Below are 57,671 nucleotides of genomic sequence, written 5' to 3'. Positions count from 1 at the left end.
CCCGCAGACCCGCTTCCGCGCCCGGATCGGTACGCGGCTCTGGCTCGGCGATCACGAAGCGACCGAGTACCGGGGCGCCGTCCTCGACGTCACGCCGGTCCTCAAGGGGGACCGTTTCGGCTACCGCCAGCAGAAGGCCGCGTCAGACGGCTGGCTGGTCGTGGTCGCAGGCGGTACGTCCCACGGCGTCGGCCTGGAGGCCCCCAAGGCCCTGCACGGCGTGATGCCGCGCGCCAAGGGGGTGGCCCGGGCCGGTCTGGCCACGGTCAACCGGAATCTCTCGCCGTTCGTCTGGGCGGGCAAGCAGCGCTGGTTCGCCGAGCCCCCGCACATGCAGGTGTCGATCCTGTTCGTGCCGTCGGACGCGCAGGAGCCGAAGGCCGGCGACGAACTGGTGGCCCATCTGCGCCACACGACCACCCAGTTCGACCGCCTCGTCGACCGCTGACACGCGAGGTCCGGCCCGCCGCGCCTCAGTCGGCGGCCGGACCCCTCGCGGCCCCCCACTCCACACGCGGCGCCACGGCCAGGTGAGCGGCGTGCCGGGCCGCGTGCGATCCCTCTCCGACGACGAACACGTCCGGCGCGTTGTCCACCACACCGCCCGACGGATCGTCGGACCCGTCACGCCGTACGGGATCGTGTTCGGGCAGGAAGATGTCCCGGACGACGACGGCGCAGATGTACAGCGTCCCCAGCAGATGCAGGACGATGGCGACCTGGTAGCCCTCCTCCGGCAGCCCCTGGTGCTTGTCCCCGCTGGTCGTGTACGCCAGGTACAGCCAGATCCCCAGGAAGTACCCGCACTCGCACGCCTGCCAGATGAGGAAGTCGCGCCAGCGCGGCCTGGCGAGTGCGACCAGCGGGATGAGCCAGAGCACGTACTGGGGGGAGTACACCTTGTTGGTCAGGACGAAGGCCGCGACCAGCAGCAGGGCGAGCTGCGCGAAACGCGGCCTGCGGGGGGCGGCGAGTGCCACCACCGCGAGGGCCACGACCGCCACCACCATCAGCAGGGTCGACCCCAGGTTCACCGTCTCGACGTCGATGGCCGTGCCCGTGCGCTGGGTGATGATCAGCCAGAACGACCCGAAATCGAGCGGCCGTTCCCGGTTGAAGGTGTAGAACTTCTTCCACCCTTCGGGTGCGAACACCATCACCGGCAGGTTGACCAGCAGCCAGGCGGCGGCCGCGCCCAGCACCGCGTGGAAGAACTCCCGCCACTTCCCTGCCCGCCAGCACAGCAGCAGCAGGGGCCAGAGCAGCAGCGCGGGGTAGAACTTGGCGGCCGTGGCGAGGCCGATGAGAACGCCGAACGCGAGGGCGCGTCCCCGGGACCACATGAGCATCGCCGCCGCCGTCAGGGCGACCGCCAGCAGGTCCCAGTTGATCGTGGCGGTGAGCGCCAGAGCGGGCGCCAGGGCCACCAGCAGGCCGTCCCAGGGCCGGCGCCGGTGCGTGCGCGTGACGCACACGGCGGTGACGACGGCGCAGACCATCAGCATGCCCGCGTTGACCATCCAGTACATCTGCTCGCGCTGCTGGGCGGGGTCGCTCTCCGGTGTCAGCGTCAGCCAGGACGCGACCTGCATGAACAGACCGGTCAGGACGGGGTACTCCAGGTACTTCATGTCACCGGGAAGCCGGTCGAAGTACGGCACCAGGCCCTCGGCGAAGCCGCGCCCGATGTACAGGTGCGGGATGTCGGAGTAGCAGGCGTGCGTGTACTGCGAGGTGGTGCCCCTGAACCAGGCCCATTCGTAGCAGGGGATCTTCTGCACCATGCCGAGCGCGAACATCCCGATCGCCACCAGTGCGATGACGCGTACAGGCGTCAGCGGCCCCTTGCCGAGCAGCGCCCAGCGTCCCACCCGCCCGCCGAACAGCTCACTTCCGGCCGCGGCGGTCTCGTCCTGGTGCGTGGGCCGTACGACGGGCTCCTGGCGCACGCTCGTGTCTTCTGCGCTTGGCATGCCGCACATCCTGCCGTACGGGCCTGTGCGCGGGGCGTGGGCGGCCCCGGGACACGGCGAGGGCCGCCGCACCGGGTGGTGCGGCGGCCCTCGCCGTCGTCCTCGGGCAGGCCCGTCGCGGGGCGCCGTCCTACCGGGGGCTATCCGTCGGTGCCCCCGAAGAACCCGCCGCCACCGTCGTTCCCGTTGCCGTTTCCGTTTCCGCCGTTCTCGTTGCCTTCCGTCGTCTCACCCGTGGCGCCGGTCGTGTCGGCCCCTTCGACGGTCCCCGCAGTGTCGCCTCCCTCGGTCGCTCCCTCGGTGGTCCCACCGTCGCCCGTACCGGCGTCGGAGCCACCGGTCTCCTCACATTCCTCCGCGCCCCACATGCCGCAGGACTTGGACGGTGAGGGGGTCGGGGAGGACGTCGTCGGCGAAGGTGACGCCGTCGTGGGTTCGGGGGAAGGCTTCGGGGAAGCGGTGATGCTGGGCGCCGGTGTCGGGCTGACCGCGCCGCCGCCGTACATCTTCTCGCCCCAGGGCTGCGGCTTCGGGAAGTTCTTGACCTTCTCCCCCTTCATCGCCACAGCCATGAAGTCGTGCCAGATCTGCGCGGGGAACGAGGCACCGTGGATCTCCTTCTCCCCACCGGTGCCGTACATCTCCAGGAACTCGCGCTTCTTGTTCTTCTCGTCGTCGTCCAGGCGGAACATGCTGATCGCGGTGGACAGCTGCGGCGTGTAACCGACGAACCAGGCCGACCGGTTGCCGTCCGTGGTACCCGTCTTCCCCGCCACGTCGCGACCGGGCAGCTTCGCCGGCGTACCCGTGCCGTTCTCCACGACGTTCTTCAGCACATCGGTGACGTTGTCCGCGATGAGCGCGTCGAGAGCCCGCTTCTGCTTCGACTCGTGCTGATAGATCGTCGCGCCCTCCTCGTTGACCTTGGTGACCGAGAAGGGCTCGCGCTGGATGCCACTGGTGGCGAACGTCGCGTACGCGCCGGCCATCCGGATGGCACTCGGCGAGGACGTACCGATGGAGTACGACGGAACGGTCGAGTCAGCCATGTAGTCGTCGTCGCGCAGCCCGACCGCCATGGCGACGTCCTTCACCTTGTCGGTGCCGACGTCCATGCCCAGCTGTACGTACGGGGAGTTGGCGGACTGCTCCATCGCGTACCGCAGATCGATGTCGCCGTAGGACTCGTCGCCGTCATTGGTCTGGAGCCAACGCTTGCCCTCTTCGTTCTTCCAGACCGCGCCGTTGTAGTTCCTGATCTCCAGCAGGTTGTCCCCGTTGTAGATGCTCTCCGGGGAGACCGGCGTACGCGTCGACTCGCCCTGCTCCGGACCCAGTTCGGGGTTGCGCTTCCCGTACTGCATCGCGGCGGCCAGCACGAACGGCTTGAAGGTCGAACCGACCTGCGCACCGGTCGGGTTCGCGTTGTTGGTGTAGTGCTTGGTCGCGTCCCGGCCGCCGTACGTGGCCACGATGGCCCCGGAGCTCGGGTCGATCGACGCACCACCGAACTGGACGTGGGTGTCCTTGTCGGGGCGCTTCTCGGGATCGATGTTCGCCTTGTCCACGTCCTCGACGGCCTTCTGGAGCTCCTTGACCTTGTCCTGCTGGAAGGTCGTGTGGATCTCGTAGCCGCCCTGGGCGAGTTCGTTGGCGGTGACGGCCGTGTTGTTGAGGACGTACGACTTGGCGAGGTCGACCAGGTATCCGATCTGCCCGCCCAGCTCGGCGCTCTGACGGGGCGGCAGCGGCATGGGGAACTCGTCGTACTTGGCGCGCTCCGACTGCTCCATCCGGTTGTCCTTGACCTGCTCGTCAAGGATCCACCGCCAGCGGTCCTCGGCCCGCTCCCGGTTCTTCTCCTTCGTGGCCCTCTCGGGGTCGACCTCGGGGGCGCCGGCCGGGTCGAAGTAGGTCGCGCCCTTGAGCAGCGTGGCCAGGAAGGCGCACTGGCTCGGGTCCAGGTCCTTCGCGTCCTTGTTGTAGTACGTACGGGCCGCGGCCTGGAGCCCCCAGGCGCCGCGCCCGTAGTACGACACGTTCAGGTAGCCGGCCATGACGTCGCGCTTCTTCATCTCCCCCCCGACCTTGAGGGTGATGAACAGTTCCTTGAACTTCCGGCTGAAGGTCTGGTCCTGGGAGAGCCTGGAGTTCTTCACGTACTGCTGCGTGATGGTCGAGCCGCCCTGGGTCTCACCGCCCTTGGCCATGTTGAACACGGCTCGGGCGATACCCATGGGGTCGATGCCCTTGTCGTTCTCGAACGTCTTGTTCTCGGCCGAGATGACGGCGTTGCGCATGGCCTTGGGGATCTGCTCGTAGCTGATCTCCTGGCGGTTGACCTCACCACCGGTGGCGACCATCTGCTTGCCGTCGGCCCAGTAGTAGACGTTGTTCTGCGCCTCGGCCGCGGCGTTGACCTTGGGGGTCGTCACTATCGCGTACGCGACTCCGGCCACGCCCATCAGCAGGCCCAGGAAGCTGAGACATACCCCGGAGACAAGCTTCCACGAAGGCACCCAGCGGCGGTAGCCGTGCTTCCCGGCGCGCGGGTAGTCGATCAGGCGCTTCTTGCCGGGGTGGCCGCCGGCGCCGGAGCCGAGCTCCTCGGCACCCCTGCGGCGTCCGCCGCCGCGCTGGGCGCGGCGGGCCTCGGCACGGCTGCCGTACTGGCGTTCCCCGCCGTACGGATCGGACGGTGATTCATTGACGACTCTGCGTGACGGCGTGTCGCTGCGTCCAGCAGACTGGGCGGCTCGTCTGGCCGCTGCGCGTCCACCACCTGGCGGTTGCGACGTTTTGCGACGGTGCTCGCTCATCGAACGACTACTCCTCGGGCAGGCGAGAGCGCCTGGAAGCGGCAGTTGAGATCCGGTCCCCCGAATTACGGACAAACCCTGCGGAGGGCTCACCCACAGCGCATCCGGCAGTCCGCGAAGACTGACGCTCGGGAGCGCCGGACGGTTCCCGGTGGTCTGCATACCGACCAGACTACGCACGGCCAAAACGCATCTAGCACCGAAGTTCCCCTCAAATGACGCAAGTCGCTTCCCACGAAATGGCGATGTGACGCCGCTCACGAAGGCTGCCCTTGTCGAAGAGGTCCAGCCGATCTATCGTGCTGATGTATCGAGTCGATACATCGGTGCGGCATACGTTCCACTCAGGACCTCCACAGGAGTGTCCGGCGGGGGAAGAGGAGGCGGAGTTGAGCAGACGCTCAGGCATCCTCGAATTCGCCGTACTCGGCCTGCTCCGCGAGTCCCCGATGCACGGCTATGAGCTGCGCAAGCGCCTCAACACCTCACTGGGGATCTTCCGCGCCTTCAGTTACGGCACCCTCTACCCCTGCCTCAAGACGCTGGTCACGCAGGGCTGGTTGATCGAGGAACCGGGAAACGCTCCGGCAGACCTTCCTTCGGCCACGAGCCGGGCAGTCGCTCCCACGTCCTCACTCGCGGGACGCCGGGCCAAGATCGTCTACAGGTTGACGGCCGAAGGCAAGGAGCACTTCGAGGAGCTGCTCTCGCACACGGGTCCGGATTCCTGGGAGGACGAGCACTTCGCCGCTCGTTTCGCCTTCTTCGGGCAGACGGAGCGAGAAGTGCGGATGCGTGTGCTGGAGGGGCGCCGCAGTCGGCTGGAGGAGCGTCTGGAGAAGATGCGCGCCTCGCTCGCCCGCACTCGTGAACGACTCGACGACTACACGCTTGAGCTCCAGCGGCACGGCATGGAATCCGTGGAGCGCGAAGTGCGCTGGCTGAACGAGCTCATCGAGAGCGAGCGCTCGGGACGGGACCAGCGAAGGTCCACGACCGAGGGTTCACCTCACCAGGACACATCAGGAGAGACGGACGGCCTGCCCCGGCACCGGGATTCGTCCCGGCCGGATCCGTCCGACGACACCACCAAGTGAAAACCCCGCAGGTCCGCAAGGTGCCGGCGGGGAACACCGAGAACACACAGGGAGCAATCGGCATGGGTTCGGTTCGCGTAGCCATCGTTGGTGTAGGCAACTGCGCCGCCTCGCTGGTGCAGGGCGTCGAGTACTACAAGGACGCCGATCCGGCCGGCAAGGTGCCCGGTCTGATGCACGTCCAGTTCGGCGACTACCACGTCAGCGACGTCGAGTTCGTCGCCGCCTTCGACGTCGACGCGAAGAAGGTCGGCCTCGACCTCGCGGACGCCATCGGCGCCAGCGAGAACAACACCATCAAGATCGCCGATGTGCCGAACACGGGCGTGACCGTTCAGCGCGGCCACACCCACGACGGCCTGGGCAAGTACTACCGCGAGACGATCGAGGAGTCCGCCGAGGCCCCGGTCGACATCGTCCAGGTCCTCAAGGACAGGCAGGTCGACGTCCTCGTCTGCTACCTGCCCGTCGGTTCCGAGGTCGCTGCGAAGTTCTACGCCCAGTGCGCCATCGACGCCAAGGTCGCGTTCGTCAACGCTCTCCCGGTCTTCATCGCCGGTACCAAGGAGTGGGCGGACAAGTTCACCGAGGCGGGCGTCCCGATCGTCGGCGACGACATCAAGTCCCAGGTCGGCGCCACCATCACGCACCGCGTGATGGCGAAGCTCTTCGAGGACCGCGGTGTCATCCTGGACCGCACGATGCAGCTGAACGTCGGCGGCAACATGGACTTCAAGAACATGCTCGAACGTGAGCGCCTGGAGTCCAAGAAGATCTCCAAGACGCAGGCCGTCACCTCGCAGATCCGTGACCGCGAGATGGGTGCGGACAACGTCCACATCGGCCCGTCCGACTACGTGGCGTGGCTGGACGACCGCAAGTGGGCGTACGTCCGCCTTGAGGGCCGTGCGTTCGGCGACGTTCCGCTGAACCTCGAGTACAAGCTCGAGGTCTGGGACTCCCCGAACTCCGCCGGTGTCATCATCGACGCCGTGCGCGCGGCGAAGATCGCCAAGGACCGCGGTATCGGCGGCCCGATCCTCTCCGCGTCGTCGTACTTCATGAAGAGCCCCCCGTGCAGTACTTCGACGACGAGGCCGCGGCCAACGTCGAGAAGTTCATCGCGGGCGAGGTCGAGCGCTGAGCAGCCGTTCACGGCTCACAGACTGACCGGGCAGGACGCGTCGGCGCTCCTTCCCTTCCACACGTCGAGGGTCCCCGGGCGGATTGCCCGGGGACCCTCGACGTGTGTGACGCTTGATCACATGCCTGTCGTGCGTGATCTGCGTGTACTCCTGCGCCTTCGGTACTTCCGCCGCCTTCTCGCCGTCCGGCTCCTCTCCCAGTCGGCCGACGGTGTCTACCAGGTCGCGCTCGCCACGTACGTCGTCTTCTCCCCGGAGAACCAAGCGACGCCCGGCGCCATCGCATCCGCCATGGCGGTGCTGCTCCTGCCGTACTCGCTCGTCGGCCCGTTCGCCGGCGTCCTCCTGGACCGCTGGCCGCGACGCCAGGTCTTCCTGTACGGGAATCTGCTCCGGGCTGCACTCGCCTGCTGCACGGCACTGCTGATCCTCACCTCCGTACCCACCTGGCTCTTCTACGTCTCCGCCCTCTGTGTGACGGCGGTCAACCGTTTCGTGCTCGCCGGTCTGTCGGCGGCGCTCCCGCGAGTGGTCGACGCGGAACGGCTCGTCGTCGCCAACTCCCTCTCACCCACCGCCGGCACCCTGGCAGCGACCGCGGGTGGCGGACTCGCCTTCGCCGTGCGCCTGCTGGCCGACGCGTCCGATGCGGCGGTCGTCCTGCTGGGAGCGACGCTCTACCTCGTCTCGGCCGTGGTGTCGCTGAGCCTGCCGCGGGTACTGCTCGGCCCGGACGCGGGCGCAGGTCATCTGCGGCTGCGCGAGGCACTGGCCGGCACCGCCCGCGGACTCGCGGCCGGGGTACGCCACCTGGCCGAACGGAAGGACGCGGCGCGCGCCCTGGCCGCCGTGACGGTGATGCGCTTCTGCTACGGGGCGCTGACCGTGATGATGCTGATGCTGTGCCGGTACGCCTGGTCCGACACCGAGTCCGAAGGGCTGGGCCTCCTGGGATTGGCGCTGGGAGCCTCGGCGGCGGGGTTCTTCGCGGCTGCGGTCATGACTCCCTGGACCGTGGGCCGGCTGGGCAGATTCGGCTGGATGGCAGTGTGCGCGGGCACGGCCGCCGCGCTGGAACCGGCGCTGGCGCTGTCGTTCACCCTCGGGCCGATGCTGGTGGCGGCGTTCGTACTCGGCCTTGTCACGCAGGGCTCGAAGATTGCCACGGACACGGTGGTGCAGACATCGGTGGATGACGGGTTCCGCGGCAGGATCTTCTCGCTCTACGACGTGCTCTTCAACGTCGCCTTCGTGCTCGCCGCGGCGATCTCCGCACTCCTGCTTCCCGCAGACGGCCGGTCGGTCGTCGTGGTGGCGGGAGGGGCCGTGCTCTATGCGGTGGTCTGCGCGGCGGCGCTCCGGTGGGGACGTGTCACCGGAGGAGCGACGGACAAAGCGCGTTGACGCCGAGCGGGGCGCCGTCATGGCGAGGGGCGCTGTTTCACGTGAAACAGCGCCCCTCTTCTTCCCACCCGGTGCCGGTCATGTTTCACGTGAAACATGACCGGCACCGGGTCTAGCTCTGGGTCGCCCACCAGTCCTTGAGCGCGGTGACGGCCGCATCGCGTTCCATGGGCCCGTTCTCCAGCCGCAGTTCCAGCAGGAACGCGTACGCCTTGCCGATCCCCGGCCCCGGGCCGACACCCAGAATCTCCATGATCTCGTTGCCGTCCAGGTCGGGCCGGATCGAGTCCAGCTGCTCCTGCTCCTGCAACTGGGCAATGCGCTCCTCCAGACCGTCGTACGTCCGCGAGAGGGCATGGGCCTTGCGCTTGTTGCGCGTCGTGCAGTCCGAGCGGGTCAGCTTGTGCAGACGCTCCAGAAGAGGGCCCGCGTCGCGCACATACCGGCGAACCGCCGAATCGGTCCACTCACCGTCTCCGTAACCGTGGAAACGCAGATGCAGCTCGACGAGCTTGGAGACGTCCCTGACCATGTCGTTGGAGTACTTCAGGTCGGTCATCCGCTTCCTGGCCATCTTCGCGCCGACCACCTCATGATGGTGGAAGGAGACGCGGCCGTCCTTCTCGAAGCGTCGCGTCCTCGGCTTGCCGATGTCGTGCAGCAGGGCGGCAAGCCTCAGCACCAGGTCGGGCCCGTCCTCCTCAAGGTCGATGGCCTGCTCGAGGACGGTCAGTGAATGCTCGTAGACATCCTTGTGACGGTGATGCTCATCACTTTCCAGCCGCAGTGCGGGAAGCTCCGGCATCACATGGCCGGCCAGACCGGTGTCCACCAGGAGCCCCAGCCCTTTGCGGGGGTGTGCGGAGAGAAGCAGCTTGTTGAGCTCCTCGCGGACCCGCTCGGCCGAGACGATCTCGATGCGGCCGGCCATGTCCGTCATCGCGGCGATCACTTCGGGGGCGACCTCGAAGTCCAGCTGGGCCGCGAACCGCGCCGCACGGAGCATGCGCAGAGGGTCGTCCGAGAAGGACTCCTCCGGTGTTCCAGGGGTACGCAGGACGCGCTCCGCGAGATCTTCGAGGCCGCCGTGCGGGTCGACGAACTCCTTCCGGGGCAGTGCGACAGCCATCGCGTTCACCGTGAAATCCCGGCGCACGAGGTCGTCCTCGATGGAGTCGCCGTAGGAGACCTCGGGTTTCCGTGAGGTCCTGTCGTACGCCTCCGACCGATATGTCGTGACCTCGACCTGGTATCCGTCCTTCTGGCACCCGACGGTGCCGAAGGCGATCCCGACCTCCCACACCGAGTCCGCCCACGGCCGGACGATCTTGAGCACGTCCTCGGGGCGGGCGTCGGTCGTGAAGTCCAGGTCGTTTCCGAGCCTGCCGAGCAGCGCGTCGCGAACCGAGCCACCGACCAGGGCGAGGCTGAATCCGGCCTCCTGGAATCGGTGGGCGAGGTCGTCGGCGACCGGGGACACCCGCAGCAGTTCACTGACTGCGCGGTGCTGCACCTGGCTCAGTGCACTGGCGTTGTCTTCGTTGGCATTCGGCACAACAGAAAAGGGTACGTGCACCGACCGGCCCGGGCGTCATCGTTTCCTGTGGCCCTGCGAGACTCTCCCGATCATGTGGCGCAGTCCCCAGCACTTAGCTCCCGGGCACATCGTTACCATGCGGGGACGCAGGGACCGACACGATCGACAGCAGTTGACGATGACGAGGGACGGGTAGGCGCGTGGCCGAGGCGGCAGACTTTCAGGGGATGAGTCCCGCTCCTGCCCGCCGGTGGTTGCGGCGCACAGCCTCCCTGCTCTTCGGTGCACCGCTGCTGGCCGGCCTCCTCAGCGGCCCCACGGCACCCGCGGCGCAGGCGGCGGGCCCGGCGAAGGCGCCGTCCGGTCCCGGTTCCGTCGCGGTGTCGATCGACACACTGGCCCCGAGCGCACCGGTGAAGGGGGACACCCTCACCATCTCCGGCACCCTGACGAACAACGGCAGGGAGACGATCACCAGCGCGGAGGTACAGCTGCGGGTGGGGCCGAAGCTGTCCGGCAGGACCGCGATCGACAATGCCGCCAAGCGCTCCGGCTACGTACCGGGAGTCGATCCCCTTCCGGTCGGCGGCAAGTACGCGGTGAAGACGGCGAACCTGCGGTCCGGGCTCAGCCAGGACTTCGAGATCTCCGTGCCCGTCGGAAAACTGCCACTGGACGAAGCGGGCGTCTACCAGCTCGGCGTCTCGCTCGCGGGCAGGAACGACCGCGCCGCTTACGACCAGGTGATGGGAATCCAGCGCACCTTCCTCCCGTGGCAGCCCAAGGAGAGCGACGGCAGGACCAAGCTGACCTACCTCTGGCCGCTCATCGCCTCCGCACATGTGAGCGCCGAGACGGGCTCGGACGAACAGCAGACCCCGGTCTTCTCCGACGACGACCTCGCGGCCGAGCTCGCCCCCGGAGGCCGGCTCGAACAGCTGGTCTCCCTGGGCCGCCGGCTTCCGGTCACCTGGGTCATCGACCCGGACCTGCTCGCCACGGTCGACGCGATGACGAAGAACTACCGGATCAAGGTCGGGGACACCACGGTCGCGGGCACGAAACAGGGCGTCGCCAAGGAGTGGCTGACGTCACTGGGGACAGCCGTGAAGAACGGCAAGGTGATCGCGCTGCCCTTCGCCGACCCCGATCTGGCGTCCATCGCACACCGCGGCAAGAGCGTCTCGGGCACCCTGAGCCATCTGCAGACCGCCACCGAGGTCGCGGGTATGACGGTGGAGACGATCCTGCACGTGAAGCCGTCCACCGACTTCGCCTGGCCGGTGGACGGCGCGGTCGACCCGTCCATCGTCGATGTCGCCACCTCGGCCGGCGCGCACCACGTGATCGCCCGCAGCGACAGCCTCGCGGAATCCGACAGCCTCTCCTACACACCGACCGCCGCACGGCCGATCGGCGGCGGCACGACCGCCGTCGTCGCCGACCACCGGCTCTCCACGGCGTTCACGGGCGACATGTCACGTGCCGGGGACTCGACGCTCGCCGTCCAGAAGTTCCTGGCGCAGACGCTGGCGATCACGGAGCAGGACCCCGAGAAGCAGCGCAGCATCGTCGTCGCTCCCCAGCGGACCCCCAGCACCTCCCAGGCCCAGTCGATGGCCGCGTCCCTGCGGGCGCTCGCCGACGGACGCTGGACGCACCCTCTCGACCTGGCCGCCGCGGCGGAGGAGAAGCCCGACCCGCGGGCGACCGCCAGGGTGCCCCGGTCCTTCCAGTACCCGAAGAAGCTGCGCGGCCAGGAGCTCGCCACCCAGGCGTTCCAGGACATCAGGTCCACCAAGGACTCGCTCAACAGCTTCCAGGTCATCCTCACCCAGCCCGACCGGGTGGTGACCCCCTTCGGCAACGCGATCAACCGCTCCATGTCGACGTCCTGGCGGGGCCGGCCGCTGGAGGCGCAGCGGTACCGTGACGCGGTACGCACGTATCTGCGCGGGCTCACCAGTGAGGTCCAGCTGATCGCCAAGTCCGACGTCACCCTGTCCGGACGGAGCGCGACGATCCCCGTCACGGTCCAGAACAAGCTCGTGCAGGGCGTCGAGAACCTCGTCCTCCGGCTGACGTCGGAGAACGCGACCCGGCTGAAGCTCAACGACGACGGTCCCGTGGCGGAGCAGCCCGTCAGGATCGCGGGCGGCCACAGCCAGTCCGTCAAGTTCGACGCCGCCGCCAACGTCAACGGGCAGGTCCAGGTCACCGCGCGGTTGTTCACCGAGGACGGCACACCGTACGGCGAAGAGATGACGTTCACGGTGAAGGTCTCCGAAGTGACGCCGACCGTGCTGCTCGTCATCGCCGGCGGACTGCTGCTGCTGGTCCTCGCGGGCATCAGGATGTACACACACCGCAAGCGCACCATCGCAAGCGACACAACGGAGGACGACGGCGGCGAACCCGAGCAGCCGAGTGACCCGGCCCCGGACACCGGTCCGGAAAGCGGGGACCCGTCGGGAACGGGTGAGAAAGTGGACCGTTGAGCGAGCTATGTCGTGGCCGGTCGGCCGGGGACGATGAGGTGGGGTTTCGATGAACGCGCCGTACGACGGTGACCGCGGCCAGGGCGCGGGCGGAGGTGGGTCACCCGACGGGCCGACGGTCCCTCCGGGGGACCACGGGAGCCCGGTGCCTCCCGACCCGTACCTCCAGCACGCCTATGAGCACGATCCTTACCGGGCTCAGGACCTCACGGCCCAGGACCCGGTGGCGGAAGCGCTCTACGATCGCGCCTCGCACCCGCCGCCGCCCCCCGGGACGTACCAGGAGCCTCAGCCGCTCTACCAGCAGCCGCCGGCGGCCCAGTACGCCCCCGACCCCAGGCTGTGGGCCCAGGCTCCCCCTCCGGAGCCCTCGGGCCCCTCCCGGCACCTTCCGTACGGGGACCACGCGGCGACCACCCAGTTCGTCGGGGTGGACGACCTGGTCACCCGCGCGGCGGACGACCGCGAGGAGCCGGACGCCTTCGCCCACCTCTTCCGCGACCAGGAGGGCTCGGGCAGGCCCCCTGGACCGCCGGAGCCCGAACCGGCTCCCGCTCCCGTCCCGCCCAAGTCCGGCGGCCGGGCCTCCAGCCTGCTGAGGTCCAGTGCGCTGATGGCGGCCGGAACCCTCGTCTCACGGCTCACCGGTTTCGTACGCAGCCTGGTGATCACCGCAGCCCTGGGTGCGGCACTGCTCGGTGACGCCTTCACCATCGCGTACACCCTGCCCACGATGATCTACATCCTCACCGTGGGCGGCGGACTGAACTCGGTGTTCGTCCCGCAGCTGGTGCGGTCCATGAAGGAGGACGAGGACGGCGGCGAGGCTTTCGCCAACCGCCTGCTGACCCTCGTGATGGTCGCCCTCGCCGTCATCGTCGCGCTCGCGGTGTTCGCCGCACCCTGGCTGATCGGCATGATGTCCCAGACGATCGCCGGCAGGCCCGAAGCCAACAGCGTGGCCGTCACCTTCGCCCGGTACTGCCTGCCGACCATCTTCTTCATGGGCATCCACGTCGTGATGGGCCAGATCCTGAACGCCCGCGGGAAGTTCGGGGCGATGATGTGGACCCCGGTCCTCAACAACATCGTCATGATCTTCACGTTCGGTCTGTTCATCCTGGTCTACGGCACCTGGGGCGAGACCCGGATGGGCGTGGCGACGATTCCCGACGAGGGCGTCCAGCTCCTGGGGATCGGTACGCTGCTCGGCCTGACCGTGCAGGCGCTCGCCATGGTCCCGTATCTGCGGGAGGCGGGTTTCCGCTTCCGCCCGCGCTTCGACTGGAGGGGCCACGGGCTCGGTAAGACGATCAAGCTGGCCAAGTGGACCGTCCTGTTCGTCCTGGCCAACCAGGCAGGCGTGCTGGTCGTCACCCAGCTGGCGACCGCGGCCGGCGAGGAGTCGGACAAGGGCGGCGCGGGCTTCCTCGCCTACTCGAACGCCCAGCTGATCTGGGGCATGCCGCAGGCGATCATCACGGTCTCCGTCATGGCCGCTCTGCTTCCCCGGATCTCCCGGGCCGCCCACGACAACGACCCCGGCGCGGTCCGCGACGACATCTCGCAGGGGCTCCGGAACTCGGCCGTGGCCATCGTGCCGGTCGCCTTCGCCTTCCTGGCGCTGGGCCTGCCCATGTGCACCCTGCTGTACGCGTCCAGCGGCACCGAAGCAGCCCGCTCCATGGGCTTCATCCTGATGGCGTTCGGTCTCGGGCTCATCCCGTACTCCGTGCAGTACGTCGTGCTGCGCGGCTTCTACGCGTACGAGGACACCCGCACCCCCTTCTACAACACCGTCATCGTGGCCGTGGTCAACGCAGCCGCCTCCGCCCTCTGCTACGTGGTCCTTCCGGCCCAGTGGGCGGTCGTCGGCATGGCGGCCTCGTACGGACTGGCCTACGCCGTCGGTGTCGGCATCGCCTGGCGCCGCCTGCGCAACCGGCTGGGTGGCGATCTGGACGGCGCCAACATCGTGCGCACCTACGCCCGTCTCTGCCTGGCGGCGGTGCCGGCCGCCATCGTCGGCGGCGGTATCGGATACGCCCTGCTGACGGCGCTCGGTGAGGGCGCGCTCGGCTCACTCGCCGCCCTGGTCTGCGGTGGCATCGCGCTGCTGGGAGTCTTCTTCCTCGCGGCGAAGAAGATGCGGATCGAAGAGCTCAACGGCATGGTCGGCATGGTCAGGGGACGGCTCGGACGGTAAAGAGGAACCCGGCCGCACAACCATCGCCCGACACCGCGTGTCGTGCATAGGGCCGGAGTGTGGGCACAATTGGCGTGACTGTGCAGAGCCGGCTGGCATCGCTCAACGGATGGGGAGGCAGGAACGACGGTGGCGGAACGTAGCACGGCTGCCGTCGACGTGGCCGACAACAGCGGCGACGAGCCGCTGACCGCCAAGGCGGACGAGGCCACGACCGACGGGACCCCGGAACCCCAGGACACAGCAGGCGTGAGCGCCAGGAAAGCGGGCGGTGGGCGAGAGGGCTCACGGGCCATTCCGCAGGCGCCCGACGTGCACAGTGGCCACAAACTGGCCGGACGCTATCGCCTCGAGGAGTGCGTCACCCGGCTGGACGGATTCAGCAGCTGGCGCGCTGTGGACGAGAAGCTGCGCCGTGCGGTGGGGGTGCACCTCCTCCTCGCCGACCATCCGCGAGCCCGCTCCGTGCTGGCCGCCGCCCGGTCCTCCGCTCTGCTCGGCGACCCCCGCTTCGTACAGGTCCTTGACGCCGTCGAGGAGGACGACCTCGTCTACGTCGTCCACGAATGGCTCCCGGACGCCACCGAGCTCACCGCTCTGCTGGCCACCGGCCCGCTGGAGGCCCACGACGCCTACCAGCTCGTCAGTCAGATCTCCCAGGCGATGGCAGCCGCCCACCGTGAGGGCCTGGCACATCTGAGGCTCACTCCGGGAGCGGTGCTGCGCAGCTCGACCGGGCAGTACCGGATCCGGGGCCTCGCCGTGAACGCCGCGCTGCGCGGCATCACCGTGGACCGCCCGCTGCGCACGGACACCGAGGCCATCGGCGCACTGCTCTACGCGGCGCTGACCCATCGCTGGCCCTACGAGAACGATGCCTACGGGCTGTCAGGGCTGCCCAAGGGCGTCGGGCTCATCGCCCCCGACCAGGTGCGGGCGGGCGTCCACCGCGGGTTGTCCGAGATCGCCATGCGGGCGCTCGCCAACGACGGCGCGACCGCTTCCCGGCAGGAACAGCCCTGCACCACACCGGACGAGCTGGCCAAGGCCGTCGCGGCCATGCCACGCATCCTGCCTCCGGAGCCGACGTTCACCGCGCCGCCCGACTACCAGCGAACGACCTATCAGCAGGGCACCTACGGACGTCCGTCGTCCCGGCCCCACCACGCGGCACAGCCGGTCATGGCTCCGCCGCCCCCTCTGCAGAGCCGCACCGGCAGGGCCCTCAAATGGGCCGTGTCCGCCCTCCTGATCGCAGCGCTCGGTCTGGCCAGCTGGCAGCTGGCGGAGACCGTCCTCGACCGGGACAAGCACTCGGGCGGCCCCGGAAGCACGCAGACGAACCCTGGCGGCGGAAAGGCGGATGACAAACAGGCGGCAACCGAACCGCTGGCCATTGACTCCGCTCAGGAGTTCTTTCCGGACGGATCTCCGCAGAACGCCGAAAGCGTGGGCAATACTTACGACAAGGACAGCACGTCGTTCTGGCGCACCAAGTCGTATTACGACGGCCCCATTCTCGCCCCGTTCAAGAAGGGCGTCGGCATCGTTTACGATCTCGGCTCCTCGCGGAATGTCTCGGCCGCTTCCATCGGGCTCCGGTACGGAGGCGACCACACCACGATCTCGCTCTATGCCGCGGATTCGCTGGCGCCCGTGGGACCCGTCAGCTCCATGCAGCAGATCGCCACGTCAGAGACGTCGGAGACGACGGCGGAACTACAGGCGAAGAAACCCGCAAAGACCCGCTATGTACTTCTCTGGCTCACCGCAGCACCGCGCGCGGAGGGCGACCAGTACAGCCAGGCCGGTTACAAGCAAGCCATAACCGACGTGTCCTTCCTGGGTACCTCCCCGTAGCACCGGAACAGCACCCGGCGGAGCCACGAGCCTGATATCGGAAAACTCCACCGAATCGGGCTGGATCACTCTCAATCCCCGCCTTTCCCATCAGGGGACAAGGGGAGGGAACTCGACAACAGGGCGCCGGGAGTTGTTCCATTTACTTTGCGGCACAGTATGGCTTGAATAGGTGTACGGTCGTGGACGACGAAGGGGGATCGTGGCTCCAATGGCTGATGACCTTCGCCTGACGAACGACCAGGATCTCCTGACCCAGCACGTCGCAGGCGAACCGGACGCCTTCGGGGAGCTGGTGCGGCGCCACCGCGACCGGCTCTGGGCCGTAGCCCTGCGGACGCTAGGCGACCGCGAGGAAGCCGCGGACGCGGTGCAGGACGCCTTGATCTCCGCCTTCCGCGCCGCCCACACCTTCCGGGGCCAGTCCGCCGTCACGACGTGGCTGCACCGCATCACCGTCAACGCGTGCCTCGACCGCGCGCGTAAGGCCGCCTCGCGGAAGACAACCCCGGTGGACGACGCCGACCGGCTCGATCAGCTCATGGAGCCCAACGAGTCCGCCGAGGCGCCCGCCGAGCGCCATGATCTGCACCGCGAGCTCCTGGCTGCCCTGGCCACGCTGCCGGCCGAGCAGCGCGCCGCGCTCGTACTCGTCGACATGCAGGGCTATCCGGTCGCCGAAGCCGCCCGCATCCTCGACGTCCCCACCGGCACCGTCAAGAGCCGATGCGCACGCGGGCGCGCCAGACTGGTCCCCCTGCTCACACACCTGCGCGGTGATGGGATGGGTAGCGCGGATCGCACCGGGGGAAGGAACCGCACGCGGGGGCCATCCGTCCCACCGGCGTCGGGACCTAGGGATGCAGGGGCAAGTGACCCTGCTGCTGCGAAGGGAGGAGGTGGGCGCTCGTGACTTCCACGGCTGACATGGACCAGCACCCCGATGTATCGGAGATCTCGGACCTCACTGCGGGACTCCTTTCCACTTCCCGCACGGCGGATCTCCGTGACCACATCGAGGGATGTGGGCTCTGTGAGGACGTGCGCAGGTCACTGGAAGAGATCCGCGGTCTTCTCGGCACACTGCCCGGTCCCGCACGGATGCCCGATGACGTCGCCGGACGTATCGATGCCGCACTTGCCGCCGAAGCCCTTCTCAATGCCGCCACGCCCACCGAGGAGCCTTCTGTTTCACGTGAAACAGAAGGCTCGGCCGAGGAGTCAGCCGGCACCAGCCCCTCTCCGGCTGACCGTCCGGCAGGCCGCCCACGAGGTGCGACCGGGCCCAGCCGCCTCCCCGCCCGTCGTCGGCGCCGGTTGGCCGTGCTCGGAACGGCGCTGGGTGCGGCGGTCATCGGTATGAGCGTCTTCCTGCTGCAAGCAATGGGGCCCTCCCAGAATTCGGATTCGGCCTCGAAGATGGCGGACAGCAGCTCCAGTGCGGCGGGACAGGGCGCGGGCACGTTCTCGGAAGACACGCTGGAAGGACACGTCAAGGATCTGCTGGCAGCTTCGCGGGTTCCGGGCGGCGAGAAGAGGGGGACCAGCTCGGACTCCGGGTTGTCCCCGGAGGGTTCCTCAGCGGATCCTTCCCAGCCCACGAGCCCTCTGCGGACGCACGCTGCGGCCGTGCCGCCCTGCGTACAGCAGGGCACAGGCCGCAACACCCCGCCCCTGGCCGTGGAGCAAGGCGTCTACCAGGGGACCGACGCCTATCTCGTCGTCCTGCCCGACGCTTCGGACCCCTCTCGTGTGAACGCCTATGTCGTCGATGCGAGCTGCGTGGACGCCACTCCTCCCGGAAAGGGCACGCTGCTCCTCACTGACTCCTACACCCGCTCCTGATCTCCGCGCCGAATGCCGTGGCACGTCGGGAATGCCTGGCCCGTAGGATCCGTTGGGTGGGGTGAGAGTCGTTGAACCGGCCCCAGTAGGCAGTAGGCAGTCTGCAGAGACGAGGAAGACACCCGTGAGCGACGTCCGCAATGTGATCATCATCGGTTCCGGGCCGGCCGGTTACACCGCCGCCCTGTACACGGCTCGTGCGTCGCTGAAGCCGCTGGTGTTCGAGGGCGCCGTCACCGCCGGTGGTGCTCTGATGAACACCACCGACGTGGAGAACTTCCCGGGCTTCCAGGACGGCATCATGGGACCCGAGCTGATGGACAACATGCGCGCCCAGGCCGAGCGCTTCGGAGCGGAGCTCATCCCGGACGACGTGGTATCCGTCGACCTGACGGGCGAGATCAAGACCGTCACCGACACCGTGGGCACGGTTCACCGGGCCAAGGCCGTGATCGTCACCACCGGTTCCCAGCACCGCAAGCTCGGTCTGCCCAACGAGGACGCCCTCTCCGGACGTGGCGTCTCCTGGTGCGCGACCTGTGACGGGTTCTTCTTCAAGGACCAGGACATCGCCGTCGTGGGCGGTGGCGACACGGCGATGGAGGAGGCCACCTTCCTCTCCCGCTTCGCCAAGTCCGTCACGATCGTCCACCGCCGTGACACCCTGCGGGCGTCCAAGGCCATGCAGGAGCGTGCCTTCGCCGACCCGAAGATCAAGTTCGCCTGGGACAGCGAGGTCGCCGCGGTACACGGAGAGCAGAAGCTCTCCGGTCTGACGCTGCGCGACACCAAGACGGGCGAGACCTCCGAGCTGCCGGTGACAGGGCTGTTCATCGCCGTCGGTCACGACCCGCGCACCGAACTCTTCAAGGGCCAGCTCGACCTGGACGACGAGGGCTACCTGCAGGTGGAGGCTCCCTCGACGCGCACCAACCTGTCGGGTGTGTTCGGTGCCGGAGACGTCGTCGACCACACCTACCGTCAGGCCATCACCGCCGCCGGTACCGGATGCTCCGCCGCACTCGATGCCGAGCGATTCCTTGCCGCGCTCGCCGACGAGAAGCTCGCCGAACCGGAGAAGACCCCTGCGGTCTGACCCACGGCACCCCACCCACACCCCGCGAAGTTAAGGAGGCCGCCGTGGCCGGCGCCCTGAAGAACGTGACCGATGACACCTTCGACGAAGTAGTCCTCAACAGCAAGAAGCCTGTGCTGGTGGACTTCTGGGCCGCCTGGTGCGGCCCCTGCCGCCAGATCGCCCCCTCGCTGGAGGCGATCGCGGCTGAGCACGGTGACGAGATCGAGGTCGTCAAGCTCAACATCGACGAGAACCCGGCCACCGCCGCCAAGTACGGCGTGATGTCCATTCCGACCCTCAACGTCTACCAGAACGGCGAGGTCGCCAAGACCATCGTCGGTGCCAAGCCGAAGGCCGCGATCGTCCGCGACCTCGAGGGATTCATCGGCCAGTAGCAGCCAGCGCCTCTCTCTGTTTCACGTGAAACGGGCCCACCCCCTGGGGGCGGGCCCGTTTCACGTATCTCCCGGTCTGCTCACAGAGGACGTAGAGCGGGTTCCTTCTGGACGGCACCCAGCAGTCGGTCCAACGCCAGCTCGACGTCTTCCTTCCACGACAACGTCGTCCGCAGTTCCAGTCGCAGGCGGGGGTAGGCGGGGTGCGGCCGTACGGTCTTGAAGCCGACCGCCAGCAGGTGGTCCGCCGGGAGCACACACGCCGGTTCCTTCCACCGTGCGTCCCCGAACGCCTCGATCGCCTTGAAGCCGCGTCGCAGCAAGTCCTTCGCCACCGTCTGCACCAACACCCGCCCCAGCCCTTGCCCCTGATATCCAGGCAGAATCAGGGCAGTCATCAGTTGCACGGCATCCGGCGATACCGGGCTGGTGGGGAAGGCTGTCGCACGGGGCACGTACGCGGGGGGTGCGTAGAGAACGTAACCGGCCGGGACGTCGTCCACGTAGACGACCCGGCCACAGGATCCCCACTCCAGCAGCACCGCGGAGATCCAGGCTTCCTTCTCCAGCTCGGGTCTGCCCGCCTTTACCGCAGCTTCCCCGCTGACCGGGTCAAGCTCCCAGAAGACACACGAGCGGCAGCGTCCGGGGAGATCCGGAAGGTTGTCCAAGGTGAGCGGTACGAGCCGTCGCCCCATGAAGGCGGTTCCTCACTTCCTTCGCCCGCCGCATCATGTGCGGCTGCCAGCGCACTCCGTTCGCGAAGCAGGCTGCCGAAGAACCCTCCGACGGCCCCCAAGCCCAAGGCGACCGTCACCAGCCGGCCACGGCTCACTGTTCGCATACCCGCGACCTCCTCCGAGGCGGCATCAGAATGGGTGCGCCCATACCAGAACGCATCGTATCCACCCAGACGTGTCACCGAAACCGGGAGAGAGCAAAGGCGGGCCGTGGTCCGGTAAACGCCTGGACAACGGCCCGCCCTCCGTTCGATCGGGGATCAGTCCTCGTCGCCTTCGCCGGGCTCTTCGGAGAGCACCCGGTCCAGCACGCGCCCCTCACCCGGCGCCAGGCTGCCGAGGATGCGGTCCAAGTCCTCCATCGAGGCGAACTCGACGACGATCTTGCCCTTCTTCTGACCGAGATCGACCTTAACCCGCGTCTCGAAACGGTCCGAGAGCCGGGTCGCCAGATCACTCAGTGCCGGAGACAGCCGGCCTCCTGCCCGCGGCCCCTTGGGCTTGGCCGAGCTCGTGGGGCTGGACCCCATGAGGGTCACGATCTCCTCCACCGCCCGCACCGACAGTCCCTCGGCGACGATGCGGTGGGCAAGCCGGTCCTGCTCCTCGGAGTCATCCACCGACAGCAGCGCCCGCGCGTGCCCGGCCGACAGCACACCCGCCGCGACCCTGCGCTGCACCGGCGGGGAGAGCCGCAGAAGACGCAACGTGTTGGAGACCTGCGGACGGGACCGGCCGATCCGGTCAGCCAGCTGGTCGTGCGTGCACTTGAAGTCCTTCAGCAGCTGGTCGTACGCCGCAGCCTCCTCCAGAGGGTTCAGCTGGGCCCGGTGCAGGTTCTCCAGCAGCGCGTCGAGCAGCAGCTTCTCGTCGTCGGTCGCCCGCACGATCGCGGGAATCCGCTCCAGGCCCGCCTCCCGGCAGGCCCTCCATCGCCGCTCACCCATGATGAGCTCGTAGCGGTCCTCCGCGACCTTGCGCACCACGACGGGCTGAAGGAGACCCACCTCCTTGATCGAGGTGACCAGCTCGGCGAGAGCGTCCTCGTCGAACACCTCACGCGGCTGCCGAGGGTTGGGCGTGATCGATCCCAGAAGAACCTCGGCGAAGTAGGCCCCCGCCGCATCCCTCATCTCGGCCGCAACGTCCGGCTCGGTGCCCGCGGAGCTCGGCTCCGGCACCACGGGAGCGGCAGGCAAGGTGGTCACCACCTTCGCGGCGGCGACACCGCGGTCGGCGGTGAGCACCGGAATCGCACCTGGCCCGGCAGCCGGAGACCCGACCTGTCGCTCCTGCGGTGCTGCGGGAATCAGCGCACCGAGCCCACGTCCCAGCCCTCTACGACGCTCACTCACTGGATGCCCTCCGAAACGCTCTGCTGGCTGGTCTGACTGCCCGTCCGGGCATGCTGGGCCTCGTAGTGCAGCCCGACGCCCCGCAAGGCGATCTCACGGGCCGCCTCGAGGTACGACAAGGAACCGCTGGACCCCGGGTCGTACGTCAGCACGGTCTGCCCATAGCTGGGCGCCTCCGAGATGCGCACCGACCGGGGGATGCTCGTCCGCAGCACCTCCTTACCGAAGTGCGTGCGCACCTCCTCCGCGACCTGTGACGCGAGCCGGGTCCTGCCGTCGTACATGGTGAGCAGGATCGTCGACACATGGAGATCCGGGTTGAGATGTCCTCGCACCAGATCGACGTTCCTCAGCAGCTGCCCGAGCCCTTCCAGTGCGTAGTACTCGCACTGGATGGGGATCAGTACCTCGGCTCCGGCGACGAGTGCGTTCACCGTCAGGAGACCGAGCGAGGGCGGGCAGTCGATGAGGATGTAGTCGAGAGGCTGCTCGTACGCCTGAATCGCTCTCTGCAGCCGGCTCTCCCGTGCCACCAACGACACCAGCTCGATCTCCGCACCGGCGAGATCGATGGTGGCAGGAGCACAGAAGAGACCTTCGATGTCCGGAACGGGCTGGACCACCTCGGAGAGGGGCCTGCTGTCGACCAGGACGTCATAGATCGAGGGAACCTCGGCGTGGTGATCGATTCCCAGAGCCGTGGAGGCGTTCCCCTGCGGGTCGAGGTCGACCACCAGGACGCGGGCACCGTGAAGTGCCAGGGAGGCAGCAAGGTTGACCGTCGAGGTCGTCTTGCCCACCCCGCCCTTCTGGTTGGCGACCACCATGACACGCGTCTGGTCAGGGCGGGGCAGCCCCTCGCCGGCGCGGCCGAGGGCCTCGACCGCCAGCTGGGCCGCACGACCGATGGGTGTGTCGTCCATCGGGGGCGGTGTTTCACGTGAAACACCGTCCCCCGCGGACTCGGTTCGGGGACCGGGGACCGGATCGGTCATCGGTCCCGCGATGTTGGCGTCGGACCGCAAGGATTCACTCTCCTCGACTTCAGGCTCACAATGAGCTGAGCCTGCCATGCTTTCGGGGTCGTGAACCAGCGAGGCCCGCTCTTCTGTGGATGAATCCGCTTCGGTGGACAACTTGGCAACCCGTACGAGCTTGCGGTCGCGCGGCGTGGCAGCCGCACGACCGCGGCTGATGATTCCCTGCAGCAGAGAGCGACGTTTCACGTGAAACACGATGCCCGCGAAGCGCCGCAAGCCTTCTACGACACTCCGCAGCGGGTACGTATGGCTGCTTGTATGGAGGCACCGCTCCTGTTCAGCGGCGGCGACGAGTGCGGCTGACGCGTGCCGCCTTGGCCCTCTTTGCGGCGAACCTCACACCGCCGGGGCTCTCTCCCACCACCACACGGACCACCGTCGTCGTCGGCTCGACCACTCCCTCGCCGACATGCAGCACCTCGGTCTCGACCACCCCGAGCTTGCTGAGTGCCGCGCGGGCCCCGTTGATCTCCTCCTCGGCGGTGTCGCCCTTGAGGGCCAGCATCTCCCCGTACGGGCGCAGCAACGGAACGCCCCAACCCGCGAGCCGGTCGAGCGGAGCCACCGCGCGAGCCGTGACCACGTGCACCGGCTGGAGGGTGCCGAGAACCTCCTCGGCCCTGCCCCGCACGACCGTCACATGATCAAGACCGAGCAGCTCGACGACTTCCTGGAGGAAGTTGGTGCGCCGCAGCAGCGGCTCCAGCAGGGTGATCTTCAGATCCGGCCGCACCAGGGCCAGCGGGATACCGGGAAGGCCCGCCCCGGAGCCCACGTCGCAGACCGTCACACCCTCAGGAACCGCCTCGGAGAGCACCGCACAGTTCAGCAGGTGGCGCTCCCACAGTCGCGGTACTTCGCGAGGGCCGATCAACCCTCGCTCGACCCCCGCGTCCGCCAGCAGTTCCGCGTACCGGACAGCTTCTGGGAAGAGCTCACCGAATACCGCCTGCGCCGCCTCAGGCGCCTGGGGGAGCTCTACTGCCTCCGTCACGGGGACCGTCCTTCCGTACCGCACTAGCGCACTGTGGGTGGCTGACTATCAGGCTGACAAAGATCGGCCCCGCCTGCGAACAGACGGGGCCGACAGTACAAGGGTCCGGTCAGGCCGGCAGAACGACGACGAAGCGCTGGGGCTCCTCGCCTTCGGACTCGCTGCGCAGACCTGCTGCCGCGACCGCGTCGTGCACGACCTTGCGCTCGAACGGGGTCATCGGGTCCAGCTTCACCGGCGCACCGGAGTTCTTGACCTCATCCGCCGCCTTGGCACCCAACGCGGCGAGAACCTCGCGCTTCTGGGCCCGGAATCCACCGATGTCCAGCATCAGGCGGCTCCGGTCACCGGTCTCCCGGTGGACGGCGAGACGCGTCAGCTCCTGCAGCGCCTCCAGCACCTCACCGTCGCGCCCCACCAGCTTCTGCAGATCGCGCGCCGACTCGCTGATGATCGAGACCGCCGCCCGGTCCGCCTCGACGTCCATGTCGATATCGCCATCCAGGTCGGCGATGTCGAGCAGGCCCTCAAGGTAATCGGCCGCGATCTCACCCTCCTGCTCAAGGCGGGTGAGGGTGTCGCTGCTGTCAGCGGCCGCGGTCGCGGTGCCTTCCGTCACGGATGGACTCCTTCTTACTTCTTGGACGGGTGCTTGGGCCGCTGCGGACCCTTGCGCTGTCCGGACTTGGCTTGGCGTGAGGAGCCGGAAGCGGGCTTGGCCGCCGACTCCGGCTGGTCGTCCTGAGCAGCGTCCCGCTTCTCCAGCGAGGTCCTGGCCGCCGGCTCCGCCGTGCCGGCTTCCCTGACCCCGCCGGCCGGCGCGGCGGCCGCGGTGCGCTTCGCCTTGGTCTGGCGCTTGGGCTGCTGACGCTTCGGTGCGGGAGCACCCTCGGCCTCGGCGATCGCGGCGTCACTCTTGGCGACGGTGCCGTCCTCCTGAGCCGCGAGGCCCAGCTTGGCCAGACCGGTGATGAACTTGCGCTCGATGTCGTTGCGGTCCGTGCCCTTGGCCACGACACGCTTGACCGTGTTGCGCCGCGTCCGCCCGCGTACCTGTCCATGAGCGGTCACGCTCTTCAGCACACGGTCCAGGTACTGCTCCTGCGCCTTGCTGCCCGGGGTCGGGTTCTGGTTGATCACGTACATCTGCTGACCCATGGTCCAGACGTTGGTGGTCAGCCAGTACACGAGGACACCGACGGGGAAGTTGATGCCCATCACGGCGAAGATGATCGGGAAGATGTACATCAGCATCTTCTGCTGCTGCATGTACGGGGTCTTGACCGTCAGGTCGACGTTCTTCGTCATCAGCTGGCGCTGGGTGAAGAACTGCGAGGCCGACATCATCACGATCATGATCGCGGTGACGACACGGACGTCGGTCAGCGAGGCGCCGAGTGCCTGGACCTTCTCTTCGCTGTCCATGAACTTGGCGGCCAGGGGAGCGCCGAAGATGTGCGCCTGACGCGCGCTGTCGAGCAGCGGCTGGTCGATGACGCCGATCGTCTTGCCCGAGGCGATGGACGAGAGCACGTGGTACAGGGCGAAGAAGAACGGGGACTGCGCCAGGATGGGAAGGCACGAGGAGAGCGGGTTGGTGCCCGTCTCCTTGTACAGCTTCATCATCTCTTCGGACTGACGCTGCTTGTCGTTCTTGTAGCGCTCCTGGATCGCCTTCATCTTCGGCTGGAGCACCTGCATGTTCCGGGTGGACTTGATCTGCTTGACGAACAGCGGGATCAGGCAGATCCGGATCAGGACCACGAGGGACACGATGGACAGGCCCCAGGCCCACCCCGTGTCCTCACCGAAGAGCGCACCGTAGACCTTGTGGAACTGGACGATGACCCAGGAAACGGGTGTGGTGATAAAGCTGAACAGACTGGCAATCGTGTCCACTAATCAGGCTCCTTGAGCATTGGGCGAGGTCTCTGTGGCCGGGCTCAGGGGTTCGGGTGCCGATCCCCTGGCAGGCACATCGGCGGCGGAGTCCCCGCCCTTGCCGCCGCGCGGAGAGCCGCGCAGCAGTTCGTGCCAGCGCGGACGCCTGCGTGGCGGCACATGATCCACACCGCCGGGCGACCACGGATTGCATCGCAGGATGCGCCATGCGGTCAGCGCCGTTCCCTTGATCGCACCGTGCCGGTCGATCGCCGTATATCCATAGTGGGAACACGACGGGTAGTAGCGGCAGACAGGCCCGAGAAGTGGGCTGATCGTCCACTGGTAGAGCTTGATGAGAGCCAGCAGCGGGTACTTCATCGCGCGCCCCCTCCCAGCAGCCGCTGAAAGGCGGCGTCCAGGTCTCGGGCCAGCTGTGCAGGGTCGGCGTCGCCCGATCCGGGCAGCGCTCGTACGACAACAAGGCTACCGGGGGGCAGCTGAGCCAGCCGTTCGCGGACCAGATGGCGAAGCCTCCGCTTCACCGCTGTGCGTACGACCGCTCCGCCCACGGCTTTGCTGACAACGAAACCCGCACGCGGCGGAGGAGGACTCTCCCCAGTCACGTGCGGGTCCGTTGAACCGCTGCTGAGATGGACGACGAGTAGCGGGCGACCAGCCCGGCGTCCTCGTCGTACCGCGGTCGCGAAGTCCTCGCGCCGCCTCAGCCGATTCTCGGTAGGCAGCACGTCATGGACCTGTTAGCGATCAGGCGGACAGGCTGCTGCGGCCCTTGCCACGGCGGTTCGCGAGAATCGCACGGCCGGCACGGGTACGCATACGCAGGCGGAAACCGTGGGTCTTTGCGCGACGACGGTTGTTCGGCTGGAAGGTGCGCTTGCTCACTCGGGGGCTCCAGAAATGATCGTGTATCGGCGGGACATCGCCTGGCTGTCACCGTGCGCCCACGAGGAACTCGCGTAAACGCCTTAGTGCACCGCTTCACAATCACAGATCGTGATCTTTGCCCATCGGAGGCAGGCGGCAGCAGCCATCGACAACTCGACCTGGTCACGGTACGCGCGGCCGCGCCATCCGGTCAAACCGGCCCTGCGCGGGGTCCCCCTGTGCACAGCCTGTGGACAACAACTTGAACCGTGCGGGTCGGCCTGACTACCGTGGCTGAACTCCGGTTCTTTTCCTTCCCGACTGCCGGGCCTCACCCGACCCGACCCATCCCGTCCCGAGAACCACACATTCGTGGGACCTGCGAGAGAGCGTGCCCTGTGGCTGACGTACCTGCCGATCTTGCCGCAGTGTGGCCACGCGTGCTGGAGCAACTGCTCGGGGAGGGGCAGCAGGGCATCGAGCCGAAGGACAAGCAGTGGATCGAGCGCTGCCAGCCCCTGGCACTCGTCGCGGACACCGCACTGCTCGCCGTCCCCAACGAATGGGGCAAGCGCGTCCTGGAGGGCCGGCTCGCCCCGCTCATCAGTGAGACGCTCACCCGGGAGTGCGGCCGCCCGATCCGTATCGCGATCACCGTCGACGACTCGGCCGGCGAACCGCCGTCCCCGCCGGCACCCCCGATGCACCAGTCGCACCAGGGGCAGCAGTCCCATCGCTACCAGGGGCCGCAGCGCGACGACTCCCAGCACGAGGACTCGTACGACGACTACGGCCGCCGGCCGTCCGACGACGGCATGCCGACGGCGCGCCCGGCCTATCCGGACTACCAGCAGCAGCGCCCGGAGCCCGGCGCCTGGCCCCGGAGCCAGGACGACCTCTCCTGGCAGCAGCCCCGGCACGGCGGCTACCAGGACCGCGACCCCTACGCCAACCCGCGCGCCCAGCAGCCGCAGCACGGCTACCGGCCCCAGCCGCCGGAGCGCCAGGGTTACGAGCAGCGCCCCGACCGGCATGACATGCAGGACTCGCAGCAGCAGCCCCAGCACCGCCAGAACGGGCCCGGTACCGGCCGTGGAGGCGGCCCGGGAACGATGGGCGGACAGTCCTCGTCCTCGCCGCGCCCCGGCGAGCCGCAGGCCAGGCTGAACCCGAAGTACCTCTTCGACACCTTCGTCATCGGTGCGTCGAACCGGTTCGCCCACGCGGCCGCCGTGGCCGTCGCCGAGGCCCCCGCGAAGGCGTACAACCCGCTCTTCATCTACGGGGAGTCGGGACTCGGCAAGACCCACCTGCTGCACGCCATCGGCCACTACGCGCGGAGCCTCTACCCGGGCACCCGGGTGCGGTACGTGAGCTCGGAGGAGTTCACCAACGAGTTCATCAACTCGATCCGCGACGGCAAGGGCGACACCTTCCGCAAGCGCTACCGCGATGTGGACATCCTGCTGGTCGACGACATCCAGTTCCTCGCGAGCAAGGAGTCGACGCAGGAGGAGTTCTTCCACACCTTCAACACGCTGCACAACGCGAACAAGCAGATCGTGCTGTCCTCGGACCGGCCGCCCAAGCAGCTGGTGACCCTGGAGGACCGGCTGCGCAACCGCTTCGAGTGGGGTCTGACCACCGACGTACAGCCGCCCGAGCTGGAGACGCGCATCGCGATCCTCCGCAAGAAGGCGGTCCAGGAGCAGCTCAACGCCCCGCCCGAGGTGCTGGAGTTCATCGCCTCCCGCATCTCACGCAACATCCGTGAGCTGGAGGGGGCGCTGATCCGGGTGACGGCCTTCGCGAGCCTCAACCGGCAGCCGGTCGACCTGGGGCTGACCGAGGGCGTACTGAAGGACCTGATCCCGGGCGGGGAGAACGCGGCACCCGAGATCACCGCTCCGGCCATCATGGCGGCGACCGCCGACTACTTCGGTCTCACGGTGGAGGACCTCTGCGGGTCCTCGCGCAGCCGGGTGCTGGTGACGGCCCGCCAGATCGCCATGTACCTCTGCCGCGAGCTGACGGACCTCTCCCTGCCGAAGATCGGCGCCCAGTTCGGCGGCCGGGACCATACGACGGTGATGCACGCGGACCGGAAGATCCGTGCCCTGATGGCGGAGCGGCGCTCGATCTACAACCAGGTCACCGAGCTCACGAACCGCATCAAGAACAGCTGACGGCTGGGACACCGCCGCTCCGGTACGGACGAAGGGCGCCCCGGGAGGACCGTTAACGGCCTCCTGGGGCGCCCTTCGTCGTGCCGGGAGGACTCGCCGAGCCGCCTCGGGACCCCCCGCGGTCACCGGCCGGCCCACCGCTCCGCCGGTTCGCTGTTCGAATACGGCCTCGGGGAGGGCACTTCTCCACAGAACGGCGGCCCATGCACCGTCCACAGCCTGGGGACTACGAAGTTATCCATAATGCGTCCACAGGCTCGGCTTCCGATAGATCATCAGACCAGGTCACATGGCTGGGGATTTGTGGTCAACCTTGATCCACAGGCTGTGGACAACTTATTCGTCCACAGGGGGTCGCCCGGGTTGTCCACCGGCGGCCCACAGGCTGGACGACGTTGTCCCCAGCTTCTCCACACCCCTGTCCACTGTTCGGCAACGCGACACCCCCTCTCACCGCCCGGAGTGAAAGGCGTCACACCAAGAAGGCCGATTGGCCTGTGGGGAACGTGGGTAAAGCTGGGGACGGCCCTGGGGAGAAGTGCCCCGCCCCTGTGCACCGGGTGTGCAGAACTTTCGTGTGTCCACAGAAGCCCTCGGTTGTCCACCGGTGCCGCCCACAGGGCCGGTGGATAAAAAACCGGACCTGACCTGGGGAAACGACGTTATCCACGGTTTCCACAGGCCCTACTACTACTGCCACACATAGTTAGCCAGGAATCCGCTTCGAAGTGGGGCCTGTGCACAACTTCGCCCCGGACCGCCCCGCACCTCTTGTCTCGGCTTGACCCCGAGCAGCAACGAGTGTCGGTGCCGTACGTCAGACTGGACCCCGGAGTCCTCCCCAGCCCCACGGCAGGAAGACCCGACCAGACGACGAAGGCCGGCAGGGCGAGCGAGCAACAGCAGGAGGCGGTTCCGGTGAAGATCCGGGTGGAGCGCGATGTACTCGCGGAGGCGGTGGCCTGGGTGGCCCGAAGCCTCCCGGCCCGTCCGCCGGCACCCGTTCTCGCGGGCCTTCTTCTGAAGGCCGAGGACGGAGCCCTCAGCTTCTCCAGCTTCGACTACGAGGTCTCGGCACGGGTCTCGGTGGACGCGGAGGTCGACGAGGACGGCACGGTGCTCGTCTCCGGCCGGCTGCTCGCCGACATCTGCCGCGCCCTTCCCAACAAGCCGGTGGAGATTTCCACAGACGGTGTACGGGCGACCGTGGTCTGCGGCTCCTCGCGGTTCACACTCCACACCCTTCCTGTGGAGGAGTACCCGGCGCTGCCGGAGATGCCGACCGCGACCGGCACCGTGCCCGGTGAGGTCTTCGCCTCCGCCGCGGCCCAGGTCGCCATCGCCGCGGGCCGTGACGACACGCTGCCCGTCCTGACCGGCGTCCGGATCGAGATCGAGGGCGACACCGTCACCCTCGCCTCCACCGACCGCTACCGCTTCGCGGTCCGCGAGTTCCTGTGGAAGCCCGAGAACCCGGACGCGTCGGCGGTGGCCCTGGTCCCCGCCAAGACGCTCCTGGACACCGCGAAGGCGCTGACCAGCGGCGACACGGTCACGCTCGCGCTGTCGGGTTCCGGCGCCGGTGAAGGGCTGATCGGTTTCGAGGGCGCGGGGCGGCGTACGACGACGCGGCTGCTCGAAGGCGACCTGCCGAAGTACCGGACGCTGTTCCCCACCGAGTTCAACTCGGTCGCGGTCATCGAGACCGCCCCGTTCGTCGAGGCCGTCAAGCGTGTGGCCCTCGTCGCCGAGCGGAACACCCCGGTGCGGCTCAGCTTCGAGCAGGGAGTGCTGATCCTGGAGGCGGGCTCCAGCGACGACGCACAGGCTGTGGAGCGCGTCGACGCCGTGCTCGACGGTGACGACATCTCGATCGCCTTCAACCCGACGTTCCTGCTGGACGGGCTCAGCGCGATCGACTCGCCGGCCGCCCAGCTCTCCTTCACGACGTCCACCAAGCCCGCCCTGCTGAGCGGCCGTCCGGCCGTCGACGCGGAGGCGAACGACGCGTACAAGTACCTGATCATGCCGGTCCGCCTCTCCGGCTGATCCGACGACCGGGAGCTGTCACGGCAGCGTCCGGGGGCACGCTCAGCGCCGAGCGGGCCCGCCGCGCTGTCCCCGGCCGGGCGTAGGCTCGACCTCGGGTACGAATCGGCACAACGCTTAAGGAATCTCTGATGGAGCTCGGTCTCGTCGGCCTCGGCAAGATGGGCGGCAACATGCGCGAGCGCATCCGCCGCGCAGGCCACACCGTCATCGGTTACGACCGCAACCCGGACGTCTCCGATGTCCAGAGTCTCGAAGAGCTCGTGGGCCGGCTCAAGGGCCCCCGGGTCGTCTGGGTGATGGTCCCGGCGGGCGCCGCCACCCAGTCCACCGTCGACGAGCTGGCGGTCCTGCTGTCGCCCGGCGACATCGTGGTCGACGGCGGGAACTCCCGCTGGACCGACGACGAGAAGCACGCCGTCGAGCTGGGCCTCAAGGGCATCGGCTTCGTCGACTGCGGCGTCTCCGGCGGCGTCTGGGGCCTGGAGAACGGCTACGCGCTGATGTACGGCGGCGACGCCGAGAACGTCGCGAAGGTCCAGCCGATCTTCGACGCCCTCAAGCCCGAGGGTGACTTCGGCTCCGTGCACGCGGGCAAGGTCGGCGCCGGCCACTTCGCGAAGATGGTCCACAACGGCATCGAGTACGCCATGATGCAGGCGTACGCCGAGGGCTGGGAGCTCCTGGAGAAGGTCGACTCCGTCACCGACGTGCGCGAGGTCTTCCGCTCCTGGCAGGAGGGCACGGTCATCCGTTCCTGGCTGCTCGACCTGGCGGTCAACGCGCTGGACGACGACGAGCACCTGGACAAGCTGCGCGGTTTCGCCGCCGACTCCGGTGAGGGCCGCTGGACGGTGGAGGCCGCGATCGACAACGCGGTGCCGCTGCCCGCGATCACCGCCTCGCTCTTCGCGCGCTTCGCCTCGCGCCAGGACGACTCCCCGCAGATGAAGATGATCGCCGCGCTGCGCAACCAGTTCGGCGGCCACGCGGTCGAGAACAAGAAGTAGATCGAGCAGTACCAGCACGGAGCAGGGAACCGGAGGTCGGCGCACATGCACGTCACGCATCTCTCGCTGGCCGACTTCCGCTCGTACGCCCGGGTCGAGGTGCCTCTCGACCCGGGCGTCACCGCGTTCGTGGGAGCCAACGGCCAGGGCAAGACCAACCTCGTCGAAGCCATCGGCTATCTCTCCACGCTCGGCAGCCATCGTGTCTCGTCCGACGCGCCGCTGGTGCGGATGGGGGCGGAGCGGGCGGTGGTCCGGGCCGCCGTCACCCAGGGCGAGCGGGCGCAGCTCATCGAGCTCGAAATCAATCCCGGACGGGCCAACCGCGCCCGGATCAACAGGTCCTCGCAGGTCAGGCCCCGTGACGTGCTGGGCATAGTGCGGACGGTGCTGTTCGCGCCGGAGGATCTGGCGCTCGTGAAGGGCGATCCCGGGGATCGCCGCCGCTTCCTCGACGAGCTCGTGACGGCGCGGTCGCCCCGGATGGCCGGGGTCCGTTCCGACTACGAGCGCGTGCTCAAGCAGCGCAACACCCTGCTGAAGTCGGCGGCGATGGCTCGCAGGCACGGTGGCCGTTCGATGGACCTGACGACGCTGGACGTCTGGGACCAGCACCTGGGCCAGGTGGGTGCCGAGCTGCTGGCGCAACGGCTGGACCTGATCGCGACGCTGGAGCCGCTCACGGACAAGGCGTACGGCGAGGTGGCGCCGGGCGGCGGGCCGCTGACCCTGGAGTACCGGAGCTCGATCGGCGCCGGGGTGGAGCCCGCGCGGACGCGCGAGGAGCTGTACGAGCAGGTGATCGCGGCGCTCGCCGAGGTCCGCAAGCAGGAGATCGAGCGGGGTGTGACGCTCGTCGGCCCGCACCGCGACGACCTGGTGCTCGGGTTGCGCGGCATGCCGGCGAAGGGCTACGCGAGTCATGGCGAGTCCTGGTCGTACGCGCTGGCGCTGCGCCTGGCCTCGTACGAACTGCTGCGCTCCGAGGGCAACGAACCGGTGCTGATCCTGGACGACGTGTTCGCGGAGCTGGACGCGCGGCGGCGGGAGCGGCTGGCCGAGCTGGTGGCCCCCGGCGAGCAGGTGCTGGTGACGGCCGCCGTGGACGACGACGTGCCGGGTGTTCTCGCGGGTGCGCGCTACGGCGTGTCCGCCGGAGGGGTCGAGCGGGTATGAGCGGCCGCGGTAAATCGTCGAGGGCTCAGGGGCCCGGTACGGGCGGTTCCGGGCCCTCGCTGGATTCCGTGGGTGAGCCGGGTGTCCGGGGACCGGTGGCGAAGCAGCCGGAGGTCTCGGGGGTCGACCTGGCGCGGGTTGCCCTGCGGGCGGCGAAGGAGCAGGCGCGGGCGCGTGGTGCTGCGGCGCAGCAGAAGAAGCAGGCCAGGCGGGGCGGCGGACTGCGTTCGGGGGCGCGGTCCGACGGCCGTGATCCGCTGCCGCTGGGTTCGGCGATCAACCGGCTGATCACCGAGCGTGGGTGGGAGACGCCCGCGGCGGTGGGCGGGGTGATGGGGCGGTGGCCGCAGATCGTGGGCGACGACCTCGCGAATCACTGTGTGCCGCTGCGGTACGACGAGGCTCCGGCCGAGCGGGTGCTCACCGTGCAGTGCGACTCGACGGCGTGGGCGACGCAGCTGCGGCTGCTGGCTCCGCAGCTGGTGGCCCGGCTGAACACGGATCTGGGGCAGGGCACCGTGCGGTTGATCAAGGTCCTGGGGCCGGCGGGTCCCCAGCGCCGGTTCGGCCCTCTGCGCGCGCCCGGGAGCACGGGTCCTGGGGACACATACGGCTGAGCTGGGATTTCCCGCTCCGTGACGGCTCAGCGACGGCTGCGTGTCAGCTGCCCGGCGGCTCCCTGACGGCTCGGTGACGGCTCCACGCACGTGATGCCCCGGCCTGTGCCGGGGCTTCTCGCTCTGTTCGCCTCGGTACGGAAATCCGTTCCGCATCGAACCCACTGCGCCCGTGTTGTACAGGTATGTACGGGTTGGCGGTCACCACCCGGAGTGCGGCGTCCCTCACGGTAGCCGGAGGTTGACAGGCCGAAGGGCTCAATGCCCGCGTGAGCCTCCTGGGCCCCCTTCCCGGATATGGGGAGTCGGCAGGCGCTGGTTCAGGGCGGCACATGCGGACTCAGGTACCGGCAAACCCCCATTCAGGTCGGCGCTACCGGTAGACTGGTCAGTAATCCCGTCCCTGTGCGGGATTCGTCGATACAAGCCGAACGACGCAGCCGCTCCCGCCTGTCCGGAGAACGGCCTGTGCTGTGCCAGAAAGGGCGCTTCGTGGCCGATTCCGGCAACCCCAACCAGAACAACCTGTCCACAACCGGTGAGAACGGCGAGATCACGTCCTCGTACGACGCCAGTGCGATCACCGTGCTGGAGGGCCTGGACGCGGTCCGCAAGCGGCCCGGCATGTACATCGGGTCCACCGGTGAGCGCGGTCTCCACCACCTCGTTCAGGAGGTTGTCGACAACTCGGTCGACGAGGCGATGGCCGGGCACGCGGACACCATCGACGTCACGATCCTCCCCGACGGCGGGGTGCGCGTCATCGACAACGGCCGTGGTATCCCGGTCGACATCGTGCCGTCCGAAGGCAAGCCGGCCGTCGAGGTCGTGCTCACCGTCCTGCACGCGGGCGGCAAGTTCGGAGGCGGCGGCTACGCCGTCTCCGGCGGTCTGCACGGCGTGGGTGTCTCCGTCGTCAACGCCCTGTCCACCCGGGTGGCGGTCGAGGTGAGGCGGGACGGTTACCGCTGGACCCAGGAGTACAAGCTCGGTGTCCCGACCGCCCCGCTGGCCCGTCACGAGGCCACCGACGAGTCCGGTACGACCGTCACCTTCTGGGCCGACGGGGACATCTTCGAGACCACCGAGTACTCCTTCGAGACCCTCTCGCGCCGCTTCCAGGAGATGGCGTTCCTCAACAAGGGCCTCACGCTCAAGCTGACGGACGAGCGCGAGTCGGCGAAGGCGACGGTCGGCGCGGACAGCGCCGAGGCGGTCGACGTCCCCGACGAGGAGCCGACCCGGACGGTCACGTACCACTACGAGGACGGCATCGTCGACTTCGTGAAGTACCTGAACTCCCGCAAGGGCGACGTCATCCACCGGTCGGTGATCGACATCGAGGCCGAGGACAAGGCGCGGCTCCTCTCGGCCGAGATCGCGATGCAGTGGAACACGCAGTACACCGAGGGTGTCTACTCCTTCGCGAACGCGATCCACACGCACGAGGGCGGTACGCACGAGGAGGGCTTCCGTGCGGCACTGACCTCCCTGGTCAACCGGTACGGGCGCGAGAAGAAGCTGCTGCGCGAGAAGGACGACAACCTCACCGGTGAGGACGTCCGCGAGGGCCTGACGGCGATCATCTCGGTGAAGCTGGGCGAGCCGCAGTTCGAGGGCCAGACGAAGACCAAGCTGGGCAACACGGAGGCCAAGACCTTCGTGCAGAAGGTCGTCCACGAGCAGCTGACGGACTGGTTCGACCGGAACCCGAACGAGGCCGCCGACATCATCCGCAAGGGCATCGCCGCTTCGACCGCCCGGGTGGCGGCCCGCAAGGCCCGTGACCTGACCCGCCGCAAGGGGCTCCTGGAGAGCGCCTCGCTGCCGGGCAAGCTCAGCGACTGCCAGTCCAACGACCCGACGAAGTGCGAGATCTTCATCGTCGAGGGTGACTCCGCCGGTGGTTCGGCGAAGTCGGGCCGTAACCCGATGTACCAGGCCATCCTGCCGATCCGCGGCAAGATCCTGAACGTCGAGAAGGCCCGGATCGACAAGATCCTCCAGAACACCGAGGTCCAGGCCCTCATCTCGGCCTTCGGCACCGGGGTCCACGAGGACTTCGACATCGAGAAGCTCCGCTACCACAAGATCATCCTGATGGCGGACGCCGACGTCGACGGACAGCACATCAACACCCTGCTGCTGACCTTCCTGTTCCGCTTCATGCGGCCGCTGGTCGAGGCCGGGCACGTGTACCTCTCGCGCCCGCCGCTCTACAAGATCAAGTGGGGCCGCGAGGACTTCGAGTACGCGTACTCCGACCGCGAGCGCGACGCCCTGGTCGAGCTCGGCAAGCAGAACGGCAAGCGCACCAGGGAGGACTCGATCCAGCGCTTCAAGGGCCTCGGTGAGATGAACGCCGAGGAGCTCCGCATCACCACGATGGACCAGGACCACCGGGTGCTCGGCCAGGTCACCCTGGACGACGCGGCGCAGGCCGACGACCTGTTCTCGGTACTGATGGGCGAGGACGTCGAGGCGCGGCGCTCGTTCATCCAGCGCAACGCCAAGGACGTCCGTTTCCTCGACATCTGAGTCGGCCGTACAAGCAAGCCGCAGCGCGAAAGGACTTTGACCAGCAATGGCCGACGAGAAAACCCCTGTGATGCCCGAAGAGGAGCCCGTTGTCCCGGGCGTCGGTATGCGTGTCGAGCCCGTCGGGCTCGAGACGGAGATGCAGCGCTCCTACCTCGACTACGCGATGTCCGTCATCGTGTCGCGTGCCCTGCCGGACGTGCGGGACGGTCTGAAGCCCGTCCACCGCCGCGTGCTGTACGCGATGTACGACGGCGGCTACCGGCCCGAGAAGGGCTTCTACAAGTGCGCCCGCGTCGTCGGTGACGTGATGGGTACGTACCACCCGCACGGCGACTCCTCGATCTACGACGCGCTCGTGCGACTGGCGCAGCACTGGTCGATGCGCATGCCGCTCGTGGACTCCAACGGCAACTTCGGTTCTCCGGGCAACGACCCGGCCGCGGCGATGCGGTACACCGAGTGCAAGATGATGCCGCTGTCCATGGAGATGGTCCGCGACATCGACGAGGAGACCGTCGACTTCAAGGACAACTACGACGGCCGCAACCAGGAGCCGGTCGTCCTCCCGGCGCGGTTCCCGAACCTGCTGATCAACGGCTCCGCGGGCATCGCGGTGGGTATGGCCACCAACATCCCGCCGCACAACCTGCGCGAGGTCGCGGCCGGCGCCCAGTGGTACCTGGAGCACCCGGAGGCTTCGCACGAGGAGCTGCTGGACGCGCTGCTGGAGCGGATCAAGGGCCCCGACTTCCCGACGGGCGCGCTCGTCGTGGGCCGCAAGGGCATCGAGGACGCGTACCGCACGGGCCGCGGCTCGATCACGATGCGCGCGGTCGTGGCGGTCGAGGAGATCCAGGGGCGCCAGTGCCTGGTGGTCACGGAGCTCCCGTACCAGACCAACCCCGACAACCTCGCGCAGAAGATCGCCGACCTGGTGAAGGACGGCAAGGTCGGCGGTATCGCCGACGTCCGTGACGAGACGTCCTCGCGCACCGGTCAGCGCCTGGTCGTCGTGCTCAAGCGGGACGCGGTCGCCAAGGTCGTACTGAACAACCTCTACAAGCACACCGACCTGCAGACGAACTTCGGCGCGAACATGCTGGCGCTCGTCGACGGGGTGCCGCGCACGCTGTCGATCGACGCGTTCATCCGCCACTGGGTGACGCACCAGATCGAGGTCATCGTCCGGCGTACGAAGTTCCGCCTGCGCAAGGCCGAGGAGCGGGCGCACATCCTGCGCGGCCTGCTGAAGGCGCTGAACGCCATCGACGAGGTCATCGCCCTCATCCGGCGCAGCAACACGGTGGATATCGCGCGTGAGGGCCTGATGGGCCTGCTGGAGATCGACGAGATCCAGGCGAACGCGATCCTGGAGATGCAGCTGCGCCGGCTGGCCGCGCTGGAGCACCAGAAGATCACCGCCGAGCACGACGAGCTCCAGGCGAAGATCAACGAGTACAACGCGATCCTGGCCTCGCCCGAGCGGCAGCGGCAGATCGTCAGCGAGGAGCTGGCGGCGATCGTGGAGAAGTTCGGCGACGACCGGCGTTCCAAGCTGGTGCCCTTCGACGGTGACATGTCCATCGAGGACCTGATCGCCGAGGAGGACATCGTCGTCACGATCTCCCGCGGCGGCTACGTGAAGCGCACCAAGACGGACGACTACCGCTCGCAGAAGCGCGGCGGCAAGGGTGTGCGCGGTACGAAGCTGAAGGAAGACGACATCGTCGACCACTTCTTCGTGTCGACGACGCACCACTGGCTGCTGTTCTTCACGAACAAGGGCCGGGTGTACCGGGCGAAGGCGTACGAGCTTCCGGACGCCGGCCGGGACGCGCGCGGCCAGCACGTCGCCAACCTGCTGGCCTTCCAGCCGGACGAGCAGATCGCCGAGATCCTGGCGATCCGCGACTACGACGCGGCGCCGTACCTGATCCTGGCGACGAAGGGCGGTCTGGTGAAGAAGACCGTGCTCAAGGACTACGACTCCCCCCGTTCCGGCGGTGTCATCGCGATCAATCTCCGGGAGACCGAGGACGGCAGCGACGACGAGCTGATCGGTGCGGAGCTGGTCTCGGCCGAGGACGATCTGCTGCTCATCAGCAGGAAGGCCCAGTCGATCAGGTTCACCGCGACGGACGACGCGCTGCGCCCGATGGGCCGTGCCACCTCGGGCGTCAAGGGCATGAGTTTCCGTGCGGGCGACCAGCTGCTCTCGATGAATGTTGTCCGGCCGGGTACGTTCGTGTTCACTGCCACTGACGGCGGGTACGCGAAGCGGACTCCCGTCGACGAGTACCGCGTTCAGGGTCGGGGCGGCCTGGGTATCAAGGCTGCCAAGATCGTGGAGGACAGGGGCTCGCTCGTCGGTGCGCTGGTGGTGGAGGAGACGGACGAGATCCTCGCCATCACGCTCGGCGGCGGTGTGATTCGCACGCGAGTCAATGAAGTCAGGGAGACGGGCCGTGACACCATGGGCGTCCAACTGATCAATCTGGGCAAGCGTGATGCCGTCGTCGGCATCGCGCGCAACGCCGAGGCCGGTCGTGAGGCTGAAGAGGTCGAAGGGGCCGATGACACCGAAGGTGAGACGGTCGAGGCTCAGGCCGAGAGCGTGGTCGAGGGCACTGCCGAGGGCACGGAGCCTTCGGCCGGGTAGCACGAGGAGTAGAGCGTGAGTGGAGCCACGGGCGCCGGTTCGGCCGCTTCCGGAGCTGGAGCGAACGGTGCCCGTGGCCCTGCCACGGACTCCCAAGGGGGCACTGTGACGGACACTCGGGGGCCACAGCCCCAGTACGAGGGTTATGCGACCGGGCCGTTGCCCGGTGAGCGTGACCCCGCGCAGGGGAAGGCGGGCCCCTATCACCCGCCGCAGGCTTACGTGGCGCCTGTGGGCGGCACGCAGGGCGGGGGCGGCGCCGCGGGCGGCGCCCAGGCTGTGCGCCGGCCCAAGACGGGCGCACGGACCACTCCGCGCACGCGCAAGGCGCGTCTGCGGGTGGCCAAGGCCGATCCGTGGTCGGTGATGAAGGTGAGCTTCCTGCTCTCCATCGCACTGGGTATCTGCACGGTGGTCGCGGCCGCGGTCCTGTGGATGGTGATGGACGCGATGGGGGTCTTCTCCACCGTGGGCGGCACGATCAGCGAGGCCACCGGGTCCAACGAGAGCAACGGCTTCGATCTGCAGTCGTTCCTCTCGCTGCCGCGGGTCCTCATCTTCACCTCGGTCATCGCGGTGATCGACGTGGTGCTGGCCACGGCGCTGGCGACGCTCGGCGCCTTCATCTACAACTTGTCGGCGGGCTTCGTGGGCGGAGTCGAGCTCACTCTGGCCGAGGACGAGTAGCGCGCCAGGTATCGATTTTGGGACTGGCCCCGACGTGCGCTAATCTTCAGAAGTCAGCGCACAGCGCGGCGGGGCTATAGCTCAGTTGGTTAGAGCGCATCCCTGATAAGGATGAGGCCACAGGTTCAAATCCTGTTAGCCCCACCAGTCCGAAGGCCCCGACCATTAGTGGTCGGGGCCTCTGGCGTTTCCGTGGAGCCGCGGGATGGGGCGTGCCTGTGAGCGGGTTCCGTGATACTCGGACTTCCCCCGGGTGTCGGCGTATGGGAAAGGCCCCTGGCCGGTGTGAACCGGACCTGGGGCCCTGGGAATCGTTCTCGGGCGCTCTCGGTGCCCGCAGCGCTCTCAGGCCGTTCAGGGCGGCAGGAGGGCGGAGTCGCCGGCCGGGGCGCCCTGGGTGGTGTGGTTGCCGTTACGGGTGAGGGTCGCGTTCCTGGAGTCGGCCGACAGCTGGCGGGTGGCCGGCGAGGAGCCGTGGGCCTCGGCGCGGATGCGCTGCTTCATCGTGGGTGGCAGTGCCCTGTCACGCGGAAGGGTCCATCGCACGGCGGGGACTGACGGAGTTGCCGCGGTGGCACCCGTGTGCTCCTGGGTGGCGGACGTCGGCGCGGCGGCCGCGGCCTGGCTGGTGGCGGCGAGCCCCAGGGAGGCGAGGATCGCCAAGAAGGCGGTGATGAAGGCGGTCCAGATGGTCTTTACCTTGAAGGCGCTCATGGCCCCTCGCTCTCGGGTGGTCCGGTCTGCTTACCCTCCCGATGATGTGGATTTCGCCGGTGATTTCGGCGACCGACGCCCCGCGTGCGCAGTTCTTCGGATGAACACCACTCGTATGGTGCAACCGGTCCGGAAAAGGATGATTTCGGCTGTTCGGTGACGCGGGCGACCAGGCCCCAGTTGCGTTCCAGGCAGGTCACTGATCGGTATCGGCCGGTGTGTATAGTCGAGCGGCAGAAGTCCCTTACGCCAAGGAAAGACGAGGTCGCGCGGTGAAGAAGCTTCTCCTGGTCGCACTGGCTGCCATCGGCGGGCTCCTCGTGTACCGCCAGATCCAGGCGGATCGCGCCGAGCAGGATCTGTGGACGGAGGCGACCGACTCCGTGCCCGCAGGTTCGGGTGTGTGAGACGGAACAGTCCGTAGCGAGCCCCGGTCGCCGAGCGGCCGGGGCTTCGTGCTGTCCGGGGCCGTTGTCGCCGTCCCGTGAACGTGGCAATGGGTGCCCCTGAGTGCACCCGGGCACCTCGCCGGCTTGCGGGAGCGAAGACGAAGGCCAGGCTCCGTCCTCGCACGGCAGGGCGGACCGGCGGGGCGATTGCAGGGGGCCGAAGACAGCGGCGGCACGGGCGGGGCAGGATGGAGCGGCATCGCGGCCACGGCCGGAGCGGGCGCCGCGGTGGCTGTGACCGCCGGGCCCGGGTCCGCACGTGGTCGGCGCGGGGCGGACACGCAGATGACGAGGGGGAGCCTGTGAAGAGGCAGCGCGACAGGGGCCGGACGGCGCTCGCGTCCATCGCGGCGATGTGCGCGATGGTGGCCCTGGCGGGTCAGGCACACGCGGCCGACGGCCCGGCTCCGTACGCCTTCGACCCCGAGGCGGCGAAGGTGCGGGGCACGGAGACCAACGCCGAGGCGCCGGAACTGACGTCAGGATCGGTCTACCGGAGCGCGATCAAGCCGGGTCAGAAGCTCTACTACCGGCTGAACCTCGACGCCGAGACCAGCGCCTACGTCTCCGCGGTGGCGGTGCCCGGGGCCGGCTCCAAGGTCGCCTACGGGGACGGCATCACCGTCAGCATCAGAGACGTCGACGACACGCGGTGCAGCTCGGAGGACGCGGTGTTCGGGCCGGCGGAGTTCGCACGGCCGATCGCCGCGTACGCCCACCGCGTCGTCGAGAAGGGCAACAGCGTCTGCCGGGAGGCCGGTGAGTACAACGTACTCGTCGAGCGGAAGAGCAACGCGGCGTCGTCCTCCGGCGAATGGGGCCTGGAGCTGCGGTACGAGTCGGAACCGGCGGTGAAGGCCGCGGACGCGCAGGCGACCGAGGCCCCGGAGAACTGGTCATCGGCCTCGCCCGTCCCTCCCACGGGCCAGCGCAAGCGGGCCGGCGGCAACAGTTTCCACGAGGCCACCAGCCTGGGGACCGGCGAGTGGCACGACAGGATCGCGCCCGGTCAGACCCGCTTCTACCGGGTGCCGGTGGACTGGGGCCAGCAGATCTTCGCCAGCGCCGTGCTGAGCAACAGCAGCAGGTCGACCGAGTACCTGGGCAACGCGCTCGCCCTGTCGCTGGAGAACCCCGTCCTGGGCCACGTCGAGGGCGAGACGCTCTCCTACTCGGGGAAGACGGCGTCCGTCGCGCTGGAACCGCTGCCTCCGGTGGACTACCGGAACCGGTTCGACTCCGCCTCGGACGTCAGCGCCATGCGCTTCGCCGGGTGGTACCACCTCTCGGTGACGCTGAGCCCGAAGGTCGCCACGTTCTACGGCGACCAGGCGATTCCCCTGCGGCTGAAGGTCAGTGTCCGCAATGACCCGAAGACATCGCCGTACGCCGGTGCGGCCGGCATCTTCGGCGTCAGCGAGGAGGACAAGGAGATGGCCGCGAGCGGGCAGAGCGCCCCGCAGGCGGCTCGGAGCGGCACGATGGAACTGGTGGCCGTGGCCGGGATCGGCTCGGGCACGGTGCTGTTGCTCGGGCTCGGGGCGTGGACGCTGCTGGCCAGGCGCCGCGCGGTAGCCGCCGCCCCGCCGGGCGCCGGCGGGCAGCAACAGCCGCCGTACGGCGGTCCTCACCGGAGCTGGTAGGCCAGGAGGGCTCCGGCCGGGGCGTACGTCTCAGGTCTGGGTCAGGGCCCAGACACCCACCGCGAAACAGAGCAGAGCGACGAGCAGGACCGGGACCGCCACCTTCGGGGCGGTCCCGGCCGCGTCCGGCGGGCGGGTGCGCCGTGGTGCGGGGAGACCGGCGCCCCGGGATGCGGGACCTGCGCGTGCTGGGCGGTGTACGCGCGGGTCGGGGACGGTTCGTGCCGCGCCGCGGCGGTGGGGGCCTGGGCGAGGTCGGGCGCGGCAGCGGGGAAGGGGGAGTTTGGGTGCGCCTGGAGCGGGGGATGCGGGGCGGCGGGCTGAGCCGCGTGGGGCGGGAGCGCGGTCGGCTGGGGAGGCGGCGCGAGGTGGAAGCTTCCTGTCTCCGACATGGACGCGGGCGCGGGGACGGGCGCGGGGACGGGCGCGGGCGGGCCGGACGGCTGCGCGTACGGGTTGGGGGCGTACGGATTGGCGGCGTACGGCGGTTGTGCGTGGGGCTGTTGGCCGGGGAGCTGTTGGTCAGCGGGCTGTTGGGCGGGAGGCTGCTGTGCTGCGTGCTGGGGGGCCCGTGTGTCCTGCGGGGAGCTCTGGGCCGCGTGTGGCTGCGCCCCGGCCTGGAGAGGAGGCCGCGCGGGCGTCTCGCGGGCGGTGAGCGGTCCCGTGGGGCCGAAACCGGCCGGCAGCGGGCCGATCTGGTCGAAGACCTCCACCGGCTCCTCGTCCTCGGCAGGCTCCGGCAGCATCTCGACCGCCGCGGTGAGGGCCTTGCGCACCCCCGTGGCCGTCCGGAAGCGGGCCTGCGGGTCGGGTTGCAGCAGACCGGCGAGCACCTGCCACAGCGGCTCGGGAATTCCCTGCGGGGCACCGGGAGTTCCGTGCGTGGTGAAGTGCCCGACGAGGGCCTGGGAGTCGGGTTTCCTGCCCTGGAGCAGATAGAGCGCGACGAGACCGACCGCGAACAGGTCGGCGGGGAAGTCGGGCTCGGCGCCCGTCATCTGCTCCGGCGCGAAGTAACCGGGCGTGCCCACCACGTAGTTGGTCTCGGTGAGCCGGGGCTCGCCCTTGCGCATCGAGATGCCGAAGTCGGAGAGCCGCAGATGCGGTCTGCCCGTCCCGGTGGCCTCCATGAGGATGTTGGCCGGCTTGATGTCGCGGTGCACCACGCCTTCGGCGTGGACCGTCGAGAGTCCCGACAGCAGCTGGTCGAGGAGCATGCAGACGAAGCGCGGGGGCAACGGGCCGTAGTCGCCGATGACATGGGCCAGCGAACCGCCGCTGACCAGGTCCATGGTGAACAGGACCTTGTCGTCGTCGGCGGCCCAGCTCGCGGGGGCCACCACGTGGGGATGGTCGATCCGCAGTGCCTGTTCGCGGACGAAGCGCAGCAGCGTATGGGCGTCGCTCTGCTGGAGCACCTTGGCCGCGACGTAACGGCGGCGGCGGTGGTCCCAGGCCCGCCATACGGCGCCGACCCCACCCCGTCCGATCGGATCGACCAGTACGTACCGACCAGCGAAGACCTCACCCATCGCGCTGCGCCCGCTCCCAGTCCTGTGTCGGCTCGTGCCCGTCTCCGGGGAGTTGGCTCCCCGCCCGGGTGCTTAGCTCTGCTGTCCTTCGTAGTGCGCGACCGCGTCGGCGGTGCGCCCGGCGCCGTACACCTTGAGGAACTCTGCCAGTTCCGGGTGGGTCGGGGCGAGGGAGTCCGCCGCGTCGATGATGTCGCCCGCCGCGGCCACCGACCGCAGCAGGGACTGGATCTCACGGACGACCCGCCTGACGGTGGGCGCTCCGCCGGTGGACGAGGTGTGGCCGGTGGAGGTCAGGACCGACCCGCCCTGCGCCTTCTTGATCTCTTCCATCCGGTCGGTGGCCTCTCCCGCGCTGACACTGCCGTCCGCGACCTGACTGGCCAGCTCCTGGAGGGCCTGCACCCGCTGTACGACCGCGGGGTTGCCGATCTTGGCGCGCTGGCCGCTCATCAGCTGGGAGAGCATGGGAGCCGACAGACCAAGCACCGCGGCGAGCCTGGCCTGGTTCAGGCCGAGGTCGTCGATCAGCCGGCGGAAGAGCGCCCCCAGCGGCTCCCCGTACCAACTGCGCTGAAGCTCTCTGGCTCTCGCCGTCGCCTCTTGCTGCGCTGCGTCCATGGCGTCTCCCCTTCGCTGCGGCTTCGCTGCTGCGAACCTCGTCGTGCATCCTACGGAGAGTGGTTGCCGACCGGGAGGCCCAATCCTTTTGCAGGATTCCGGGGGTCACCCGGTACTCTGGTCTGCGACGGTCGCCGCGACACGGACGTGTTGGGTGCTGTCCCCTTTTCGGGGCCTTAGCTCAGTTGGTAGAGCGCTGCCTTTGCAAGGCAGATGTCAGGAGTTCGAATCTCCTAGGCTCCACACGTCAAACACCCTCTGACCTGCGAAACCGCAGGTCAGAGGGTTTTTTTGTGCTTGGCCACCCGTTGCGGCCCCGTTCCCATCTCCGTCGCGGCGGGCCTTGAGGGCGCAGGCGGGCGGACGGAGAGAGGGGCGCCGGAGACCGAGGTCTTCCGGCGCCCCTCTCGTTCCTGGGGGCGGTCACGCCGTCCGGTGGGTCAGGGGCGGTCGTCGAGGTCGGTGCCGTTCGCCTCGGCGTCCGAGTGCTTGGGCTCGATGTCCGGGTCGAACACCGTCTGACCACTGCCGTCGACCGAGGTCAGCGGTGCGCGGTCGTCGGACACCTCGGTGGGCGCCGGCGGCTCGACGAGCCAGTCCGGGTTGGCCTGCTTGTCCCACCACCTCCAGGCGGCGTAGGCGCCACCGGCCACGAGGCCGAGAACCGTGAGGTTCCTGGCCAGCCGGCCGGCCTTGGCCCGCCGCTGGTGCTTCCTGACCAGCCGCTGGATGTCCTTGGCCGTCACCTGCCCGCGCAGCGCCGCCAGCGCGGCAGCACTGCGTGCGGCAGCTTCCCCGGCCATCGGCTGTGCGACGGACACCGCGTGTTCGACGCGCGGGACGGTGTAGTCGGCGGCGCTTCTCGCGACGTGGCGGGTGCGGGCGGCGGCGCGCTGTGCCGCCACATCCACCTTGGGCGGTACGTGTGTTCGTGCCTGTTCGATGTGTGGGGCGAGATGAGCCACGTACTGGACACGGGCCTGGTGGGCTGCCTTGGACATCTTCGGCGCGAGCCGCGCACGCGCCTCGTACGCGTAGTGCGCGGCCTGTTCCTTGGCCGATTCGGCATAGGGCGCCACCACTTCCGCGGCGTGCTGCGCGCTCTCCTTAGCCGAGTCGGTTGCGGCGCGCACGCTGTCGATGCGGGTCACGGGAATCCTCCTCCTTGGTGGCGGGTAGTACTCCGCCTTTCCACCCAGTGCGAAATCATGCCCCTCGGGGGCCATCCTCAGCATGCGGGGCGGGGCATCCGGGTCATGAACCGCTTGTTCGGACATTGCGGTGCAAGGGGAACGTGGCGCCGACAATGTCACGGATGGGCCCGCCGTGCGAGGATCGGCGGACGCAGTTGAGGAATGAGGGAAGGCAGAACGTGGCCGAGCAGCTTTACGCCACCTTGAGGACCAGTCAGGGCGACATCGAGATCCGGCTCCTGCCGGACCACGCCCCCAGGACGGTCAGGAGCTTCGTCGAGCTCGCCACGGGCGGGCGTGAGTGGACCCACCCGGCGACCGGGCAGAAGTCCACGGACAAGCTGTACGACGGCACCGTCTTCCACCGGGTCATCAGCGGCTTCATGATCCAGGGCGGCGACCCGCTGGGGAACGGCACGGGCGGCCCCGGTTACGAGTTCGGTGACGAGTTCCACCCGGACCTCAACTTCAACCAGCCCTATCTGCTGGCCATGGCCAACGCGGGCCCCGGGACCAACGGCTCGCAGTTCTTCCTGACCGTGTCGCCGACCGCGTGGCTCACCGGCAAGCACACCATCTTCGGCGAGGTCGCGAACGACGCCGGCCGGAAGGTCGTGGACACCATCGCCGCCGTGGCGACCAATCCGCGTACCCACCGCCCGGTCGAGGACGTGGTGATCGAGTCCGTCGTCGTCGAGACCCGCTGAACGCGGTTCCCCGCTGACCGGTCCGCCTCCGGGCGGGAGGCGACGGCGGAGCGCCTGGGGGGAGCCGAGGGGGGAACCAACCGCCCTGCTCGTCCGTACTGTCCATGGCGGACGAGCAGCGCGCCGGCGTGTCCGTCGCCGTCAGGACCAGGACCGACCGAGGGGCGAGGACCGATGGACCAGCAGCCGCCAGCAGGCCAGGACCCCTCCGCGGTCCCGGGCGGTCCGCCCACCTGCTACCGCCACCCGGACCGCGAGACGGGCATCCGCTGTACGCGGTGCGAGCGGCCGATCTGCACCGAGTGCATGGTCGACGCCTCGGTGGGGTTCCAGTGTCCGGAGTGCGTGCGTGCGGGCTCGGGCACCGGCCACCACCCGGCCGCCAACCGGCCCCGTACGCTCGCGGGCGGCACGGTGGCCGCGGACCCGAGGCTGGTCACCAAGATCCTGCTCGGCATCAACGTCGCGGTCTTCCTCGCCGTGCTGGGCAGGGAATGGCTGCTGGACGATCTGCTCCTGTTCGGCCGCGCGTACTCCTCCGACGGGCTGGAAGGAGTCGCCGAGGGGCAGTGGTACCGGCTGCTGACCTCGATGTTCCTGCACCAGGAGGTGTGGCACATCGCGTTCAACATGCTGGGGCTCTGGTGGCTGGGGGGACCGCTGGAAGCGGCCCTCGGCCGGGTCCGCTACCTCGCCCTCTACCTGCTCTCGGGGCTGGCGGGCAGCGCTCTCACCTATCTGATCAGCTCGCCCCAGCAGGGCTCGCTCGGTGCCTCGGGCGCGATCTTCGGTCTGCTGGGCGCGACGGTCGTCCTGATGCGCCGGATGAACTACGACATGCGGCCGGTCCTCGCGCTCCTCGCGCTGAACCTGCTCTTCACCTTCACCTGGGGCGGCATCGCCTGGGAGGCCCACGTCGGGGGTCTGATCGCGGGCGTTCTGCTCGCCATCGGCCTGGTCCATGCCCCGCGCGAGCGGCGGAACCTGGTGCAGTACGGGACCTGCGCACTGGTCCTGGCCGGCGTGATCGGCACCGTCCTCGCCCGGACAGCGGCGCTCAGCTGAGCGTCATCCGAACACTTTCGACCTCTTGGCGTCCGAGTTGTCCACAGACGGTGCCGAATCTTGTGCACTACGTGGGGAACACGTGTGCCCCTTGTCGCTGAGCTGGGTTTTTCCAGTCAGGACAAGGGGCGATCCCTCCCTCGACGAGGGAGGGTGCAGTCATACCGGCGTCAACTTCGACGCAGGTTATCCACAGATCGTCTGACCTTTTCCCCCACCTGTGGATAACTCTGTGGGTAACTCAGGGCAGGGCTTGGGGGAGTGTGGAAGATGCGGGTGGAGCTACTTCCACTGCGTGGACACACCGAAGCCGCCGGCGATGAAGCCGAAGCCCACGACGATGTTCCAGTTGCCCAGGGCCTTGATGGGCAGGTCACCCTCGGTCACGTAGAAGACCACGATCCAGGCCAGACCGATCAGGAACAGCGCCAGCATCACCGGCGCCACCCAACTTCGGTTGGTCAGCTTTATGTTCGTGGCCGTCCTCGCCGGCGGGGGCGTGAAATCGGCCTTCTTGCGGATACGTGACTTCGGCACGAGGAACTCTCCTGTCGATGCGCTGCGTGACCGCGCAGAGAACTGTGGCTGACGCCGGGGCTGAGCACGAGGGGGAATGTTGCCGCCCCCGGGCGTCCGTTAGCGTAGTGCTTCCGTGGCGCCTGAGGAGATAAGGGTACGTTGAGCAATTCTGCCGACTTTCCCGAAGGCCCGGTCCGGCACGTCTCGCGGTGGCCGGTCCGGGGGCTCACCGCTGCCGTTTTCGCCCTGGCCGGACTGATCTTCGTGACCAGTGCCAACACGGCCAAGGGCACCGACATCCGTACCGACTCCTCGCTGCTGAAGCTCTCCGACCTCATCCATCAGCGCAGCCAGGGCAACGCCGATCTCAACGAGTCGACCGCCGCGCTCCGCGAGGAGATCGACACCCTGGCCCAGCGCGACGACGGCAGCACCAGGGCCGAGGACGCGAAGCTCTCGGCGCTGGAGAAGGCGGCCGGCACCACGGAGGTCACCGGGGAGGCGCTCGGTGTCACCCTCGACGACGCCCCTCCGGACGCCACGGCCAACCCCGGATACCCCGAGCCGCAACCCAATGACCTGGTCATCCACCAGCAGGACCTCCAGGCGGTCGTCAACGCGCTCTGGCAGGGCGGCGCCCGCGGGATCCAGGTCATGGACCAGCGGCTGATCTCCACGAGCGCCGTCCGCTGCGTCGGCAACACCCTGATCCTCCAGGGCCGGGTCTACTCGCCGCCCTACAAGGTCACCGCCGTGGGCGACGCCGACAAGCTCAGGCGGGCGCTCAGCGACTCCAAGGCGATCCAGAACTACCAGCTGTACGTGAAGGCGTACGGGCTGGGCTGGAAAGTCGACAAGGACGACCGGGTGACCCTTCCCGGCTACTCGGGCACGGTGGATCTCCACTACGCCGAGCCCGCGGAGTAGCCCTTGCTGCGGCGGGGGCGCCGTGACCGACGCCCCGACCCGGCGGCTTCCCACAGCTGACCCACGCCTGAGCCCCGGCCCTTTAGTCTGGTGCCGTACCGAACGGAGGGCGCAGCATGTACGGCTGGATCTGGCGGCATCTGCCGGGTAACGCGTGGGTGCGGGCGGTCATCTCGCTCGTGCTGGCACTGGCCGTGGTCTACGCGCTCTTCCAGTACGTCTTCCCCTGGGCGGAGCCGCTGCTTCCGTTCGGTGATGTCACGGTGGACGGCGAAGGCACCAGTGGAGCGGGGACCGGTCAGTGAGCGCACGCATTCTCGTCGTCGACAACTACGACAGTTTTGTCTTCAACCTTGTTCAGTACCTCTACCAGCTCGGCGCCGAGTGCGAGGTGGTGCGCAACGACGAGGTGTCCACGGCCCACGCCCAGGACGGCTTCGACGGAGTCCTGCTGTCGCCGGGCCCGGGGACTCCCGAGCAGGCCGGGATCTGCATCGACATGGTGCGCCACTGCGCCGGCACAGGTGTACCGGTGTTCGGTGTCTGCCTGGGGATGCAGTCGATGGCCGTCGCGTACGGCGGTGTGGTGGGCCGGGCCCCGGAGCTGCTGCACGGCAAGACCTCTGCCGTGACCCACGAGGGCAAGGGCGTGTTCGCCGGGCTTCCCTCCCCGTTCACCGCCACGCGCTACCACTCCCTCGCTGCCGAACCGGGCACGGTCCCGCCGGAGCTGGAGATCACGGCGCGTACGGCGGACGGCATCATCATGGGACTGCGCCACCGTGAACTGGCGGTCGAGGGCGTGCAGTTCCATCCGGAGTCGGTGCTCACCGAACACGGCCACCTGATGCTCGCCAACTGGCTGGCGCGATGCGGTGACACGGGGGCCGTGGCGAGGTCCGAAGGGCTCGCGCCGGTGGTGGGCAAGGCCGCCGCGTGAGCGGAGTCCGCCCCGAACGAGGTGCCGGAGACGAAGCCCCGTACGCGCAGGGTGCGTACGAGGCCGACGGCACGTTCGTGGCGGCGATCGACCGGCTCGCGGACCCGCTGACGGACCCGCTGCCGGCTCCGGTGCGGGACGCGGTGCGAGATCCGGCGCCGGATGCCCTGGCGGGCCCCTCACCGGACCCGGTGGCGGGCCCCCTGCCCGGGCAGCACGCCTCGCCCTGGTTCAGGGCGGGCAACATCCCGGGCGGCGCGGCGACGCCCCACCCCGCCCGGGAGCAACAGGCCCAGCAGGCCCGGCAAGGGCTCCAGCAGGCCCAGGGGGACCCGCAGGAGTGGTACGACCCCGCGGGTTACCAACCGGACCGGTACCGCCGCCCTGAGGCCGTACAGGGCGCGCCCCCCGGGCCTGTCCCTCCCCCGGAGAGGACCGGCGGGCCTGAACCCGGACCGCCGGAGCCCGGACCGCCGCGGCCCGCTCCCCCGGACGACGGGACGGCCGGTCCCCGCGCGGCCGGTGCGACGGGGCCCGCTCAGCCCTCGGCGGCGACCGCCGGGCCTCCTCCCACCGGAGGACGCGCCGAGCGCCGCAGGGCCGCCAAGGGCCGGGGCAGGCGCCGTACGGAAGCCGCCGGCGCGGCACCGGAGGCGTCCCGCCCTCCTGCCGCCCCGATGTCACGGGTGGAGGCGCGCAGAGCGGCGCGCGCGGCCAAGGACAGCCCGGCCGTCGTCGCCAGCCGGGTCGTGGGCGAGGTGTTCATCTCGCTCGGCGTGCTGATGCTGCTGTTCGTCACGTACCAGCTCTGGTGGACCAACGTCCGCGCCGACCTGATCGCCGGCAAGGAGACGGACAAGATCCAGGACGAGTGGGCGAGCGGGGAGCGCGAGCCGGGCGTCTTCGAGCCGGGACAGGGCTTCGCCATCATGCACATCCCGAAGCTCGACGTCGTCGCGCCGATCGCCGAAGGCATCGACAAGGAGAAGGTCCTCGACCGGGGGATGATCGGCCACTACGGCGAAGGCAAGCTGAAGACCGCGATGCCCTCGGCGAAGCAGGGCAACTTCTCGGTGGCGGGCCACCGGAACACCCACGGGGAACCGTTCCGCTACATCAACAAGCTCCAGCCCGGTGACCCGATCGTCGTGGAGACGCGGGACACGTACTACACGTACGAGATGACCAGCCTCCTTCCCCAGACGTCGCCCTCCAACGTCTCGGTGATCGCGCCGGTCCCCGCCGGTTCGGGCTTCACAGGCCCGGGCCGGTATCTCACCCTGACGACCTGTACGCCCGAATTCACGAGTACGTACCGATTGATCGTCTGGGGCAGGATGGTCGACGAACGGCCGCGCGGCGAGGGGAAGCCCGACGCGCTCGTGGGCTGAACATCATCACGACAGGGACGGTGCGGTGGCGACGAGGACCGAGCACGAGGCGCGGGACGGCGAGTCCCCGCCCGAGGTGGGCCGCGGCGGCCGTCACCCCGTCGCCACGGCCGTACGCGTCTTTGGTGAGCTGCTGATCACCGCCGGCCTGGTGCTCGGCCTCTTCGTCGTCTACTCGCTGTGGTGGACCAACGTCCTCGCCGGCCGCGCGGCCGACCGGCAGGGTGACACGGTCCGCGGCCACTGGGCCGAAGGGCGCGGGCCCGGAGCCCTGGACACCAGGGACGGCATCGGATTCCTGCACGTCCCCGCCATGGGGAACGGTGAGGTGCTGGTCAAGAAGGGCACCACCACCAAGGCACTGAACAACGGCATCGCCGGCTACTACACGGACCCGGTGAAGTCGGCCCTCCCCTGGGACGAGCAGGGCAACTTCACGCTCGCCGCGCACCGGGACGGGCACGGCGCCAGGTTCCACGACATCGACAAGGTGCGGACGGGCGACCCGGTCGTCTTCGAGACCCGGGACACCTGGTACGTCTACGAGGTCTACGAGACGCTTCCCGAGACGTCGAAGTTCAACGTCGGTGTCATCCAGCCGGTGCCGAGGGAATCCGGTGTGACCGAGCCCGGCCGCTACATCACGCTGACGACTTGTACGCCGGTCTACACGTCGAAGTACCGCTACATCGTGTGGGGCGAGCTGGTGCGTACGGAGAAGGTCGACCGGGACAGGACGAAGCCGGTCGAGCTGCGCTGAGCCCGACGACTCGCCGTCACCGCCGCCGTACCGCGAAGGGCCCCGTCCACCGAGCGGTGGACGGGGCCCTTCGACGTCGTGCGGACGATACGCGGTCAGTCGCGGGAGCCCAGGCCGCCGAAGAGGCCGCCGCCGTTGTTCCCGCCGTCACCGTCACCGCCACCGCCACCGTCACCGCCGCCGCCGTCACCCCCGCCGTTCCCGCCCCGCCCCCGCCACCGGCGTCGACGGTGAAGAGGGTCACGGTGCTGCCCTTCGGCACGGGGGTGTTGCCGCCCGGGTTGCTGTTGGCCACGATGGCGTCCGGCTTGTCCGCGGAACCGGGGGCGAGGGCGACCACCAGACCGAGGCCCTCCAGCTGGCCCTTCGCGTCCTGGTACTTCTTGCCCAGGAGGTCGGCCGGGACGGTGACCTGCTCCGGCTCCGGCGGGCCCTTGGAGACCTTGAGGACGATCTGCACGTCCTTGGCCTGCTTGCTCGGCCCGGCCGGGGTCTGCTCCAGAACCGTGCCCGCGGGCTCGTTCGAGTCGATCTCGGTCTTCGAGACGTTGGCGAAGCCGAGAGCGTTGAGCTGGGCCAGTGCCGCGTCGTACGTACGTGTGCGTACGTCGGGCAGGTTGTACGTCTTCTCCTTGGCCACGGTGATCGTGACCTCGGACTCCTTCTCGGCCTTCGAGCCACCCGCCGGGTTCTGCTTCACGACCGTGTCAGGCGTCTGCTCGGACTCGACCGACTCGACGGTCACGGAGAAGCCCTGCTCCTCCAGAGTCCTGCGGGCGTCCTCCTCGGTCTCGTCGGTGACGTCGGGGACCTCGACCTTCGGCGCTCCCGTGGAGACGACGACCGTGACGGTCTCCTGCTCCTTCATCTCGCCGGTCGCCGGGGTCTGGCTGCAGATCCTGCCCCGCTCCTGGGCCTCGCAGGGCTCCTTGCCACCGACCTTGAGGAGGACGCCGGCGTTGTCCGCGAGTCTCTGCGCCTCGGCCACGGTCGAGCCGACCATGTTCGGCACCGTGACCTGTCTGATCTCCTCGCCGGCGGAACCGAAGACGGACCTGCCGATGAGGATCGCGCCGATCAGGACCAGGACGCCCGCGACGACCAGCAGGATCGTCGAGGTGTTGGTCTTCTTCTGACGCCGCCTGTCGGGGCGGTCGTCGGGTCCGCCGTAGCCGTCGTCCGCGCCGACGGGCGGCAGCATGGAGGTCTGCGCACTGTTCGGGTCGGTCTGGCGCAGGGCGGTCGTGGGCTGGTCCGGGTGGTAGCCGCCGTACCCGCCGTAACCGGCCGCCCCCATCGCCGCGGTGGCCGCGACCGGCTGACCGTCGAGGCACGCCTCGATGTCGGCCCGCATCTCGTCGGCCGACTGGTAGCGGTAGTCGGGGTCCTTGGTGAGCGCCTTCAGCACGATCGCGTCCATCTCGGGCGTGATCTCGGGGTCGAAGTTGCTCGGCGGCTGAGGCTCCTCCCGTACGTGCTGGTAGGCGACCGCGACCGGCGAGTCCCCGATGAACGGGGGCCGGACCGCGAGCAGCTCGTAGAGCAGGCAGCCCGTGGAGTACAGGTCGGAGCGCGCGTCGACCTGCTCGCCCTTGGCCTGCTCCGGGGAGAGGTACTGGGCGGTGCCGATGACGGCCGCTGTCTGGGTCATGGTCATGCCGGAGTCGCCCATGGCGCGGGCGATGCCGAAGTCCATGACCTTGACCTGTCCGGTACGCGTCAGCATGACGTTCGCGGGCTTGATGTCGCGGTGGACGATCTGTGCGCGGTGCGAGTACTCCAGCGCCTGGAGGATGCCCACCGTCATTTCGAGGGTGCGCTCGGGAAGCAGCCGGCGACCGGAGTGCAGCAGTTCCCTGAGCGTCGACCCGTCGACGTACTCCATCACGATGTACGGGATGGAGACCCCGTCGACGTAGTCCTCGCCGGTGTCGTACACGGCGACGATCGCGGGGTGGTTGAGCGAGGCGGCGGACTGGGCCTCACGGCGGAACCGGGCCTGGAAGGACGGGTCGCGGGCCAGATCGGCCCGCAGCGTCTTCACGGCGACGGTGCGGCCGAGCCGGGTGTCGTGCGCGAGGTAGACCTCGGCCATGCCACCACGGCCGAGCACCGAGCCCAGCTCGTACCGGCCGCCGAGGCGACGCGGCTCTTCCATACGTTCCAGCCCTCTCCGTCAGTCCCGACCCACCCGTGTGTGGTCCGGCGGTGCGCTGTCCGCGCATACGCTACCGGGCAGGCCCGATGCGATCGGCCCGCCCCCGGCAGCTGACATCCGACCGGTATCCCGATCCGCCGGTACGAGGGCCGCCGTGACGGGCCTCACGTGCTGTCCAGGACCGCCTTCATCACGTTCCTGGCGATCGGGGCGGCCAGACCACCACCGGAGATGTCGTCCCGGTTGGCGTTGCCGTCCTCGACCACCACGGCCACGGCCACCGGGGAGCCGCTGGCGGTCCTGGCGTACGAGATGAACCAGGCGTACGGCTTCTCGCTGTTGTTCAGACCGTGCTGGGCCGTACCGGTCTTGCCTCCGACTGTGACGCCGTCGATCCGGGCGTTGGTTCCCGTGCCGCTGTTGACGACGGTCTCCATCATCTGCTGGATCTTCTTGGCGTTCCCGGCCGTGAGCGGCTGAGCGAGCTGCTCCTTCTGGTGGGTGTCGATGACGTCCAGGTCGGGCGCCTGGCGCTCGGCGACCATGTACGGCCGCATGAGCTTGCCGTCGTTGGCGATCGCGGCGGCCACCATGGCCATCTGGAGCGGGGTGGTGCGGTTGGACGCCTGACCGATGCCCGCCATCGCGTTCTGCGGCCGGTTGTCCTCGGGGTAGATGCTCGCGTCGGCGCGGACCGGGGTGAGGATCTCCCTGTTGAAGCCGAACTTCTCGCTCTGCTCGATCATCTTCTCGTTGCCGAGGTCGTCGCTCATCTTGCCGAAGACGGTGTTGCACGACCACCGGAGCGCTTCCCGGAGGGAGGCGTTCTCACACGGGATGTCGCCCTCGTTCTTCAGCGGGACGCTCGTCTGCGGCAGCGTCCAGGGGAGCGGGGAGTCGGTCTTCGCGTCGATGTCGTCGTACAGACCGTTCTCCAGCGCCGCGGCGGCGGTGACGACCTTGAACGTCGAGCCGGGCGGGTAGGTCTCCCGCAGAGCCCGGTTGAGCATGGGCTTGTCCTCGTCCTGGAGGAGCTTCTGCCGGGCCTCCGAGTCCTTGAGCGAATCGCCGGCGAAGACGGAGGGATCGTACGAAGGGGTACTGGCCAGGGCCAGCACGGCACCGGTCCGCGGATCGATCGCCGCGACCGCGCCCTTCTTGCTGCCGAGACCTTCGAAGGCGGCCTTCTGGGCGGCGCCGCTGAGCGTGGTGACGACGTTGCCGCCGGTCTTCTTCTCACCGCTGACCATCGACAGCGTCCGGTCGAAGAAGAGCTGGTCGCCGTTGCCGGAGAGGACGCCGTCCTCAAGGCTCTCCAGCTGGGAGGCGCCGAACGCCTGCGAGGAGTAACCGGTGACGGGCGCCCACATGGGACCGTTCTTCCAGACGCGCTTGTACGTGAAGTCGCTTCCAGTGGTCCGGACGGAGCCGGTGACCGGGTGGCCGTCGACGATGATGTCGCCGCGTTCGTGCGCGTACCGCTCGATCTGGACGCGGCGGTTGTACTCGTGGCCGTTCAGTTCGTCCGCGCGGACGTACTGGAGCCAGTTGTCCCGCACCAGCAGGGCGAGGACGAGGATCCCGCAGAAGATCGCGATCCGGCGCAGCGGCCTGTTCACGGCCGGACCACCTGGGTCATTTCGGCGTCGGTGGAGGGCGCGGGTGCCGGGGCGGGACGGCGGGCGGTATCGCTGATACGGATCAGGATGCCGATCAGCGCCCAGTTGGCGATCACGGAGGAACCACCCGCCGCGAGGAACGGCATGGTCATACCGGTCAGCGGGATGAGCCCCATGACACCACCGGCGACGACGAAGACCTGGATGGCGAAGGAGCCGGAGAGGCCGACCGCGAGGAGCTTGCCGAACGGGTCGCGGGCGGCGAGGGCGGTGCGGACACCGCGCTCCACGATCAGGCCGTAGACGAGCAGGACGGCCATCATGCCGGCCAGCCCGAGCTCTTCTCCGACGGTGGCGAGAATGAAGTCGGAGTTGGCGGCGAAGCCGATCAGGTCGGAGTTGCCCTGGCCGAGGCCGGTACCGAGGGTGCCGCCGGAGCCGAAGGCCATCAGGGACTTGGACATCTGTTCGCTCGCGTCCTCCTTGCCCCAGCCCGCGAAGGGGTCGAGCCAGGCGGTGACGCGCTGCTGGACGTGGGGCTCGAAGGTGGCCACACCGACGGCGCCGGCTCCGGACATCAGCAGCCCGAAGACGATCCAGCTGGTGCGTTCGGTCGCGACGTACAGCATGACGACGAACATGCCGAAGAACAGCAGGGACGAACCGAGGTCGGTCTCGAAGACCAGGATCAGGATCGAGAACGCCCAGACCATGAGGATGGGCCCGAGGTCGCGGCCTCGCGGCAGGTAGAGCCCCATGAAGCGGCGGCTTGCCAGCGCGAGCGCGTCGCGCTTGACCATCAGGTAGCCGGCGAAGAAGACCGTGATGATGATCTTGGCGAACTCGCCCGGCTGGATCGTGCCGACACCGGGGATCTTGATCCAGATCTTGGCACCGTTCACGGCGGGGAAGAACATCGGCAGGATCAGCAGGAACAGCGCCACGACCATGGAGATGTACGTGTAGCGCTGGAGGAGCCGATGGTCCTTCAGCGCCACCAGCACGATGACCATCAGTCCCACGCCCACCGCGGAGAACAGCAGCTGCTTGGAGGCGGCGGGTACGAAGGTGTCGAGTGCCTGGAAGCGCTCGGACTGGTCCAGGCGCCAGATGAGCGCCAGTCCCAGCCCGTTCAGCAAGGTGGCCAGCGGCAGCAGCAGCGGGTCCGAGTACGGGGCGAACTTCCGCACGACCAGGTGGGCCACGCCTCCGAGCAGGGCGAGCCCGATCCCGTATCCGAGCATGCCCGAGGGCAGTTCGCCGTTGAGGGCGAGGCCCACGTTGGCGTAGGCGAACACCGAGATGACGACGGCGAAGACGACGAGCGCCAGCTCGGTGTTGCGGCGGCTCGGTGCGTCGATCGCGCCGATGGTGGTCGTGTTGGTGACAACGCTCATGGTGCTGAGGCCCCCTACGGCTTACTGCTTACCGCACTGCGGGACCAGCTTCTTCTCTTTCTCCGAGAGGCTGGGGCCGGGAGTGGGAGTCGCTGCGGTCGGCGTGGTCCCCGTGGTGGAGGACGTGGCGGAAGTCTTGTCTGAGGGAGCACCGGCGGTGTCCCCGGCCTCGCCCTCGCCGGTGCGGGAACTGCTGTCCGCCTCGGCTGCGCGGCGCTGGGCGTCCTTCTTGCAGGCGGATGCCTGGGCGGCGAGTTCGCCGACCTTCATACGGGCGTCGCCGAGGCTGCCCTCGGCGATGGTCGCCTCGACCTGCTTGCGCTGGTAGGGCGGGAGGTACTTGAGTTCGATCTCCG

Annotated in this window: 48 protein-coding genes, 2 tRNA genes and 1 pseudogene (2 of these 51 running past the window's edge); 30 read left to right on the top strand and 21 right to left on the bottom strand. The window is 68.7% G+C overall.

Translation table 11 applies throughout. The annotated features are described in order from the left end of the window. A protein-coding gene (locus tag Sfulv_RS14425) for an alanine racemase (RefSeq protein ID WP_173314074.1) crosses the window boundary here: on the top strand, window positions 1-448 show its end. The gene continues 584 nt to the left of window position 1, outside the view; the window shows 448 of its 1,032 coding nt (coding positions 585-1,032); its start codon lies beyond the left edge, outside the window; its stop codon occupies window positions 446-448. 25 nt (window positions 449-473) lie between these two features. Here Sfulv_RS14425 and Sfulv_RS14420 read toward each other — a convergent pair whose 3' ends face one another. Further along, on the bottom strand, window positions 474-1,982 hold the full coding sequence (locus Sfulv_RS14420; RefSeq protein ID WP_173314073.1) for a glycosyltransferase family 87 protein: 1,509 nt from the start codon (window positions 1,980-1,982) through the stop codon (window positions 474-476). Window positions 1,983-2,113: 131 nt separating this feature from the next. After that, window positions 2,114-4,792, bottom strand: a complete 2,679-nt coding sequence (locus Sfulv_RS14415) for a transglycosylase domain-containing protein (RefSeq protein ID WP_173314072.1) — start codon at window positions 4,790-4,792, stop codon at window positions 2,114-2,116. A gap of 389 nt (window positions 4,793-5,181) precedes the next feature. On the opposite strand from Sfulv_RS14415, the gene Sfulv_RS14410 reads away from it, so the two are divergent. The 3 genes and pseudogenes from Sfulv_RS14410 to Sfulv_RS14400 all read left to right on the top strand — a co-directional run bounded on the left by Sfulv_RS14410 (window position 5,182) and on the right by Sfulv_RS14400 (window position 8,438). Further along, the gene (locus Sfulv_RS14410; protein WP_173314071.1) at window positions 5,182-5,889 is read left to right on the top strand and encodes a PadR family transcriptional regulator; all 708 of its coding nucleotides are present in this window, start codon (window positions 5,182-5,184) and stop codon (window positions 5,887-5,889) included. 62 nt (window positions 5,890-5,951) lie between these two features. After that, window positions 5,952-7,033 (top strand): annotated as a pseudogene (locus tag Sfulv_RS14405) (inositol-3-phosphate synthase). Between the two features lie 121 nt (window positions 7,034-7,154). Continuing rightward, window positions 7,155-8,438: an MFS transporter gene (locus Sfulv_RS14400; RefSeq protein WP_173317853.1), complete on the top strand. Its 1,284-nt coding sequence runs from the start codon at window positions 7,155-7,157 to the stop codon at window positions 8,436-8,438. A gap of 112 nt (window positions 8,439-8,550) precedes the next feature. On the opposite strand, the gene Sfulv_RS14395 is transcribed toward Sfulv_RS14400, so the two are convergent. After that, complete coding sequence (locus Sfulv_RS14395) at window positions 8,551-9,993, bottom strand: CCA tRNA nucleotidyltransferase (RefSeq protein WP_173314070.1); 1,443 nt, start codon at window positions 9,991-9,993, stop codon at window positions 8,551-8,553. A gap of 182 nt (window positions 9,994-10,175) precedes the next feature. On the opposite strand from Sfulv_RS14395, the gene Sfulv_RS14390 reads away from it, so the two are divergent. The 7 genes from Sfulv_RS14390 to trxA all read left to right on the top strand — a co-directional run bounded on the left by Sfulv_RS14390 (window position 10,176) and on the right by trxA (window position 19,857). Further along, window positions 10,176-12,473: a DUF6049 family protein gene (locus Sfulv_RS14390; protein WP_173314069.1), complete on the top strand. Its 2,298-nt coding sequence runs from the start codon at window positions 10,176-10,178 to the stop codon at window positions 12,471-12,473. Between the two features lie 49 nt (window positions 12,474-12,522). After that, entirely contained in the window at window positions 12,523-14,679 is a 2,157-nt protein-coding gene (gene murJ / locus Sfulv_RS14385) for a murein biosynthesis integral membrane protein MurJ (RefSeq protein ID WP_173314068.1), read from the top strand. A 129-nt stretch (window positions 14,680-14,808) separates the two neighbouring features. Then, window positions 14,809-16,539 carry a protein kinase family protein gene (locus Sfulv_RS14380; protein ID WP_173314067.1) on the top strand — a complete coding sequence of 577 codons (1,731 nt, stop codon included), beginning with the start codon at window positions 14,809-14,811 and terminating at the stop codon, window positions 16,537-16,539. Between the two features lie 211 nt (window positions 16,540-16,750). Then, window positions 16,751-17,452, top strand: coding sequence for an RNA polymerase sigma factor SigM (gene sigM, locus Sfulv_RS14375; RefSeq protein WP_173314066.1), 702 nt, complete (start codon window positions 16,751-16,753; stop codon window positions 17,450-17,452). A gap of 14 nt (window positions 17,453-17,466) precedes the next feature. Next, window positions 17,467-18,384, top strand: coding sequence for an RsmA family anti-sigma factor (locus Sfulv_RS31795; protein ID WP_218900369.1), 918 nt, complete (start codon window positions 17,467-17,469; stop codon window positions 18,382-18,384). Between the two features lie 124 nt (window positions 18,385-18,508). Then, window positions 18,509-19,480: a thioredoxin-disulfide reductase gene (trxB, locus tag Sfulv_RS14365; RefSeq protein WP_173314064.1), complete on the top strand. Its 972-nt coding sequence runs from the start codon at window positions 18,509-18,511 to the stop codon at window positions 19,478-19,480. Between the two features lie 44 nt (window positions 19,481-19,524). After that, window positions 19,525-19,857, top strand: a complete 333-nt coding sequence (gene trxA / locus Sfulv_RS14360) for a thioredoxin (protein WP_173314063.1) — start codon at window positions 19,525-19,527, stop codon at window positions 19,855-19,857. Between the two features lie 80 nt (window positions 19,858-19,937). Here trxA and Sfulv_RS14355 read toward each other — a convergent pair whose 3' ends face one another. The 9 genes from Sfulv_RS14355 to rpmH form a co-directional block, all read right to left on the bottom strand. Then, window positions 19,938-20,555: a GNAT family N-acetyltransferase gene (locus Sfulv_RS14355; RefSeq protein WP_173314062.1), complete on the bottom strand. Its 618-nt coding sequence runs from the start codon at window positions 20,553-20,555 to the stop codon at window positions 19,938-19,940. A gap of 302 nt (window positions 20,556-20,857) precedes the next feature. Further along, window positions 20,858-21,952: a ParB/RepB/Spo0J family partition protein gene (locus tag Sfulv_RS14350; protein WP_173314061.1), complete on the bottom strand. Its 1,095-nt coding sequence runs from the start codon at window positions 21,950-21,952 to the stop codon at window positions 20,858-20,860. Next, window positions 21,949-23,025 (bottom strand): ParA family protein, encoded by a 1,077-nt coding sequence (locus Sfulv_RS14345; RefSeq protein ID WP_173314060.1) that lies wholly within the window; start codon window positions 23,023-23,025, stop codon window positions 21,949-21,951. Before Sfulv_RS14345 ends, Sfulv_RS14350 begins: the two co-directional genes overlap by 4 nt. A 244-nt stretch (window positions 23,026-23,269) precedes the next feature. Then, window positions 23,270-23,986: a 16S rRNA (guanine(527)-N(7))-methyltransferase RsmG gene (gene rsmG, locus Sfulv_RS14340; protein WP_173314059.1), complete on the bottom strand. Its 717-nt coding sequence runs from the start codon at window positions 23,984-23,986 to the stop codon at window positions 23,270-23,272. Window positions 23,987-24,095: 109 nt separating this feature from the next. Continuing rightward, on the bottom strand, window positions 24,096-24,605 hold the full coding sequence (locus Sfulv_RS14335; protein ID WP_173314058.1) for a Jag family protein: 510 nt from the start codon (window positions 24,603-24,605) through the stop codon (window positions 24,096-24,098). Window positions 24,606-24,619: 14 nt separating this feature from the next. After that, window positions 24,620-25,885, bottom strand: a complete 1,266-nt coding sequence (gene yidC, locus Sfulv_RS14330) for a membrane protein insertase YidC (RefSeq protein ID WP_173314057.1) — start codon at window positions 25,883-25,885, stop codon at window positions 24,620-24,622. Between the two features lie 3 nt (window positions 25,886-25,888). Further along, window positions 25,889-26,248, bottom strand: a complete 360-nt coding sequence (yidD, locus tag Sfulv_RS14325) for a membrane protein insertion efficiency factor YidD (protein ID WP_173314056.1) — start codon at window positions 26,246-26,248, stop codon at window positions 25,889-25,891. After that, entirely contained in the window at window positions 26,245-26,616 is a 372-nt protein-coding gene (rnpA, locus tag Sfulv_RS14320) for a ribonuclease P protein component (protein WP_173314055.1), read from the bottom strand. Before rnpA ends, yidD begins: the two co-directional genes overlap by 4 nt. A gap of 19 nt (window positions 26,617-26,635) precedes the next feature. Next, entirely contained in the window at window positions 26,636-26,773 is a 138-nt protein-coding gene (rpmH, locus tag Sfulv_RS14315) for a 50S ribosomal protein L34 (RefSeq protein WP_003967884.1), read from the bottom strand. A gap of 380 nt (window positions 26,774-27,153) precedes the next feature. Between rpmH and dnaA the strand changes: the two genes are divergently transcribed. The 9 genes from dnaA to Sfulv_RS14270 all read left to right on the top strand — a co-directional run bounded on the left by dnaA (window position 27,154) and on the right by Sfulv_RS14270 (window position 39,827). After that, window positions 27,154-28,941 (top strand): chromosomal replication initiator protein DnaA, encoded by a 1,788-nt coding sequence (gene dnaA / locus Sfulv_RS14310; protein ID WP_173314054.1) that lies wholly within the window; start codon window positions 27,154-27,156, stop codon window positions 28,939-28,941. Between the two features lie 918 nt (window positions 28,942-29,859). Further along, on the top strand, window positions 29,860-30,990 hold the full coding sequence (gene dnaN / locus Sfulv_RS14305) for a DNA polymerase III subunit beta (protein WP_173317851.1): 1,131 nt from the start codon (window positions 29,860-29,862) through the stop codon (window positions 30,988-30,990). Between the two features lie 131 nt (window positions 30,991-31,121). After that, entirely contained in the window at window positions 31,122-32,000 is an 879-nt protein-coding gene (gnd, locus tag Sfulv_RS14300; protein WP_173314053.1) for a phosphogluconate dehydrogenase (NAD(+)-dependent, decarboxylating), read from the top strand. 45 nt (window positions 32,001-32,045) lie between these two features. Continuing rightward, window positions 32,046-33,176: a DNA replication/repair protein RecF gene (recF, locus tag Sfulv_RS14295; RefSeq protein WP_173314052.1), complete on the top strand. Its 1,131-nt coding sequence runs from the start codon at window positions 32,046-32,048 to the stop codon at window positions 33,174-33,176. Beyond that, on the top strand, window positions 33,173-33,793 hold the full coding sequence (locus tag Sfulv_RS14290; protein WP_246353121.1) for a DciA family protein: 621 nt from the start codon (window positions 33,173-33,175) through the stop codon (window positions 33,791-33,793). Before recF ends, Sfulv_RS14290 begins: the two co-directional genes overlap by 4 nt. Window positions 33,794-34,261: 468 nt before the next feature. After that, entirely contained in the window at window positions 34,262-36,331 is a 2,070-nt protein-coding gene (gyrB, locus tag Sfulv_RS14285) for a DNA topoisomerase (ATP-hydrolyzing) subunit B (RefSeq protein ID WP_305961372.1), read from the top strand. A 46-nt stretch (window positions 36,332-36,377) separates the two neighbouring features. Then, complete coding sequence (gene gyrA / locus Sfulv_RS14280; RefSeq protein WP_173314050.1) at window positions 36,378-38,993, top strand: DNA gyrase subunit A; 2,616 nt, start codon at window positions 36,378-36,380, stop codon at window positions 38,991-38,993. Between the two features lie 105 nt (window positions 38,994-39,098). Continuing rightward, window positions 39,099-39,680, top strand: a complete 582-nt coding sequence (locus Sfulv_RS14275; RefSeq protein ID WP_173314049.1) for a DUF3566 domain-containing protein — start codon at window positions 39,099-39,101, stop codon at window positions 39,678-39,680. A gap of 70 nt (window positions 39,681-39,750) precedes the next feature. Next, window positions 39,751-39,827 (top strand) — tRNA-Ile (locus Sfulv_RS14270). Window positions 39,828-40,034: 207 nt separating this feature from the next. On the opposite strand, the gene Sfulv_RS14265 is transcribed toward Sfulv_RS14270, so the two are convergent. Beyond that, window positions 40,035-40,394 (bottom strand): DUF6344 domain-containing protein, encoded by a 360-nt coding sequence (locus tag Sfulv_RS14265; protein WP_173314048.1) that lies wholly within the window; start codon window positions 40,392-40,394, stop codon window positions 40,035-40,037. A gap of 272 nt (window positions 40,395-40,666) precedes the next feature. Between Sfulv_RS14265 and Sfulv_RS29790 the strand changes: the two genes are divergently transcribed. Further along, entirely contained in the window at window positions 40,667-40,801 is a 135-nt protein-coding gene (locus Sfulv_RS29790; RefSeq protein ID WP_003958712.1) for a DLW-39 family protein, read from the top strand. 344 nt (window positions 40,802-41,145) lie between these two features. After that, the gene (locus Sfulv_RS14255; protein WP_173314047.1) at window positions 41,146-42,486 is read left to right on the top strand and encodes a hypothetical protein; all 1,341 of its coding nucleotides are present in this window, start codon (window positions 41,146-41,148) and stop codon (window positions 42,484-42,486) included. A 41-nt stretch (window positions 42,487-42,527) separates the two neighbouring features. Here the strand turns inward: Sfulv_RS14255 and Sfulv_RS14250 are convergent, their stop codons facing one another. Beyond that, the gene (locus Sfulv_RS14250) at window positions 42,528-44,018 is read right to left on the bottom strand and encodes a serine/threonine-protein kinase (RefSeq protein ID WP_371874666.1); all 1,491 of its coding nucleotides are present in this window, start codon (window positions 44,016-44,018) and stop codon (window positions 42,528-42,530) included. 72 nt (window positions 44,019-44,090) lie between these two features. Further along, complete coding sequence (locus Sfulv_RS14245; RefSeq protein ID WP_173314046.1) at window positions 44,091-44,639, bottom strand: helix-turn-helix domain-containing protein; 549 nt, start codon at window positions 44,637-44,639, stop codon at window positions 44,091-44,093. A 170-nt stretch (window positions 44,640-44,809) separates the two neighbouring features. Here Sfulv_RS14245 and Sfulv_RS14240 point away from each other — a divergent pair. Beyond that, a tRNA-Ala gene (locus Sfulv_RS14240) sits at window positions 44,810-44,882 on the top strand. A gap of 197 nt (window positions 44,883-45,079) precedes the next feature. Here the strand turns inward: Sfulv_RS14240 and Sfulv_RS14235 are convergent. Continuing rightward, entirely contained in the window at window positions 45,080-45,790 is a 711-nt protein-coding gene (locus Sfulv_RS14235; RefSeq protein WP_173314045.1) for a DUF5324 family protein, read from the bottom strand. 221 nt (window positions 45,791-46,011) lie between these two features. On the opposite strand from Sfulv_RS14235, the gene Sfulv_RS14230 reads away from it, so the two are divergent. Both Sfulv_RS14230 and Sfulv_RS14225 read left to right on the top strand, forming a co-directional pair. Continuing rightward, a complete protein-coding gene (locus Sfulv_RS14230) occupies window positions 46,012-46,539 on the top strand; it encodes a peptidylprolyl isomerase (protein ID WP_173314044.1) in 528 nt (175 codons plus the stop codon). 174 nt (window positions 46,540-46,713) lie between these two features. Next, window positions 46,714-47,604, top strand: a complete 891-nt coding sequence (locus tag Sfulv_RS14225; RefSeq protein ID WP_173314043.1) for a rhomboid family intramembrane serine protease — start codon at window positions 46,714-46,716, stop codon at window positions 47,602-47,604. A gap of 282 nt (window positions 47,605-47,886) precedes the next feature. Here Sfulv_RS14225 and crgA read toward each other — a convergent pair whose 3' ends face one another. Continuing rightward, complete coding sequence (gene crgA, locus Sfulv_RS14220) at window positions 47,887-48,141, bottom strand: cell division protein CrgA (protein ID WP_173314042.1); 255 nt, start codon at window positions 48,139-48,141, stop codon at window positions 47,887-47,889. A gap of 141 nt (window positions 48,142-48,282) precedes the next feature. Here crgA and Sfulv_RS14215 point away from each other — a divergent pair, with 141 nt between their 5' ends. The 5 genes from Sfulv_RS14215 to Sfulv_RS14195 all read left to right on the top strand — a co-directional run bounded on the left by Sfulv_RS14215 (window position 48,283) and on the right by Sfulv_RS14195 (window position 52,141). Continuing rightward, window positions 48,283-49,050: a DUF881 domain-containing protein gene (locus tag Sfulv_RS14215; RefSeq protein ID WP_173314041.1), complete on the top strand. Its 768-nt coding sequence runs from the start codon at window positions 48,283-48,285 to the stop codon at window positions 49,048-49,050. A 116-nt stretch (window positions 49,051-49,166) separates the two neighbouring features. Next, on the top strand, window positions 49,167-49,355 hold the full coding sequence (locus Sfulv_RS14210; protein ID WP_173314040.1) for a hypothetical protein: 189 nt from the start codon (window positions 49,167-49,169) through the stop codon (window positions 49,353-49,355). Then, window positions 49,352-49,990, top strand: a complete 639-nt coding sequence (locus Sfulv_RS14205) for an aminodeoxychorismate/anthranilate synthase component II (protein WP_173314039.1) — start codon at window positions 49,352-49,354, stop codon at window positions 49,988-49,990. The genes Sfulv_RS14210 and Sfulv_RS14205 overlap by 4 nt, the downstream gene beginning before the upstream one ends. Beyond that, the gene (locus Sfulv_RS14200; protein WP_173314038.1) at window positions 49,987-51,381 is read left to right on the top strand and encodes a class E sortase; all 1,395 of its coding nucleotides are present in this window, start codon (window positions 49,987-49,989) and stop codon (window positions 51,379-51,381) included. The genes Sfulv_RS14205 and Sfulv_RS14200 overlap by 4 nt, the downstream gene beginning before the upstream one ends. A gap of 25 nt (window positions 51,382-51,406) precedes the next feature. Then, window positions 51,407-52,141, top strand: coding sequence for a class E sortase (locus Sfulv_RS14195; RefSeq protein WP_173314037.1), 735 nt, complete (start codon window positions 51,407-51,409; stop codon window positions 52,139-52,141). A 16-nt stretch (window positions 52,142-52,157) separates the two neighbouring features. Here Sfulv_RS14195 and pknB read toward each other — a convergent pair whose 3' ends face one another. From pknB to Sfulv_RS14175, 4 genes are all read right to left on the bottom strand, one after another. Beyond that, a complete protein-coding gene (gene pknB, locus Sfulv_RS14190) occupies window positions 52,158-54,299 on the bottom strand; it encodes a Stk1 family PASTA domain-containing Ser/Thr kinase (protein WP_256668922.1) in 2,142 nt (713 codons plus the stop codon). A gap of 164 nt (window positions 54,300-54,463) precedes the next feature. Further along, entirely contained in the window at window positions 54,464-55,918 is a 1,455-nt protein-coding gene (locus Sfulv_RS14185; RefSeq protein WP_173314036.1) for a peptidoglycan D,D-transpeptidase FtsI family protein, read from the bottom strand. Beyond that, window positions 55,915-57,315 (bottom strand): FtsW/RodA/SpoVE family cell cycle protein, encoded by a 1,401-nt coding sequence (locus tag Sfulv_RS14180; protein ID WP_173314035.1) that lies wholly within the window; start codon window positions 57,313-57,315, stop codon window positions 55,915-55,917. The genes Sfulv_RS14185 and Sfulv_RS14180 overlap by 4 nt, the downstream gene beginning before the upstream one ends. Before the next feature lie 21 nt (window positions 57,316-57,336). After that, window positions 57,337-57,671: the final stretch of a PP2C family protein-serine/threonine phosphatase gene (locus Sfulv_RS14175; protein WP_173314034.1), read on the bottom strand. It continues 1,174 nt past the right edge of the window; the window shows 335 of its 1,509 coding nt (coding positions 1,175-1,509); its start codon lies beyond the right edge, outside the window; the stop codon is at window positions 57,337-57,339.

It is taken from the genome of Streptomyces fulvorobeus, from assembly GCF_013167895.1.
In the GTDB taxonomy this organism is placed as follows: domain Bacteria; phylum Actinomycetota; class Actinomycetes; order Streptomycetales; family Streptomycetaceae; genus Streptomyces; species Streptomyces fulvorobeus.
The sequence above is the reverse complement of the archived record's forward strand: the minus strand, read 5'-3'. Positions and strand labels throughout refer to the sequence as shown.

What these genes read in the sequence shown, in the direction of transcription:
- recF (WP_173314052.1), top strand. Translation starts at nt 32,046, where the DNA reads ATGCACGTCACGCATCTCTCGCTGGCCGACTTCCGCTCGTACGCCCGG.
- Sfulv_RS14265 (WP_173314048.1), bottom strand. Translation starts at nt 40,394, where the DNA reads ATGAGCGCCTTCAAGGTAAAGACCATCTGGACCGCCTTCATCACCGCC.
- gyrA (WP_173314050.1), top strand. Translation starts at nt 36,378, where the DNA reads ATGGCCGACGAGAAAACCCCTGTGATGCCCGAAGAGGAGCCCGTTGTC.
- Sfulv_RS14250 (WP_371874666.1), bottom strand. Translation starts at nt 44,018, where the DNA reads ATGGGTGAGGTCTTCGCTGGTCGGTACGTACTGGTCGATCCGATCGGA.
- Sfulv_RS31795 (WP_218900369.1), top strand. Translation starts at nt 17,467, where the DNA reads ATGGACCAGCACCCCGATGTATCGGAGATCTCGGACCTCACTGCGGGA.
- Sfulv_RS14420 (WP_173314073.1), bottom strand. Translation starts at nt 1,982, where the DNA reads ATGTGCGGCATGCCAAGCGCAGAAGACACGAGCGTGCGCCAGGAGCCC.
- Sfulv_RS14400 (WP_173317853.1), top strand. Translation starts at nt 7,155, where the DNA reads ATGCCTGTCGTGCGTGATCTGCGTGTACTCCTGCGCCTTCGGTACTTC.
- Sfulv_RS14180 (WP_173314035.1), bottom strand. Translation starts at nt 57,315, where the DNA reads ATGAGCGTTGTCACCAACACGACCACCATCGGCGCGATCGACGCACCG.
- pknB (WP_256668922.1), bottom strand. Translation starts at nt 54,299, where the DNA reads ATGGAAGAGCCGCGTCGCCTCGGCGGCCGGTACGAGCTGGGCTCGGTG.
- murJ (WP_173314068.1), top strand. Translation starts at nt 12,523, where the DNA reads ATGAACGCGCCGTACGACGGTGACCGCGGCCAGGGCGCGGGCGGAGGT.
- Sfulv_RS14290 (WP_246353121.1), top strand. Translation starts at nt 33,173, where the DNA reads ATGAGCGGCCGCGGTAAATCGTCGAGGGCTCAGGGGCCCGGTACGGGC.
- Sfulv_RS14245 (WP_173314046.1), bottom strand. Translation starts at nt 44,639, where the DNA reads ATGGACGCAGCGCAGCAAGAGGCGACGGCGAGAGCCAGAGAGCTTCAG.
- Sfulv_RS14355 (WP_173314062.1), bottom strand. Translation starts at nt 20,555, where the DNA reads ATGGGGCGACGGCTCGTACCGCTCACCTTGGACAACCTTCCGGATCTC.
- Sfulv_RS14210 (WP_173314040.1), top strand. Translation starts at nt 49,167, where the DNA reads ATGTACGGCTGGATCTGGCGGCATCTGCCGGGTAACGCGTGGGTGCGG.
- Sfulv_RS14415 (WP_173314072.1), bottom strand. Translation starts at nt 4,792, where the DNA reads ATGAGCGAGCACCGTCGCAAAACGTCGCAACCGCCAGGTGGTGGACGC.
- sigM (WP_173314066.1), top strand. Translation starts at nt 16,751, where the DNA reads ATGGCTGATGACCTTCGCCTGACGAACGACCAGGATCTCCTGACCCAG.
- Sfulv_RS14345 (WP_173314060.1), bottom strand. Translation starts at nt 23,025, where the DNA reads ATGGCAGGCTCAGCTCATTGTGAGCCTGAAGTCGAGGAGAGTGAATCC.
- yidD (WP_173314056.1), bottom strand. Translation starts at nt 26,248, where the DNA reads ATGAAGTACCCGCTGCTGGCTCTCATCAAGCTCTACCAGTGGACGATC.
- gnd (WP_173314053.1), top strand. Translation starts at nt 31,122, where the DNA reads ATGGAGCTCGGTCTCGTCGGCCTCGGCAAGATGGGCGGCAACATGCGC.
- Sfulv_RS14225 (WP_173314043.1), top strand. Translation starts at nt 46,714, where the DNA reads ATGGACCAGCAGCCGCCAGCAGGCCAGGACCCCTCCGCGGTCCCGGGC.